Consider the following 57,671-nt stretch of genomic DNA (forward strand, 5'->3'; position numbering starts at 1 on the left):
CCTCCCTCAGATCCACTGCCGGATGGGATCGACGACCGTCGGACTGCGCATGGCTTCTCTCCCTCACCGCCCGCCGGGGGCGTCGCCGGTGTCTCCCGGTCTCTGGACGCGATACCTCCCACACTCGGACCGATCCTGCCAATCGGCGGACGGCCGGGATTCGTGACTGATCCCGCCCGGCCTCAGCCGAGCCACGCGACCAGGGCCGAGACCGTCGCCACCGACACGATGTGCGAGACGAGGATCGCCCCCGAGGTCACGCCCGCCTGCAGCCCGTAGAGCTTGGCGATGGTGAAGGGGCCGGAGCCGATGGGCAGGGCGCTGAGCAGCACCGCCGCCCGCGCCCAGAGGGGCGGCACGGGGAAGACGGCGAAGACGAGGAGAGCCGTGACCGCCGGCTGGACCACGAGCTTCAGCACCACGAGGAGCGCGATCAGCCGCCGGTCGCCCCCCTGCGCCCGCTCCTGCGCCAGGAACAGGCCGATGCAGATCAGCGCGCAGGGCGAGGCCGCCCCGCCCAGAAGCTTCGCCGAGGTTTCGAGGGGCAGCGGCAGGGGCAGTCCCGTGAGCCCCACCGCGAGCCCGCAGAGGGGCGCGAGGAAGAGCGGGTTGCGCAGGAGGGCGAGCAGCACCCGCCGGACCGTGCTCGCCCGGTCGACGCCCCGGCGCAGGTCGAACTCCACCAGCGCGAGGACCGTCAGGAACAGGACGCAGGCGGTGAACAGCGTGGCGATCACCGCTGCCGGCAGCCCGTCGTGCCCGAAGACCAGCAGGCACAGGGGAATGCCCATGAAGCCGACGTTGCTGTAGCCGGCATCCAACCCCTCGATGCTGGCATCCGCAACGGAGGCGCCCCGCCGCCGTCCGAGCCCGTAGGCGATGGCGAAGGTCACCGCGATCCCCAGGGCGAAGGCCGCCGAGAAGCCGACCTGCCCGATCTCGGCGGGGGTGATCCCCGCCATGGTGGTGAAGATCAGCGCGGGCAGGGCGAGGTAGATGGCGAAGCGGTTGATGTTGTCCGTCGCCTCCCGGGTGAAGACGCCGAGGCGCCCGCACAGGAACCCCACCAGGATCAGCGCGAAGATCGGCAGCGCCGCGTTCAGGACCGCCTGCATCGCACCGTCCGGCAAGGGGGAGGGGGGCCGCCCCCCCGGCGGGGGCGGAGGAGCGCCGAGCCCTACACGATCCCCGCGGCCTGCGGAAACCGCCATCCCGGCCGCGGCACCGCCGGGATCTGTCAGGCCCCGGCCCTTCCCAACCCGGCCAATGCCCCACATCATACGGGCACCGGCCTCACAACGGGACCACCATGGATTTCACGATTCCCCCGCGCGTCGAGGCGTACCGCGCCCGTATCGCGGCCTTCGTCGAGCGTCACGTCATCCCCCTGGAGCGGGACCCGGCCGCCTATGACGGCCACGGCAACATCGCCCCGTCCGAGCTGGAGCGGCTGCGCGCGCTGGCGAAGGCGGAGGGGCTGTGGTGCCTCCAGCTCAAGCCCGAGACCGGCGGGGCGGGCCTCGACAAGGTCGGCATGGCGGTCTGCTACGAGGCGATGAACCGCTCGATCTTCGGGCCCGTCGTGTTCAACTCCGCCGCCCCCGACGACGGCAACATGATGGTGATGGAGAAGGTCGCGACGCCCGCGCAGAAGGCGCGCTGGCTCGATCCGATCGTGCGCGGCGAGGTCCGCTCGGCCTTCGCCATGACCGAGCCCCATCCCGGCGGCGGTTCCGACCCCGGCATGATCCAGACCCGGGCCGAGCGGCGGGGCGACCGCTACGTGGTCACCGGCCGCAAGTGGTACATCACCGGCGCCGAGGACGCGGCCCACTTCATCCTGATGGCGCGGACCTCGGACGACGCCCGCAAGGGCCTCACCGCCTTCCTGTTCCACCGGGACAGTCCCGGCTGGCACATCGTCCGCCGCATCCCCATCATGGGGCCGGAGGAGCATGGCGGCCATTGCGAGATCGCCTTCGAGGGGCTGGAGATCCCGGCCTCCGACGTGCTGATGAACGAGGGCGACGGGCTCAAGCTCACGCAGATCCGCCTCGGCCCCGCCCGCCTCACCCATTGCATGCGCTGGCTCGGCCTCTCCAAGCGCTGCGTCGAGATCGCCCGCGAATACGCCGCCGTGCGCCAGGGCTTCGGGGTGCGGCTGGCCGACCGGGAGAGCATCCAGCTCATGCTCGGCGACCTCGCCATGCGCATCGAGATCGGCCGCCTCCTCGTGGCCAAGGCCGCCTGGGCGCTGGACCGGGGCAGCTTCGCCCGCAAGGAGGTCTCCATGGCCAAGGTCCATGTGGCCAACCTCCTCCACGCGGCGGCCGACACGGCGATCCAGATCAACGGCGCGCGGGGCTACTCCACCGACACGCCGCTCGAATGGATCTACCGCTACGCCCGGCAGGCGCGCCTCGTGGACGGGGCCGACGAGGTCCACAAGATGGTGCTGAACCGGACCCTCGAGGCGGAGGGCGACGCGTTCTGGAGCTGGGACGCGGGGGAGTAGGCGCGCGATGGGCGGCATCTTCGATCTCACCGGCCGGCACGTGCTGGTCACCGGCGCGTCGAGCGGGCTCGGCCGCCACTTCGCCCTGATGCTGGGCAAAGCCGGCGCGACACTCACCCTCGGCGCCCGCCGGGCGGAGGCGCTGGCCGAGACCGTCGCCGCCGTCGAGGCGGAGGGCGGGCAGGCCCAGGCGGTGGTGATGGACGTGACCGACCGCGCGGGCATCGAGGCGGCCCTCGCCCGGGCGGAGGCCCGGTTCGGCCCGGTGCGGGTCCTCGTCAACAATGCCGGCATCACCGCCACGACCCCCACCCTCGACCTCGACGAGGAGGAGTGGGACGGCGTGCTCGACACCAACCTGAAGGGGGTGTTCCTCGTCGCCCAGGCCACGGCCAGGCGCATGGTCGCGGCCCGCACCGGCGGCAGCATCGTCAACGTCGCCTCGATCCTGGGCCTGCGGGTCGCCGGGGGGCTCGCCCCCTATGCGGCCTCGAAGGCGGCGGTCGTCCAGCTCACGAAGAGCATGGCCCTCGATTGGGCGCGCCACGGCATCCGGGTGAACGCCCTGGCGCCGGGCTACGTGCGCACCGACCTGAACGGGGCGTTCTTCGACTCCGAGCCGGGGAAGGCGCTGATCAGGCGCGTGCCCCAGCGCCGCCTCGGGGAGGCGGGTGAACTCGACGGGGCGCTGCTGCTGCTCGCCTCGGATGCCGGCAGCTACATGACCGGCTCCGTCCTCGCCGTCGACGGCGGCCACCTCGTGTCGGGGCTTTGACCATGGACGAGACGCGGCTCGGCGCGTGGATCGCCGGACGGCTCGGGGTGCCCGCCGTCACGATCGAGGAGAGCCAAGCCCTCGGCGGCGGCTCGATCCAGGAGAACCGCCTGCTGCGCTGCCGGATCGGGACGGGACGGCAGGCCGACGTCACCCGCGAGTTCGTCCTGCGCCGGGACGCGGCGGCGACCATCGCCTCCAGCCGCTCCCGGCAGGAGGAGTTCCGCCTGCTGGAGGCGGCCTTCGCCGCGGGCGTGCGGGTGCCCGAGCCCGTGGGCTTCTGCGACGACGTGGGGGTGATCGGCGCGCCCTTCGCCCTCATGGGGCGGGTCGACGGGGTCGGCCTCGGGCCGCGCATCGTCAAGGATCCGACGCTGGGCGGCGACCGGGAAAAGCTCGCCGAGGATCTCGGCCGGGAACTCGCCAGGATCCACGCGGTCCTTGATCCGCGCCGGGACCCGCCCCCGGACCTCGCCTTCCTCGGGCCGCCGGAGCCGGAACCCGCGAAGGCCGAGGTCGCGCGCCTGCGCGGGAGCCTCGACGGGATCGCGGCGGCGCGACCGGCCATCGAGTGGGGCCTGCGCTGGGCGGAGGTCATGGCCCCGCCCTGCGCCGGGCCGACCCTGGTCCACCGGGACTTCCGCACCGGCAACTACATGGTCGATGGGGCGGGGCTCACCGCGATCCTCGATTGGGAGTTCGCCGGCTGGGGCGATCCGGTGCAGGATCTCGGCTGGTTCTGCGCCGCCTGCTGGCGTTTCGGCCGGAAGGACCTGGAGGCGGGCGGCATCGGCTCCCGCGCGGCCTTCGAGCGGGGCTACGCGCTGGGCGGCGGGCGAAGCTTCACGGCGGAGGCGGTCGCCTATTGGGAGGTGATGGCGCATCTGCGCTGGGCGGTGATCGCCCTGGAGCAGGGCGCGCGCCACGTCTCGGGCCGGGAATTCTCCCTGGAGCTCGCCCTCACCGGGCGGATGGTGCCCGAACTGGAGCAGGCGATCCTGCGGGCCACCGCGCCCGCAACCTGGCGCTGACGGGGACTTGGACGATGCGTGACGAACCCTCCGGCGCCGCCCTGATCGAGGCCGCCCGCCGGGCGCTCACAGAAGAGGTCGTGCCCGCCCTCGCCGGCCGCCCCCGCTACGTGGCGCTGATGGTGGCGAATGCCCTCGGCATCGCCCTGCGGGAGATCGGCGAGGCGGAGGCGCTCGCGGACGCCGCCCGGGGCCCCGGCGCCGATGACGGCCTCGTCCGGGCGATCCGCGGGGGGCGCCACGATGCCGACCCCGCCCTCCACGCGGCCCTGACGGGTCAGGCCGACGTGGCCGCGCGGGTCTGGAAGGCGTCGGCGGGCTGACGCGGCGCCGGGGACGCCCGAGGGACGAGCCGGTCGCGGCGGTGACGCGGCCGAGGGGTCCGCGCGCGGATCAGACGAAGGCGGTCGATTCGAACTGGGCGATCCGGCTGCGGAAGAACTCGCTGCCCCACGATTCCGTCGCCTGCTTGTACGCCTGCTGGAGCATGTAGCGCACCAGCCGGACGTTCCGTGCCGGCTTGAGGAGGTGGGCGAAGTCCGGGTGGGCCTCGACGAAGGTCAGGTAGGGCTGGAAGGCCGGGCGGCCCCAGGGCGGGAACGGGCCGTCCCACGGGCGCGGACGCGACATGAAATGCACGATGCTCGGGGCGACGATGTCGTCGAGCTTCCGGCCGATGAAGAACGCCGGGTAGTTCCACCGGAAGGACGCGAGCGTCTGGTTGCCGTCCATCACGATGTTCAGAGCATCCTGATCGGGATAGAGGAAGTCGCTGACCTGCCGTCGGCCCATCACCTGAAGGCATTCCCGCGAGATGGCCCCCCAATCGCTGGAGCGGAACTTCATCACGCCGGTGTTGAAGTAAATCCGCTGGTTCCGGGGCGGGATACCGATCTTGTCGAAATAGGCCTTGCAGCCGTTGAGCGCCTTCGAGGGATGGTTGATCGTCATCGACATGATGTCGGGCACGGCGAGCAGGCTGCCCGCGCGCGGCTGCGCCGCCGCGAGGTCGCCGAGGTCGCCGACGAACTGGGTGTCGGCATCGGCGTAGGTCACGAAGTCGTAGCCGCGCCCGTCGAGCACGTCGCACAGGAACAGGCGCGCGCAGTACATCGGCAGGCCCTTCAGGAGGGACAGGGGGGCGACGACGACCTCGATGCCGTGCTCCCGCCCCACCCGGGCGGCGGCGCGCGTGACGTCGGTCTCCTCGCCGATGCAGACGACCAGGATGTCGTCGGCCCGCTCGTGCAGGTGCGAACGCAGCTGCGTCGCGCTGACCAGGGCGGGCAGGAGGTAACCTTCGTTGACGACGTAGCACCAACAGGACTTGGCCGTCGCGGTCATCGTGCGCCCCGCTTGATCCATGAGTGCGTCGCGACCTCCGGGCTCCCCACGGCGCTCGGATCCGGGTGCCGGGGCATCCGGCCCTCGCACGACCCCGCCGGGTCGCGGCCTTCGAGCGGGGCCCGGGCGGCGACGGCGGCGCAGCTTATAGCGATGAAAGTCGTCAGGTTCGAGCCCACAACACTGCCTTATGAGTGCCCAAACGACCGACCGGACACGGAAATTCTGGTTGTTCGGTTAAAGGCGCCGGGACTGCACAAGACACACGGCCGCGTCTCCCGGTATCGGGACACCCGCCGACACTCTCTCGTGGAATCGCCGGTGACGCCGTGTCCGGCGTCCCGCTCACCCCTTTCGGGGTCGGCGCCGTAGTATCTTTCAAGTGTCTTATGAATCACCCATGCGAGGGAGTCTATCGGTGCGGCGTACGGAATTGTTTGCCGCCGATGACAATCCGGATCAGATATTCTTTTCCTTCAGCACTTTGTCATCGAGATCGCGCGTCAACACATTCGATGGCTTGAGCCGCCCGCGCATCAGATCGACCAGCGCGACGACGTTGCCCTCCAGCCGGCCCCGGTGATCGACCCAGGGTTTGGGCGAGAGGGACTTCCAGAGGTTCGCCGAGATGTTGCGGCCGATCTGCACCAGGGCGCGGCGGGGCGACATGGTCCGCTTGCGGATGAGGTGGAAGGGATTGGCGACCTGGGAATAGCCGAGGCGCCGACCCGGCGTACGCCCGCGCTTCGAGCCGAGATGCACGCCCTGCAAGCGGTGGCTCCGGATCAGGCGCCCGCTGCCCGCGAGCCGCCGGCTGAAATCGACATCCTCCAGCCATCCGTAGAGGGGCAGGTCCTCGTCGAAGCGCACCGCCGTCTCGTTCACGGCGGAGAGCCTCACGGCCATGTTGCAGCCGTAGCCGTTGTAGATCGGCTCGATGCGCGGCGGCTGGGCCGAATCGAACGTCTCCGCGAGGATCCGGTGGGCGTCCGGTACGCTCAGGCCCGGCCCCACCGCGCCGTCCGCATGGACCACGCCGGAGGCGAGCACGATGCCGGGGTCGGCCGTGAAGACGGCGGAGAGTTCGGCGACGTAGGTCGGGGCGACGAAGAAGTCGTCGTCGAGGAACAGGACGACGCCCTCGCGCCGGTCGCAGAGGCGGTCGAGGATCGCGTTGCGCTGCAGGCAGGAGCCCTTGCGGGACTGCACGATGACGACGTCGAGGCCGAGGGCGCGGATCGCCTCCTCGTCCAGGTCGGCCGCCGAGGAGGGTGCGATGAAGACCGTCTTGGGGCGCTCCGTCTGCGTCGCCAGCAGCCCCAGCGTCTCCGTCAGGATTTCCCGGCGTCCCGCCGTGGCGATGGCGACGAAGACTGGCTGCTTCAACACTCGGCTCCCTTTGGAATCAACAGGATACGCAGCCAAACGAACCCGGTCGGAGCGCGCCTGCACCCGTCCGCTCGGCGGGCGAGCAGGCGAGTCATAGGCAGTTTGTGCGACAAATCAGAAAAGAGAGGACATTTGCACCACCGGAATGCGCATGCCAGCCATCATTTTTGATCAGTGGCAACCTGTTTAACGCTCAAACAGGTCAGCTGGTCCCGAGGGGGCGGCCCGTCAACCTGCAAAAGTTCGTGAGACGACTGACGGGATGCCGCACGCCCTGGGGCGGCAAGGCAACAGAATTGTGCGCGCCGCCCGGTCGCGGCGGGCGCGGGCGCGGGCGCCTCATCGCCCCGTCTCACCCCGTGCCGAGGGCCGCCCAGGCGCCGAGCAGCAGGGCGGCGACGAGCCCCCCCTGGATCAGGCAGGCGGTGCGGTAGAGGCGCAGCGCCCGGGCGATGTCGCCGGGCCCGGCCTCCCGGCGGCCGTCGCCCATCACGGCGTCGGGGACGAGGGTGCCGCCATAGACGCGCGGGCCGGCGAGGCTGAGGCCGAGGGCGCCGGCCATCGCGGCCTCCGGCCAGCCGGCGTTGGGGGAGCGGTGGCGCGGGGCGTCCCGCCGCATGGCCCGGAGGGCGGCCCCGGCCCCGTCCCCGTGGCACCACGCGGCGGCCGCGAGGAGCAGCCCGGCAAGGCGTGAGGCCGGGAGGTTCACGAGGTCGTCGAGGCGGGCGGAGGCCCAGCCGAAGTCCCCGTGGCGGGGCGTGCGGTGGCCGATCATGCTGTCGGCGGTGTTGATCGCCTTGTAGAGGGCGCCGCCGGGCAGGCCGAGGGCGCCGATCCAGACGGCGGGGGCGACGATCCCGTCGGAAAAGTTCTCGGCGAGGCTCTCGATGGCGGCCCGGCAGATCGCGGCCTCGTCGAGCCGGTCGGGGTCGCGCCCGACGATCATCGCCACCGCCCGGCGTCCCGCCTCCACGCCGCCGGTCGTGAGCGCGCGCTCGACGTCGGCCACGTGCCGGTCGAGGCTGCGCTGCGCGGGCAGGCTGGCGCAGGCGAGGCCGAGGAGCAGCAGGGCGGCGAGAGGGCCGGCGAGCCGGATCGCGAGCTCCGTGAGGAGCAGGGCGGGCAGGGCCGTGGCGAGGAGCAGGAGGGCGAGGGCGGCGCATCCGGCGAGCCGCCTGCGACGGGGCGAGCCGTGGTTCAGGCGGCGGTCCAGGGTTCCGATCAGCGCGCCGATCCAGGTGACAGGGTGGCCGACGGCCCTGTAGAGCCCGTCCGGATAGCCGGCCGCCGCCTCGATCCCGAGGGCGAGGACAAGGACGGCGAGCGTGTCGGGCGGATGCATTCTCTCTGGAACTCGGCTGTGCGCCCGGACGACATCGTCCACGGCGGCGATCTCGGGGCGTTCCGGCGGACCTTCCCGGCGGCGCCGGAGCCGTGGCTCGATCTCTCCACCGGGATCAACCCGGTCCCCTATCCCCTGCCGGCGATCGAGACCAGGGCCTGGACGCGCCTGCCCTCCGCCGAGGGCGACGCGGCCCTGCGCGCGGCCGCCGCCCGGGCCTACGGCGCGCCGGACGCCGCCCATGTGGTCCCGGCGCCCGGCACGCAGATCCTGATCGAGACCCTGCCGCGCCTCGTGGCGAGGACGCGCGTCGCCGTCGTCGGGCCGACCTACGCCGAGCACGCCGCGGCGTGGCGCCGGGCCGGGCACGCCGTGGAGACGGTGACGGACATCGCGGCGGTCGGCGACGCGGCGGTCGTGGTGCTGGTCGATCCGAACAACCCGGACGGGCGGACCCACGCCCTGAGGGACCGTCTGGCGCTCGCGGGCGCGATGGAGGGGCGGGGCGGGCTCCTCGTCGCGGACGAGGCCTTCTGCGACCTCGAGCCGGCGGAGAGCCTGTGCGCCCATCCGGGACCCGGCCTCGTGGTGCTGCGCTCCTTCGGCAAGACCTACGGGCTCGCGGGCCTGCGGCTCGGCTTCGCCGTCGCCGAGCCGGGTGTCGCGGCGCGGATCGCGGAGGCCCTCGGGCCCTGGTCGGTCTCCGGCCCGGCCCAGGCCGTCGGGGCCGCCGCGCTGGACGATGCGGCGTGGCGCGAGGCCGCGGCGCGGGAGCGGGGCGCCGAGGCCGCCCGACTCGACCGGATGATGATCCGGGCCGGAGGCCGCGTCGTCGGCGGCACGGTCCTGTTCCGCACCGCCGACTTCCCGGACGGGCCGGGCCTCTGGCGCCGCCTCGGCGAGGCGGGCATCGCCGTGCGGCGCTTCGCGGAGCGCCCCGAGCGCCTGCGCTTCGGCCTGCCGCCGGACAAGGAGGCGTGGTGCCGGCTGTCGCGCGTTCTCAAGGGTGGATAGCGAATAGGGTGCCGCGCGAGGCGGGGCGCATCGTGCTCCACCACCGAACGATTCGCGACTCCCTATTCGCCCAATTCTCCCGCTCGGCTAACCTTTCGCCGGCTTGCGGAAATCCCACACCGAGACCGCCACCGCGAGGCCGGAGCAGAGCAGGCCGACGGCGCAGACGCCCGGCCAGCCATAGGCCAGGAAGGCCCGCGAGCCCGCATAGGCCCCGAGGGAGGCGAAGGCGAAGAGCGTGGTGAACAGGACGGTGTTGATCCGTCCCCGCGCGCCCGCCACCAGGGCGTAGGCGCGGGTCTGGTTGGCGATCAGCGCGCTGTTGATCCCGATGTCGATGAGCAGCACCCCGATCGCGATGGCGACGAGCGACCACGAGCCCCCGGCCCACAGGATCAGGAAGGACAGGACCACGAGGAGGCTGCCGCCGAGCACCACGGGCCGCGCGCCCCGCTTGTCGGTGAAGCGGCCGGAGAGGGGCGCCACGATCGCGCCGCAGACGCCGATGACGCCGAACAGCCCGGCGCCGGCCGCGCTCAGCCCGAAGGCCGGGCCCTCGACCTGCAGGGCCAAGGTCGCCCAGAAGGCGTTGAAGCTCGCGAAGAGCAGCCCCTGCGACAGGCTCGCCGTCCGCAGCACCGGCTGGCTGCGGGCGAGGCCGATGATCGAGACCATCAGCGCCCGGTAGCGCAGGCGCTGGGTCTGCGGCGTGTGCGGCAGGGTGGCCGCCGCGACGCCCGCCATCGCCAGGGCGACCCCCGAGGCGACGAGGAAGACGGGGCGCCAGCCGAGATGCGCGCCGAGGAAGCCGCTCACCGTGCGGGCGAGCAGGATGCCGGTGAACAGCCCGGTCATCACCTGGCCGACGATCCGGCCGCGAGTCGCGTCGGGGGCGAGTTCGGCGGCGAAGGGCACCGCCTGCTGCGCCGCCGAGGCCAGCACGCCCACGAGGAGGTGAGCCAGCGCCAGCATGACGAGGTTGCCGCTCAGGCCGACGGCGAGCAGGGCCAGCGCCATGGCGAGGCATTGCAGCACGATGAGGCGGCGGCGGGGCAGGGCATCGCCCAGCGGCACCAGGGCCACGATGCCGAGGCCGTAGCCGACCAGGGCGGTGGTGGGCACCCACAGGGCCGCCCCCTCGCCGAACTCGGCCACGATCAGGCCGAGAAGGGGTTGATTGTAATAGATGTTGGCGACGGCGCCCCCCGCGATCAGGGTCAGGCCGAGACGGGCCTTCCCGTCGAGGGGTGCGGGGGAGGAGGAGGCGGACAGGACAGGCTCTCGCGGTCGGATGACGGGATCTGTGCGGTGCGCGGAATGTCCCGGATCCGGGGGCTCGGCAACCGGCAGGGCCGCATGGCCGCACCCCGCCCCGCGCCCACTGCAACTCGGGCGGGCTGTCCCCATATCAATTCCTCGCGCCGCGCGAGATGGCGCGGCATGAGGCTTGGATAGCGAACCTGCGCCCCTGGCGTCCGGGCCTCCGATGATCCTACGATCGGGGGCGCCTATCCGTTCCCTTCAAGGAGTCGCGGGAACTGCAGTCGAGGAGCACGGAATGCCAAACTACCGGATCGATTTCGCCAAGGAGATCCTCGGGGTGCCGTTCACGATCGGCTCCGTGGAAATCCAGCGCGCGCGCGATCCCGTGCGGGCCCGGCGCGCGGCCGAGTTGCGCTTCGCCCGTCAGCACGGCGTGAGCGACTGGCGCGAGCGGGCGGACCTCGCCCTGATGGCGGCGCGCTCCTGACGGGGCACGCGACCGGCGGGCGGCGCAAGCCCCCGGCGGTCAAGGCAAGCCCCCGGCGGGCGACGCAAGCCTCCGGGCCGCGGTTCCGCACTCCACCGGAGACGGGATTCGGGCGTCCGTCATCCCCTTCGGACAAAAATGCTCTAGCTTCCCCGGTACGCCGCGCGCAGGGCCGGCGACGGGACGGATGGGAGTCAGGCGGGGGCGATGGCGGCGATCTCCTTCTTCGGCGACCTGCTGCAGACCATCAGCGACCGGGGCCGCGATCTTGTGGGCCTCGGGCGAGGCGATCTGGCGGGCCGGGCCGGCGCATCCGAACTCGCCCGTCTGTGCGACGACCTCATCTCCCGCCGGGGCGAGGCTTCCGGCGTCGCCCTGGCCAGGGCCATCCTCGATCGCTACGCCGGCCTCGCCACCCCGGAGCGGCACGCCTTCCTGAAGGCGATCGCCGTCGATTTCGGCGCGGACCACCGGGCCGTCGATGCGGCGATCAGCGCCTACCTCGCCGCCCCGAGCCGCGCCCGCCTCGGCACCCTCCACGAGGCCGCCGAGGCCCGCAGCCAGGAACTGATCCGCCGCCTCAACCTCGCCGGCGGCGGGACGCTGAGCCTCGTGCGGATGCGCGAGGACCTGTTCGACCTGCGCCGCGACCTCCGCAAGGAGGCACGGGACGGCCAGTCCGACCCCGTCCTCCTCGACGCCGCCGACAGCCTCGATTCGGATTTCGAGCACCTGTTCGCCTCGTGGTTCAACCGTGGCTTCCTGGTGCTGCGCCACATCGACTGGACGACGCCCGCGCACATCCTCGAAAAGATCATCCGCTACGAGGCGGTGCACGCCATCGCCGACTGGGACGACCTGCGCGCGCGGATCGAGCCGCCGGACCGGCGCTGCTTCGCCTTCTTCCACCCGGCGCTGGCGGACGAGCCGCTGATCTTCGTGGAGGTGGCGCTCACCGACGCCATCGCCCCGGCCATCGCGCCGATCCTCTCGAAGGACCGCAAGCCCCTGGCGCCGCGGGCGGCGACCACGGCGATCTTCTACTCCATCTCGAACTGCCAGAAGGGGCTGGCGGGCGTGACCTTCGGCAACTTCCTGATCAAGCAGGTGGTGGAGGACCTCGCCCGCGAGATCCCGAGCCTGAAGACCTTCGTCACCCTGTCCCCCGTGCCGGGCTTCTCGGCGTGGCTCGCCCGCGAGCGCCGGGCGGACAGCCCGCAGGGCCTCGTGCCCGAGGACATCGAGGCCCTGCGCGGCCTCGACATCCCCGGTTGGCAAGAGGACAAGGCCCTGTCCGAGACGGTGCGCAAGGCGCTGATCCCGGCGGCGGCGGCCTATTTCCTCCGGGCCAAGAACGAACGCGGGCGGCCCCTCGACCCGGTGGCGCGGTTCCATCTCGGCAACGGCGCCCGGCTGGAGCGCATCAACTTCCTCGGCGACGTCTCGTCCAAGGGTCTGAGCCAGTCGCATGGGCTGATGGTCAACTACCTCTACGACCTCGGCGCGATCGAGAAGAATCACGAGACCTACGCGAACCTCGGCACGGTGGCGGCCTCCTCCGCCGTGAGCCGCGAATTGCGGGCGAAGCTCCCGCCGCCCCGGGCCGTGGCGCTGGCCGACGCGTGAGGCGCGCCGGCTCCCCCGCGCTCCAGGGCGTTCCGCAACGGGGGTGAGTTCGCCTCCGGCGGGGCCTTTCCCTCAGCCGGACAACGGCTTGCCGCCCGAAAGGGCTCGCAGGAGGCGGGCGGGGCGGCTAATGAGGCGGGAAAGACGCCAGTCGCTCACCTTCGGCCCCCTGATGACGAACCACCTCTTCTCCCTCGTCCGTCGCGGCATCTCCGATTTCGCCAAGGACCCCGCCAAGACGGTCATCGAGACCCACGAGGGCACGCGGTTCTCCTATTCCGACCTCCTCGCCCGGTCCGGAGCCTACGCCGCCGCCCTCGTCGCGGCGGGCGTCGCGCCGGGGGACCGGGTGGCCGTCCAGGCGGAGAAGAGCGCGGAGTTCGTCTTCCTTTATCTCGGCGCCGTGCGGGCGGGGGCGGTGTTCCTGCCGCTGAACACCGCCTACACCCCGGCGGAGATCGGCTACTTCCTGGGCGACGCCGCACCGACGGTGTTTGTCTGCGATCCCGGCAAGCGCGAGGCGCTGGGCACGGCGACCGCCTCCGTCCGCCACGTCTGGACCCTCGACGGGGCGGGCAAGGGCAGCGCCGCCGATGCGGCGGACGGGCAGGACGGCGCGGCCTTCGCCGACGTGCCGAGGGGGCCGGAGGATCTGGCCGCGATCCTCTACACATCGGGGACCACCGGTCGCTCGAAGGGCGCCATGCTGAGCCACGACAACCTCGCCTCCAACGCGCTGGTGATGGTCGAGGCTTGGCGCTTCACCGCCGACGACGTGCTGATCCACGCCCTGCCGGTGTTCCACACCCACGGCCTGTTCGTGGCGACGAACACCGTGCTCGCGAGCGGCGGGACGATGCTGTTCCTGCCCCGGCTCGATGTGAAGGCGATCCTGGAGCGGATGCCGCGGGCGACGGCCATGATGGGCGTGCCGACCTTCTACACCCGCCTGCTCAAGGAGCCGGGCCTGACGAAGGAGGTCGCCCGCACCATCCGCCTGTTCACCTCCGGCTCGGCGCCGCTGCTGGCCGAGACCCACCGGGAATGGCAGGCCCGGACCGGCCACGCCATCCTCGAACGCTACGGCATGACCGAGACCAACATGAGCACCTCGAACCCCTATGACGGGGAGCGGATCGCCGGGACGGTAGGCTTCCCCCTGCCGGGCGTCGACCTGCGGGTGGTCGATCCCGAGACGGGGGCGCCCCTTGGCCCGGACGAGGTCGGCATGATCGAGGTGAAGGGCGCCAACGTGTTCAAGGGTTACTGGCGGATGCCCGAGAAGACGGCCGCCGAGTTCAAGCCGGACGGGTTCTTCATCACCGGCGACCTCGGCAAGGTCGACGGCAAAGGCTACGTCCACATCGTCGGGCGGGGCAAGGACCTGATCATCTCGGGCGGCTTCAACGTCTATCCGAAGGAGGTCGAGACCGAGATCGACGGCCTCGACGGCATCGTCGAGTCGGCGGTGATCGGCCTGCCCCATCCCGATTTCGGCGAGGCCGTGACCGCGGTGGTGGTCGGCGGGGCGGGCGCCCCGGACGAGGCCGCCGTCGTGGCCGACCTCGAAGGGCGGCTCGCCAAGTTCAAGTGCCCCAAGCGCGTCCTGTTCGTGGACGAGCTGCCGCGCAACACCATGGGCAAGGTGCAGAAGAACCTGCTGAGGGACGAGTACAAGGGGTTGTTCGGGGGCGCGTGATCCCGCGCCCCGCCATCTTCGCAAGCGTCGGCTGGCCTTCGGAAGCCGATCAGAGATTATGCTCGCGCCGCTCGCCCTGCGGCGGCGTCTCGTCGGCGCCCGTCGCCTTGCGGACCACCTCGTTCAGGTTGTCGGAGTCGAGGGCGGACTGGACGAACTCCCGGCCCCGGTGGGTCATCTCCCGGGCGTAGCGCAGACCCTGGTCCCGAACCTCGTCGGCGTAGGGGCCGAGGTTGCGGTCCTCCTGCCGGGTCCGGGGCAGCAGCGCCCCCAGGAGCAGGCCGGCGGCGACGCCGACCACGCCCACGAGGAGCGGGTTGTCGTCCACGAACCGCTCGACGGTGGTGCGGCCCCGCTGGAGACCCTCGAGGCCCTGCACGGTGAGGTCGTCGAGGCGGCGCATGTTGCGGCGGTGCAGTTCGCCCGCCCGCTCCCGTGCCTCGTCGTAGACGGCGCCGGCGCGCTCGCGGGCCTGATCCGCCGAGCCTCCGAGCCGGTCGTGGACCTCGTCCGCCAGACCCGAGAGGCGCTCCCGCGCCCGGTCCGCGAGGTCGGAGGCCGTGCCGGAGGCGGAGGACCGGGGGCGGGGGTCGTGCAGCCCCTCGGGATCGGGCCGCAGGCTCATGTCGTCGGCACGACCGGCGGGATGCAGCGGGTCGGCGAGACCGTGCGGGTCGGGCCGCAGGGTGTGGTCGCCCGCGGCGGCGGGGGCCGCGTCGGAGTGGAGCGGATCACCCGCCTTGGAGCCGGACGTGTCGGTCATGATCGTGTCCTTACGCTTGTGCGGGGCCTCCGCCCGGAGGGGGCCGGACGGTCGGGTGAGCGCTGCCGCGGGGCGGGGCTCGGAGTTCGGTCTCGCTTAGAGCTCGGTCTTGGCCACCGGATCGTGGGTCGGGCGGGCCGCCGGGGCGTCGGGATCGTAGTCGCGCACCGCGTCGGTGGTCAGGGTGTCCACCCGGGCCGCCGACAGGTGGGTGCGGCGACGCTCCGCCTCCTTGCCCATCCGGCTGAACAGCATGCCGACGCCGGCCGCGATCAGCAGCACCGGCACGGGGTTGCGCCGCACGGCGTCGAGGACGGTGTCGTAGGTGTTGGCGAGCTGCGGCACGCGCCGGGCGTTCCCGAGCATCTCGTCCACGAGGTTCGGGACGGAGAGGCGACCCTGGATCTGGTCGATCGTCTCGTCGAGACGGGCGCGGCTCTCCTCGATCTCGCGCTCGAGGTCGTTCATCGAACTCATGACGGCTTTCTCATCCGGAGACGCGTTCGGACAGGGCCTGGGCGTCCTGTCGAACCTGACGGGTGGTGCGGGTCGGCGCGAGGGTCGAGAGCGAGAGCACGCTCCGGGCCCACAGGGCCATGCCGACGGCGAGGACGACGAGGGTGCCGCCGACGATCAGGGCCGCGAGCCATTCCGAGCCGACCACGGTGGCGAGCCATTTCACGAAGGCGTCGATCAGCACCAGCAGCGCGACGACGGCGAAGACCGCCGCGCCGATCATGCAGGCGAGCCCGAGGACGAGTTGCCGGACGTTGCCCGCCATCTCCGCCCGGAACAGGGCGATCTCCTTGCGGGCGAGGTCGTTGGTCTCGCGCAGGGCGTCGCCGATCAGGCTCTGGATGCTGGAGGCCGCCTGGCGCGGATCGGAACCTTGGCTCATGGTTCAGGCCCTGAAGCTGTCGCGGGGGTCGCCGACGGTGCCGTGCTCGTCCACGGTGTTCGACGACTTGATAAAGCGGGCCGCGAGCAGCCCGACCATGAAGGTCCCGACCGCCACCGCCACGGGCGCCCGCCGGGCGAAGGACTCGGCCTCGCCGTAGAAGTCGGCGAGGCTGCGGCGTTCGATCGAGGTGCCGAGGGTCTCCAGCCCGTCCGCCGCGCTGTCGAAGAAGGCGCGCACATGCGGCTTGTCGGCCATGTCCCGGCCGGAGCCCCGGAGCGAGCGCGCGAGGTCCTGCACGGACTGGGCGGCCTCGCCCTTGCGCCGCTCCACGTAATCCTGGGCCTGCAGCCGGGCCGCGTCGAGGAGGCCGCGCCCCTGCTCCGCCGCGACCCCGGCGAGGTTCTCGACGTCGCCCTGGAGGCCGCGCCACTCGGCCTTCACCCGCTCGCCCTCGCGGCCGGTCTCGCCGGCGGTCTCTCCAGCCGCGCCCTGCGGCGAATCGTGCGGGAATTCGGGTCCGGCCATCGTGACGATACTCCTCGTGCCGCGGGCTCCCGCGACGGCTGAGTAACCGGCTCAGCCTGCGACAGTTCCTCGCTTGTCGCGCGGAAAGCCGCCCCTTTCCATGCCACCGGGGGAGGGGGTGGCATGAGCGATGCTCCTGGGTGCGGTGCCTCGCCCATGCTTGACCTGCACCGAGCTTCGCGCTTGGGTTGACGGCGTTAAGGATCGCGCCTCAGTCCTGCGCGTTCTACACACGGTATCTGTGCGTCGGCGCGGGCTTTTCGCGCCAGGAACGGGAGCCCACCCGCGTGGCACGCCTTGTGATCGTATCGAACCGCGTGGCGGTCCCGGAGGAGGGCGGCAAGGCCGTCGCGGCGGGCGGTCTGGCGGTGGCGGTCAAGGAGGCGTTCAGCGCCTACGAGGGTCTGTGGTTCGGCTGGAGCGGGCGGATCACCGAGGAGCCCTCCGAGGAGCCGACGCTCATCGACCGGGGCCGGGTGCAGTACGCCGTCGTCGATCTCTCCCCCCGGGACCACGCGGAATACTATGCCGGCTTCGCGAACCGCGCCCTCTGGCCGATCATGCATTACCGGCTTGGTCTGGGCGCCTTCTCGCGCTCGGACTATTCCGGCTACAGCCGGGTGAACCGCACCTTCGCGCGGGCGCTCGCCAAGCTCGTGGAGCCCGAGGACATCATCTGGGTCCACGACTACCACCTGCTGCCGCTGGCCGCCGAGCTGCGCGGCCTCGGCCTCGACAACCCGATCGGCTACTTCCACCACATCCCGTGGCCGGCGGCAGACGTGTTCAACTCCCTGCCCGCGAGCGGCGAGTTGCTGCGCGCCATCGTCGATTACGACCTGATCGGCCTGCAGACCGACCCGGACGTGCAGAACCTGCAGCGCAACCTCATCGACTCGCTCCGGGCCATTCCCCTGGGCGGCGGCTCCCTGATGGTCGACGGGCGGCGCACCCGGATCAAGAGCTTCCCCATCGGCATCGACGTGGCGGGCTTCCAGGAGGCGGCCGACAAGGCCTCCACCAACAAGGTGGTGCGCGAGACCATGGCGGGCCTGCGCACCCGCAAGCTGCTGATCGGCGTGGACCGGCTCGACTATTCCAAGGGCGTGCCCGAGCGGATGGAGGCGGTGGAGAGCTTCTTCGCCTCCAATCCCGACCAGCGCGGCAACGTCACCTACATCCAGATCACCCCGAAATCCCGCAGCGAGGTACCGGAATACGAGCAACTCGCCCGCGAGGTGAACGAGAAGGTGGGCGAGATCAACGGCTCGCTGGGCGATCCGGCCTGGACGCCGATCCAGTACATCACCAAGGCGTATCCCCGCCCCGTCCTCGCGGGTCTCTACCGCACGGCCCGGGTCGGCCTCGTCACGCCGATGCGCGACGGGATGAACCTCGTGGCCAAGGAGTACGTCGTTGCGCAGGGGGAGGACGACCCCGGCGTGCTGGTGCTCTCGAAGTTCGCGGGCGCGGCGCGGCAACTGCCCGAGGCCCTGCTGGTGAACCCCTACGACCGCTTCGAGGTGGCCGAGGCGATCCGCATGGCGCTCTACATGCCCAAGGCCGAGCGCGTGGCCCGCTGGCGCCCCATGGCCGAGCGCATGGCCCGCGAGGACGTGGATTGGTGGGCGCGCAACTTCCTGGCGGAGCTCGAAGCCTTCCGCACCACGGAGCGCGAACCTCCGACCACCGCGGCGGCGGCAGAATAGCCATCCCCCAGACCGGACCTCTCCCATGATCGCCGTCGATGACGGGGTGCCGGCCCCCCTCGGCGCCCATTTCGACGGGCGCGGGGTCAACTTCGCCCTGTTCTCCGAACACGCGACCGCGGTGGACCTGTGCCTGTTCGAGCCGGGCGAGCGGCACGAGACCCGCACCGTCCGCCTGCCCTGCCGCACGGACGACGTCTGGCACGGCTACCTCCGGGGCGTGCTGCCGGGCCAGCTCTACGGCTACCGGGTCCACGGCCCCTGGGACCCGGCCCGGGGCCACCGCTTCAACGCCTCGAAGCTCGTCCTCGACCCCTATGCGCGGGAGATCCGGGGCCGGATCCGCTGGCACGACGCCCTCTACAGCCACCGCCGGAGCCTGACCCGGCCGGACCGGATCGACCGCCGCGACAGCGCCGTCTACGTGCCGCGCGGTGTCGTCACCGCCCCCGACGTGCCCGACCTCGCCCTCACCCCGGTGCGCCGCCCCCTCGCCGAGACGGTGATCTACGAGGCGCACGTCAAGGCGCTAACCCGGACCCATCCCGACATCCCCGAGCAGGAGCGGGGCACCTACGGCGCAATGGCCCATCCGGCGATCATCGAGCATCTCGTGAAGCTCGGCGTCACCGCCCTGGAACTGCTGCCGATCCAGACCTTCGCGGACGACCGGTTCCTGACGGACAAGGGCCTCGTGAACTTCTGGGGCTACCAGCCCTACAACTACTTCGCCCCCGATCCCCGCTACCTGGGGGAGGGCGGGATCGGCAGCCTGAAGGCGGCGATCCGCGAACTCAACGCCGCCGGCATCGAGACCTGGCTCGACGTGGTCTATAACCACACCGCCGAGGGCGACCTCACCGGCCCGACCCTGAGCTTCCGCGGGATCGACAACGCGAGCTACTACAAGGCCGACCCCGCCGACCCGGGCAAGGCGCTCGACTGCACCGGCTGCGGCAACACCCTCGACGTCAGCCATCCCCGCGTGATGCAGATGGCGCTCGATTCCCTGCGCCACTGGGTCTCCGCCTACGGCATCGCCGGCTTCCGCTTCGACCTCGCCTCCAGCCTCGGCCGCTCGCCCGTGGACTTCACCCCCCGCGCCGCCTTCTTCCAGGCGGTGGCGCAGGATCCCGTGCTCGCCCGGGTGAAGATGGTGGCCGAGCCGTGGGACATCGGCATGGGCGGCTACCAGCTCGGCGGCTACCCGCGGGGCTGGAGCGAGTGGAACGACCGCTTTCGCGATGCCACACGCGGCTTCTGGCGGGGTGATTCCGGCACGCTCGCCAAGCTCACCCAGGGTCTCACCGGCTCGCGCGAGACCTTCGCCGCCTCCGGCCGCTCGCCGCTGGCCAGCATCAACTTCATCGCCAGCCACGACGGCTTCACCCTGGCCGACGTGGTCTCCTACGAGGAGAAGCACAACCACGCCAACGGCGAGGACAACCGCGACGGCCACGGCCACAACGTCAGCCGCAACTACGGCGTCGAGGGCGACACCGACGACCCCGCGGTGCTGGCGCTCCGCGCCCGCCAGAAGCGCAACATGCTGGCGACGGTCCTCCTCGCGCAGGGCGTGCCGATGCTGCTCATGGGCGACGAGCGCTCGCGCTCGCAGGGCGGCAACAACAACGCCTACGCCCAGGACAACCCGACGAGCTGGATGGACTGGACGAGCGACCCCGATCCGAGCCTGACGGACTTCGTCGCCCGCCTCGTCGCCTTCCGCCGGGCGCAGCCGGCGCTGCGCCGCCGGGCCTTCTTCACGGGTGAACTGATCGACCCCGAGGAGCCCCTGCGCGACGTCCACTGGCTGAGCGCGGACGGCTGCGAGATGACGGGCGCCCAGTGGGGCGACGACGGGCTGCGGGTCTTCGGCATGCAGATCGGCAACGACCGGACCGAGGCCGACCGGCTGTTGATCCTGTTCAATGCCGGGGAGGAGGCCATCCCCTTCCGCCTCGCCCCGATCGTCGGCGGCCCCTGGCTCCCGGCCCTCGACACCACGAGGCCCACCGGCGCCCCGCCCCCGGACGCGCCCGCCATCCCGGCCGTGGGCACCGTCTCCCTGCCGGGACGCTCGGTGCAGGTGCTCACCGCCTCGGGGGCCTTCGTTGGGCCGGCGGGCGTGTCGTAAGCCGCTCCGCCCTCTCGGACGACGCTCCCCTCGTCTCAGCCATGCGTCCGGCGGCATCCCCTTCTCCGTCTCGCGCGCTACGTGTGGCACGCGGGAACCGGATTATCTCCGGCGCCTTCTCCACCATGGCACGCAGCGGCCCCGCTTCGTGGCGGTTTCCGTGAGCAAGGAAGGATGGCGGCCTGATGCGGCATGCCCACAGCATGGATTTCGGGGCCGAGATCGTCGGCGGCGGGGTGCGGTTCGCCCTCTGGGCGCCGACCGCGCAGAGCGTGACCCTGGTGGTCGACGGCACCGACCATCCCTTGCCCGAATCCGGCGGCGGCTGGCGGCGCACCGCCCTGCCGGGCATCAAGCCCGGCGCCCGCTACGGCTTCCGCATCGACGGCGACCTCGTGGTGCCCGATCCCGCCTCCCGCTTCCAGCCGGACGACGTCTCGGGCCTGTCCGAGGTGATCGACGGCCATGCCTTCGCGTGGTCCGACGAGGGCTGGCAGGGCCGCCCCTTCGAGGAGGCGGTGATCTACGAGTGCCACGTCGGCACCGCGACGCCGGAGGGCACCTATGCCGGCCTCGAACAACGCTTGCCCGACCTGAAGGCGCTCGGCGTCACCGCCATCGAATTGCTGCCGCTCGCCGACTTCAAGGGCAGCCGGAACTGGGGCTACGACGGCGTCCTGCCCTTCGCGCCCGACGGCGCCTACGGGCGGCCCGACGACCTCAAGCGCCTCATCGACACGGCCCACGGCCTCGGCCTGATGGTCTATCTCGATGCGGTCTACAACCACTTCGGCCCGGCGGGGAATTACCTCCACGCCTACGCCAAGACCTTCTTCACCGAGCGCCACCAGACGCCCTGGGGCGCCGGCATCAACTTCGACGGCAAGGACAGCGGCGCGACCGTGCGCCAGTACTTCATCCAGAACGCCCTCTATTGGCTGGAGGAATACCGGTTCGACGGCCTGCGCTTCGACGCCGTGCATGCCATCCTGGACGATTCGGGCAAGCACTTCCTGGCCGAACTCGCGGAGACCGTCCGCAAGTCGTTTCCCGGGCGAAGCATCCACTTGATGCTGGAGAACGAGAAGAACGAGGCCCGCTGGCTGGGGCGTGACGCGGGCGGGCGCCCGCGGTTGCACGACGCCCAGTGGGCGGACGACCTCCACCATTGCTGGCACGTCCTGCTCACGGGCGAGGATGCCGGCTATTATGAAAGCTTTGCCGACAAACCGGTGGAGCGCCTCGCGCGCTGCCTTTCGGAGGGCTTCGCCTACCAGGGCGAGCCCTTCCCGACTCTCGACAACCACCCCCGCGGCGAGCCCTCCAGCCACCTGCCGCCATCCGCGTTCGTCACCTTCCTCCAGAATCACGATCAGGTCGGCAACCGGGCGCTCGGCGAACGGCTGAGCCACCTCGCGGACCCGGCCAAGCTGGCGCTGGCGCGGGCGGGTTTCCTGCTGGCCCCGCAGATCCCGATGCTGTGGATGGGGGAGGAATGGTCGGCCTCGACGCCGTTCCTGTTCTTCGTGGATTTCGCCCCCGATGAGGACCTGAATAAGGCCGTCCGGGACGGCCGCCGCAAGGAGTTCAAGAGCTTCGCCGCCTTCGCCGACGACACCTCCAAGATCCCCGACCCCACCGAGGAGGAGACCTTCCTCGCCTCGAAGCTCGACTGGTCGGAGCGGGAGCGCTCGCCCCACAGGGAGGTGCTCGCCGACACGACCCACCTCCTGGCACTCCGCCGGGACGTGGTGGTGCCGCTGGCGAAATCCGGTATCGCGGGGGCGAGCGCCCACCTGCCGCGGCCGGACGTGGTCGATTGCACCTGGACCTTCGACGCGGGCACCCTGCGCTTCGTCGCGAATGTCGGCTCGGAGCCCTTCGCGGTGGAGGCGGGCGGCGCGCGCCTCGTGTGGACGAATGCCCCCGACGGTACGGGAACAAGCCTGCCCCCCTGGACCGGCGTGGTCCTGACGGAGTCCCGTTCGTGAATCGCATCAGGGAAGAGCTCGCCGACCTCGTCGGCGTCGCCGCCGGCTACACGGACGCCTTCGGCCAACCGGTCGAGACGCCGCTGGAGGCCCGCGTCGGGCTGCTCGCCGCCCTCGGCTTTCCCGTGGCGGACGAGGCGGAACTCGCCGAGAGCCTGGAGACCGTCCGGCGGCTGCGCGAGAACCTCGTGCCGTCGCTGCTGCCGGTGGAGGCCCGCCGGGCCACCCGCGTGCCGCTGCGCGTGCCGGGCGGGGCGAAGACCCTGGTCTGGCGCCTCGTGGACGAGCGCGGCGCCGCCCGCGAGGGACGGGCGCCGATCACCGCCTCGGATCCCGCCTTCGAATTGCCGCCGCTGACGCCGGGCTACCACCGGCTCACCGTCGCCGTGGGCGAGGCCCGCGCGGAGTCCTTCGTCATCGCCGCGCCCCAGCGCTGCTGGCGTCCGAAGGCCTATGCGGAGGAGGGCGCCTCCGATTGGGGCTTGGCCGCCCAGCTCTACGGCCTGCGCTCGGCGGGCAACATCGGCATCGGCACCTATGCGGATGCGGGGGAGGCGGCCCGCGAGGCGGCCCTGCGCGGCGCGGCCTTCCTGGGCTTGAGCCCCGTCCACGCCCTGTTCGGCTCCGACCGGACCAAGATCTCCCCCTACTCGCCCTCCTCGCGGCTCTTCCTCGAAACCCTGTTCATCGCGCCCCGCGACCTGCCGGGCTTGGCGGGCTCGAAGGCGGAAACGCTCATGGAGCGATCCGCGCCGTCCATCGCGAGCTTGCGCGAGGCGGCACTGGTGGACCATGCCGGCGTGGCCGCCGTGCTCGATCCGATCCTGCGGGCGCTCTGGGCGGAATCGCCGGCCCGCGCCGGCACCGACGACGCCTTCGTCCGCTTCCGGGAGGAGGGCGGCGAGGACCTTCAGTCCCACGCCGTCTTCGAGGCCCTGTCCGCCCATTTCAAGGGGCGGGGCGCCCACTGGCTCGGGGACTGGCCGGAGGACTTCCGTCGCGCGGGCACGGATTCCGTGCGTGCCTTCGCCGCCGACCACGCCGAGGAGGTGAGCTTCTTCGCGTGGCTGCAATACCTCGCGGACCGCCAGCTCGCCGCCGCGTCTCAGGCCGCGCAGGAGGCCGGAATGCGGCTCGGCCTCTACCGCGACCTCGCGGTGGGCGCCGACCGGGGCGGATCGGAGATCTGGTCCCATCCCGAGCGATTCGCCGACCGGGTCTCCATCGGCGCGCCGCCGGACCTTCTGGCGCCGAAGGGCCAGAACTGGGGCCTGCCCGCCTTCGACCCGCTGGAGATGGAGCGCGACGGGCTCGCGGCCTTCCGCGCCCTGGTGCGGGCCAACATGCGCCATGCGGGCGCGATCCGCATCGACCACGCCTTCCAGCTCGCCCGCCTGTTCCTGATCCCGCTCGGCGAGGGAGCCCATGCCGGCGCCTACGTCGCCATGCCGTTCGAGCCGATGCTGGCGGTGCTGCGGCTGGAGAGCCACCGCAACAAGTGCCTCGTCATCGCGGAAGACCTCGGCACCGCGCCCGAGGGCTTCTCCGACGCGCTGATGAAGGCGGGCGTGCTGAGCTACCGCATCCTCGCCTTCGAGCGCGAGGGCGACGGCCGGTTCAAGGCGCCCGACGCCTACCCCCGCGACGCGCTGACCGCCATCACCACCCACGACCTGCCGACCTTCGTCGGCTGGTGGCGGAGCGTCGATTCCGACACCCGCCAGTCGCTGGGGCTGTACGATCAGGAACGGGCCGAGGCCGAGCGCGGCGAGCGTGTGGTGGAGCGCCGCCGCCTCGCGGAGGCGCTCGCCGCGCAGCAGCTCCTGCCCGATGCCGAGCCCCCCGAGGCGGCGCCCTTCGAGGCCGCCGCCCGCTACCTCGCCCGCGCGCCCTCCGTGCTGACGGCCGTGCAGTACGAGGATGTCGTCTCCGAACTCGCCCAGGCCAACGTGCCGGGCTCGACGGAGGGCTACCCGAACTGGCGGCGCAAGCTCGACCGCGACCTGTCCGAGATCGCCGCCCCCGGCGGGCCGCTCGCCAAGCTCGCCGCCGCCCTCTCGGCGGAGGGCCGTGGCGCCCGCTCGGCCTCGCGGCTCGCTGACGCCCCGCCCCGGGCGACCTACCGGCTGCAGTTCCACAAGGACTTCACCTTCGCGGACGCGGAGCGGATCGTCCCGTATCTCGCCAAGCTCGGCATCAGCCACGTCTACGCCTCGCCGATCCAGAAGGCCCGGCCCGGCTCGACCCACGGCTACGACATCGTGGACCACGGGCAGCTCAACCCGGAACTCGGCGGCGAGGAGGCGTTCATCCGCCTCGCCGACACGTTGCACGGCCACGGGCTGAAGCTTCTCCTCGACATTGTGCCCAACCACATGGGCGTCGGCGGCGCCGACAACCCGTGGTGGCTTTCGGTGCTGGAATGGGGCGCCCTCTCGCCCTTCGCCCACGCCTTCGACATCGACTGGCAGCGCCTCGGCGCGGGCCGGAACCTCGTGATCCCCTTCCTCGGCGAGCGCTACGGCGAGGCGCTGGAGAACGGCCTCCTCACACTCAAGTTCGACCCGGAGGCGGGCGCCTTCAGCGTCTGGCACTACGAGCACCAGTTCCCGGTGCGGCCCTTCACCTACCCGACGATCCTGAGCCGGGTCCTCGCCGCCCTGGGCGCCGTCGACGACGACACCACGGCGGAGCTGCTCGCCATCTCGGAGCGGCTGCGGGCGATGTCGCTCGACACCGACGAGACCCGGCGCCGGGACTTCCCCGAGGAGGCCGAGGACCTGAAGCGGCGGCTGTCCGCCCTCTACGCCGTGTCCCCCCCGATCCAGCAGGCGACGGAGCGGACGCTCGCCCTGCTCAACGGGTTCAAGGGGCGGCCGGACAGCTTCGGCACCCTGCACCGGCTGCTGGAATCCCAGGCCTACCGCCTCGCCCACTGGCGGGTCGCCTCCAGCGACATCAACTACCGCCGCTTCTTCGACGTGAACTCGCTCGCGGGCCTGCGGGTGGAGAAGTCCGACATCTTCCACCGCTCGCACGAGGTGGTGTTCCGCCACGTCCGCGAGGGCCGGATCGACGGGTTGCGCATCGACCACATCGACGGCCTCGCGGACCCGGCGGGCTATGCCCGCGCGCTCCAGGCGGCGGTCGGCCCCGGCTTCTACGTGGTCGTCGAGAAGATCCTCGAGCCCGGCGAGCGCCTGCGGCCCTGGCCGGTGGCCGGCACCACCGGCTACGACGTGCTCAACCAGCTCGACGGGGTGCTGGTCGACAAGGGCAAGCAGACCAAGGTCCGCCGCCTCTACGAGTGGGCGTCCGGGATGGACGAGCGCTACGGCGCTCAGCTGCGCGCCGCCAAGGCGGAGATCCTGGAGATCAGCTTCGCCAGCGAACTCGAAGTGCTGACGAGCGACCTCAAGGAGGTGGCCGACGCCGACCGGCGCACCCGCGACTTCACCGTCAACGCGCTCCGCCGGGCCCTGATCGAGGTCATCGCCCGCTTTCCCACCTACCGCAGCTACCTGCCCGCCGACCTGGAGGAGGGCGAGGTGGAGCCGGAGGACGTGCGGCTCATCGAGGGCGCCGTGGCCAAGGCCAAGCGCTGGTCGAGCCTGCCCGACCGCTCGGTCCACGACTTCGCGCGCGACGTGCTGCTGGGCCGGGTCGAGACCTCCGGCCCCGGGCGGCCGGACCCGCGGGTGGTGCTGCGCTTCCGCCGCCGGTTCCAGCAATTGACCGGCCCGGTCATGGCCAAAAGCCTGGAGGATACGCTGTTCTACCGCTACGCGGCGCTGCTCGGCCTCAACGAGGTCGGCGGCGATCCGGGCGAGTACGGCATCGACGTGGAGCACTTCCACGATCTCCAGGCCGCCCGCGCCCGCGACTGGCCGAACGCCATGATCGCCACCGCGACCCACGACACCAAGCGCGGCGAGGATGCCCGCTCGCGGCTCCTGGCCCTCTCCGAGATGCCCGAAAGCTGGGCTGGGGCCTGGGACCTCTGGCAGAAGACGGCCGGGCCGCACCTCTCGCGGATCGACGGCGAGCCCGCCCCCGACGCCAACGACCAGTGGATGGTCTTTCAAGCCATCCTGGGAGCATGGCCGCTGGAACTGCTCGACGGGGAGGAGGAGAGCGCGGTCACCGCCTTCCGCGAACGGCTCTGCGCCTATGCCGAGAAGGCGATGCGCGAGGGCAAGCGCCGGTCGAGCTGGGTCAACGTGGACGAGACCTACGAGGGCACCGTCCGCAAGCTGTTCGAGGCGATCATTGCGCCGGGCTCGGACTTCCTGCGGGAGTTGCGCCCCTTCGCGCAGCGCCTCGCCCATCTCGGAATGCTCTCCGGCCTCGGCCGCACGGTGCTGAAATCCACCCTGCCGGGCCTGCCCGACACCTACCAGGGCACGGAAGTGTGGGACTTCTCCTTCGTCGATCCCGACAACCGCCGCCCCGTGGACTACCCCGCCCTGACGCGGATGCTGGACGGGGAAGGGGAGGTTGCCCCCCTCCTCGCCTCCTGGCCCGACGGCCGGGTGAAGCAGGCGACGCTCCATCGGATGCTCGGCTTGCGCGCCGCGCGACCCGACTTCTTCGCCCGCGCCGGCTACGAGGCCGTCACGGCGACGGGCACGCATGCGGACCACATCCTCGCCTACCGCCGCACGGACCTCGACCCGGCGGGGGAGGGCGACCTGATCGTCGCCGTACCGCGCCTGTTCGCAGGGCTGATCGGAGAGGGGACATGGTCCGGCGACGCCTTCGCCGGCACGGTCCTCGCCCTCGGGGCAGGCACGCGCTGGCGGGACGTCGTGACGGGCCGGGAGTTCGACGGGGCGGGGGCCGAGGCGAGCGCCCTGTTCCGCGACCTGCCCTATGCGGTGTTGCGGCGGGCGGGGTGAGCATCCCCTCGCGCCGCTTGCGGGGAGAGGGCTTTGCCGACCTCGTCGTCGGCAAACCGAGGCGGCAGCCGGGGGTGAGGGGGCTTCACGTTGGAGCCATGTCCGGCGTACCCCCTCACCATCGCCCTTCGGGCTTGCCTCGCCCCCGGCAAGAGGGGGCTCCGGCCCTCTCCCCGCAGGCTGGGAGAGGGGGCGACGGCGGTGAAGCCCGACGGTTGACCCGAGACTGTCACGGGTCGTGACTTAGGACATGACGCGAAGGCCGGCACGTCAGCCGTGTTGACGCGTTAGCGACCCAGCAGGAGAGACGAACCGCATGAACGCACCGACCAAGGCCGCAGCGCCCGCACAGGCGACGGGGACCCCTGGCGCGCTGCCGGCCTCCCTCGCGCCCCGGGCGGAGGGGCCGCGGATCTACAACCTGTTTCCCCTGCTCGTCGGGCGGGTGTCGGACTGGACCGCGGAACTACCGCGCATCGCCGACCTCGGCTTCGATTGGATCTACCTCAATCCGTTCCACCAGACCGGCGGCTCGCGGAGCCTCTACGCGGTGGCCGACATGGACCGGCTGGACGAGCGCCTGCGCGACGGGGACGGCACGCCCGACGACGAGCAGATCCGCCGCTTCTGCGCCGCCGCCCGTGCGGCGGGGATCGCGGTGATGACCGACCTCGTCATCAACCACACCGCCGACAACGCCCGGCTCGTGCAGGACCGCCCCGACCTGTTCCTGCGCGAGCCCGACGGTTCGATCATGCACCCGGCCGCCGTCGATCCCGACGACCCGTCGATCCGCACCGTCTGGGGCGACCTCGCCGAGCTCGACTACCACAGCCAAGCCGCCCGGCAGGCGCTGACGGAGATCTTCACCGCCTACGTCGCCCGGATGCAGGATCTCGGCGTCGGCGGCTTCCGGTGCGATGCCGCCTACAAGGTACCGCCGGAGGTGTGGCGCGTGCTCATCGCCGCCGCCAAGGAGAAGGATCCGACCTGCCTCTTCGCCGCCGAGACCCTGGGCTGCACCTTCGAGGAGGCGCGGGCGACGGCCGGCGCCGGCTTCGACTACCTGTTCAACTCCTTCGCGTGGTGGGACCTCAAGGCCCCCTGGGCGCTGGAGCAGTACGAGCGCCTGCGGGTGCTCGCCCCCTCCATCGCCTTCCCCGAGAACCACGACATGCCGCGCCTCGCCGCCTCGGTCGGCGGCGGCCGGGAGGCCGTGGCCGCGCGGCTGCGCACCCGCTACGCGCTGGCGGCCTTCTTCTCGGCGGGCGTGCTGATGCCGGTCGGCTACGAGTGGGGCTACCGCCGGGCGCTCCATGTGGTCGAGACCCATCCGGGCGACCGGGAGCACGACACCGGCATCGACATCTCCGACTTCGTCCGGGCGATCAACGCGCTCCGGGCGGAGTTGCCCGCCGCCAACGTCGAGGGGGCGCAGGCGCGGCTGTCCTCGCCCGATGCCGGCTACGTGGCTCTGGCCCGTTACGATACCGGCCACCACGCCTCGGCGGGGAACGCGGTGATCGTGCTCCACAATCCGACCGAGGCTCCCGTGCCGGTGGAGGCCGGGCCGCTCATCGCCCGCACCGGCGGGATGCTCGGCCCCTTCGTGGACCGCACGCCCTCGGCCGAGCCCATCGCCTTCCACGCGGGCAGCCGCGTGACGCTGGCGCCGGGCGAGCTGCGCATCCTCGCCGCCGCCAAGGCCACCGTCGCCCGCCTGCCCTCGCGGGGCACGCCGGACGGCCAGGGCCGGGTCGTCATCGAGGCGGTGAGCCCGGAACTCGACGGCGGACGCTCGGCGGTCAAGCGCGTGGTCGGCGAGGAGGTCCGCGTCGAGGCCGACATCTTCTCCGACGGCCACGAGATCATCGCCGCCGCGATCCACTCGCGCCTCGTCGGGGCGAGCGAGTGGCGCGAGGACCCGATGGCCTTCGTGGACAACGACCGCTGGGCGGGCACCTTCCCGCTGGAGCGCAACGCCCGCTACGAGTTCACGATCGTCGCGTGGCGCGACCCCTTCGCCTCGTGGATGCGCGACACGATCAAGAAGCGCGACGCCGGGGTCGACGTGCGGCTGGAGACCATCGAGGGCGTCGCCCTGGTGGGCACCGCCGCGTCGCTCGCCACCGGCCGCGACAAGGATCGCTTGGCGGCCCTCGTCGCGGCGCTCGGCGCCGAGCAGGGTGGCTCCGCCGCCCAGTTGGATAAAATCCTGGAACCGGCCTCCGTCGCCCTGGTGCGCCCCCATGCCGAGCGGGTGAACTTGTCCCGCTATCCGGTGACGATCCCCGTCATCGCCGACCGCCTCGCGGCCCGGTTCTCGGCTTGGTACGAGATCTTCCCGCGCTCGCAATCGATGGACGTGAACCGCCACGGCACCTTCGACGACGTGATCGCCCGGCTCCCCGAGATCCGCGAACTCGGCTTCGACGTGCTCTACTTCACGCCGATCCACCCGGTCGGGCGCACCAACCGCAAGGGCAAGAACAACACCCTGAAGGCCCTGCCCGGCGATGTCGGCTCGGTCTACGCCGTGGGCTCGGAGGAGGGCGGGCACGAGGCCGTCCACCCGGACCTCGGCACGCTGCAGGATTTCGAGCGGCTGGTGGCGGCGAGCCACGCCTACGGCATGGAGATCGCGCTCGATTTCGCGATCCAGTGCTCGCCCGACCACCCCTGGATCAAGAACCACCCGGAATGGTTCGAGTGGCGCCCGGACGGAACGCTGAAATTCGCCGAGAACCCGCCCAAGAAGTACGAGGACATCTCGAACGTCCACTTCTACGGCGGCGCCCTGCCGTCCCTCTGGATCGAGTTGCGCGACATCCTCCTCGGCTGGTGCCAGCGGGGCGTGCGAATCTTCCGGGTCGACAACCCGCACACCAAGCCGATTCCCTTCTGGGAATGGGTGATCGCCGAGGTGAACGGCGCCTTCCCCGACGCGATCTTCCTCGCGGAGGCGTTCACCCGGCCGAAGATGATGAAGAAGCTCGCCAAGGCCGGCTACCAGCAGAGCTACACCTACTTCACGTGGCGCAACACCAAGGCCGAGCTGATCGAGTACGGCACCGAGCTCGCCGGCGAGATGGGCGACTACTACCGCCCGAATTTCTTTGCGAATACGCCCGACATCAACCCGTATTATCTGCAGACCAGTGGGCGTGCGGGATTCGTGGTGCGGGCGACGCTGGCCGCGACGCTCTCCTCCGTCTACGGCATCTACAACGGCTTCGAGCTGTGCGAGGCCGCGCCGTATCCGGGCAAGGAGGAGTATCTCAACTCCGAAAAATACGAGCTGAAGGCCTGGGATTACGACCGGCCCGGCAACATCCGCGAGCACATCGTCAAGCTCAATCGGATCCGCCGGGACAATCCGGCCCTGTGGGACTTCCGGAACGTCACCTTCACGGCGGCCCATAACGACCAGATCGTCGCCTACGCGAAGATGACTCCCGACGGCGACAACTGCGTCTTCGTGATGGTGAACCTCGATCCCAAGAACCGCCAGGAATGCAGCTACGAGGTGCCCCTCTGGCTCTTCGGCCTGCCCGACGACGGCGCGGTGGAGGTAGAGGACCTGCTCCAGGGCTACACCTTCTCGCTCCGGGGCAAGGGCCACCGCATCGCGCTGGATCCGGCGGAGCGATCCTGCGTGATCTGGCGTCTCACCCCACCACGACGGGTTGCGGGCTGAGGCCGCCCGTGGCACCTGCGGCGGTCTCGACGACCGCCCGGCCGCCGGCCGCCCCTGCGGCCGGTCCCTTCGATCTCACCGATGAGGCAGCGACGCGATGATCGATCGCAGCGATCCGCAATGGTACCGGGACGCCATCATCTACCAGATCCACGTGAAGTCGTTCTTCGACTCCAACGGTGACGGGATCGGCGATTTCGAGGGGCTGACCCAGCGGCTCGATTACGTGCGCGACCTCGGGGTCACGGCGATCTGGCTGATGCCGTTCTACCCCTCGCCCCTGCGCGACGACGGCTACGACATCGCCGACTACGAGGGCATCAACCCCTCCTACGGGACGATGGAGCAGTTCCGCGCCTTCGTGGACGCCGCCCACGAGCGCGGCCTGCGCGTCATCACCGAGCTCGTCATCAACCACACCTCGGACCAGCATCCCTGGTTCCAGGCCGCCCGCGAGGCGCCCCCCGGCTCGCCCGAGCGCGAGTTCTACGTCTGGTCGGACACCGACGAGCCGTACAAGGACACGCGCATCATCTTCCTCGACACCGAGGCCTCGAACTGGACCTGGGACCCGGTCGCCAAGCAGTATTTCTGGCACCGCTTCTACAGCCACCAGCCGGACCTGAACTTCGACAACCCGAAGGTGCTCGAAGCGGTCATCGCGACCATGCGCTACTGGCTCGACATGGGCGTCGACGGCCTGCGGCTCGACGCCATCCCCTACCTGATCGAGCGCGACGGCACGAACTGCGAGAACCTCAAGGAGACGCACGACGTCATCAAGGCGATCCGCGCGGCGCTGGACGAGAGCTACCCCGACCGGATGCTGCTGGCGGAGGCCAACCAGTGGCCGGAGGAGACCGCGCAATACTTCGGCGACGGCGACGAATGCCACATGGCGTTCCACTTCCCGCTGATGCCGCGGATGTACATGGCGATCGCCCGGGAGGACCGGCACCCGATCACCGACATCATGCGCCAGACTCCGGAGATCCCGGAGGGCTGCCAATGGGCCATCTTCCTGCGCAACCACGACGAGCTGACGCTCGAGATGGTCACGGCGGAAGAGCGTGACTACCTCTGGTCCTTCTACGCCGCCGAGCGCCGGGCGCGCATCAACCTCGGCATCCGCCGCCGCCTCGCGCCGCTTCTGGAGAACGACCGGCGCAAGATCGAGCTGATGAAGTCCCTCGTCCTGTCGATGCCCGGCACGCCGGTGCTCTACTATGGCGACGAGATCGGCATGGGCGACAACATCTACCTCGGCGACCGCGACGGCGTGCGCACGCCGATGCAGTGGACCCCCGACCGCAACGGCGGCTTCTCCCGCGCCAACCCGCAGCGGCTGTACCTGCCCGCGATCCAGGACCCGATCTACGGCTTCGACGCGATCAACGTCGAGGCGCAGACCCAGTCGCAGACCAGCCTGCTCAACTGGACCCGGCGGATGATCGCCATCCGCAACAACAGCGTGGCGCTGGGGCGGGGCACGATCCAGTTCCTGTATCCGAGCAACCGCAAGGTCCTGGCCTGGATCCGCGAGCACGAGGGCGAGCGCATCCTGTGCGTGGCCAACCTCTCCCGCGCGCCGCAGGCCGTGCAGCTCGACCTGTCGGAGTTCCGCACCGCCGTGCCGATCGAGTTGACCGGCGGCACCGAGTTCCCGGCGATCGGCGACCTGCCCTATCTGCTGACCCTGCCGGCCTACGGCTTCTACTGGTTCTCCCTCTCGGCCGCCCAATCGGGGGCGATCGGCCCGCAGCGGGAGCCGCCGGAGCTGTTCACCCTCGTCCTGACCGGCGGGATCGAGACCCTGATGGCGGGCCGCGAGCGGGTCGCCTTCGAGCGCACCGTGGTGCCGCCCTTCCTGATGAGCCGCCGCTGGTTCGGATCCAAGGGCTCGCGCATCAAGGGCGTGAAGGTGATCGACTGCGCCGCCCTCAAGGCCGACAGCACGGCCGAGCCGCGCTTCCTCCTGCCCCGCCTCGCCGTGACGCTGGCGAACGGCGAGACGCACGAGTACTTCGTGCCCGTCGGCGTCGACGAGGGCCGGGAGGACGCGGAGCTGATGGAGTTCGCCGTGGCGCGGGTGCGCCGCGGGCCCCGCACCGGCCTGCTCTACGGCGCCTCCGGCTCCAACGACTTCACCGCCTGCCTCATCGAGGACATGCGCCAGAACCGGGAGATCCCCACCGAGGGCGGCAAGCTCGTCTTCGCCACGACCTCCGCCTTCGATCCGGGCGTCACCGTCGACGTGGCCGACATCCGGCGCCTCAAGGCGGAGCAGAGCAACACCTCCGTCGCGGTGGGCTCGAAGATGATGCTCAAGATCCTGCGCCGCCTCCAGCCGGGGACGCACCCGGAGATCGAGGTCGGGCGCTTCCTCACGGAGAAGGCGGGCTTCCCCCACACCCCGGCCCTGCTCGGCACCCTGGAGCACGTGGCCGAGGACGGCACCCGCACCGCGCTGGCCGTGCTGCAGAAGTTCGTCCTCAACCAGGGCGACGCGTGGACCCTGATGCTGGAGGGCCTGCGCCGGGACTTCGAGACCGTGGTGCTGGCCCCCGAGAGCGAGGCGGCGGGCCCCGAGGAGGCGTTCCACGACCACAAGCGCTGGGCCGACCTGCTGGGCCAGCGCACGGCGCAGATGCACGTCGCCTTCGCCACGGAGACGGACGACCCGGCCTTCGCGGCGGAGCCCTTCGAGGAGGGCGACCTCGCCACGCTGGCCAAGGATGCGCGCCACCAGGCCGAGCGGGCCTTCCGGGGCCTGAAGGGCCTCGCCGAGCGCGGCCTCGACGGCGGCAAGGTCGCCTGCGCCGAGTTGATGGGCCGCCGGGCCGAGGTCGAGGCGCTGATCGAGCGCCTGGCCGACGGCACGCCGCGCGGGGCGCACCGGATCCGCATCCACGGCGACTATCACCTCGGGCAGGTGCTGGTAGCGGAGAGCGACCTCGTCATCGTCGATTTCGAGGGCGAGCCCTCGCGGCCGGCGGACGAGCGGCGGGCCAAGTCGATGCCCCTGCGCGACGTCGCCGGGATGATGCGCTCCTTCGCCTACGGCGCCGAGACCGTGATCCGCGAGATCGCGAGCCGCTTCGCCGATTCCGAGGAGCGGGCGCGCGCCGCCGCGGGCGCATGGCGGACCATGATCGATGCGGCCTTCCTCGAAGGCTACCGCGCCGCCGTCGAGGGCAGCCGCGCTGCCGTGACCGATGCCGAGACCGGGGAGCGCCTGCTGCGGCTCTGCCTGCTGACCAAGGCGCTCTACGAGATCGACTACGAGGCGAACAACCGGCCGGACTGGATCGAAATTCCCGCCAAGGGGGTTCTCTCCATTCTGGACCAGGACGGAAGGCCAGAGGCATGACGATGACCGACGACACCTACGCCCCACGCTCCGGGGACGGACTGTCCGGCTCGCCCGCCGAGCCCCGCTCCTCGGGCTCCGCCTCCCCCTCGACCGTCCACCCGGATGCGCTCGCCGCGATCATGGCGGCCAACCACGGCGACCCGTTCTCCGTGCTGGGCCCGCACAAGGTCGGCCCGAACCAGTGGGAGATCCGCGCCGTTCTGCCGGAGGCCCGCGCCGCGAGCCTCGTGCTGGGCGAGCGCCGCGTGCCCTTCGAGAAGCGCCACGCCGACGGGTTCTTCGTGGCCCGCGTCGAGGGCGAGGGGCGGCCCCTCTACGAGATAGAGGTCGAGACCTGGGCCGGCGCCACGAGCCGCCGCTTCGACCCCTACGGCTTCGGCTCCTCCATCGAACAGTACGACGTCGCGAGCCTGCGCGAGGTCGGCACCAACCTCGTCTACCGCATCCTCGGCGCCCAGGCGGGCCGCCTCGACGGGATCGACGGGTTCCGCTTCGCTGTCTGGGCGCCGAACGCCAGGAAGGTGAGCGTCGTCGGCGACTTCAACGAGTGGGACGGACGCCGCCACCCGATGCGCCTCTGGCAGGACGGCGGAGTCTGGGAACTCTTCGTCCCCGGGCTGGAGCCGGGCGGGCGCTACAAGTTCGAGATCCGCGGGCCGGACGGCTCCCTGGTGCCGCTGAAGGCCGATCCGGTGGCCTTCGCCGCCGAGCATCCGCCGGCCACCGGCTCGATCCTGCACGGGCTCGGCGCCTTCGCCTGGCGCGACGACGGCTGGATGGGCAGCCGCGGCGCCAAGGACCCGCGCCACGCCGCCATCTCGGTCTACGAGGTCCACCTCGGCTCGTGGATGCGGGTGCCCGAGGAGGGCAACCGCTACCTCACCTACAAGGAACTCGGCGAGCGCCTCATCCCCTACGTGAAGGAGATGGGCTTCACCCATATCGAGATGCTGCCGATCACGGAATTTCCGTTCGACGGCTCCTGGGGCTACCAGCCGGTCTCGCTCTTCGCGCCCACGAGCCGCTTCGGCACGCCGGACGAGTTCGCCGCCTTCGTCGATGCCGCCCACGAGGCGGGGATCGGCGTGCTCCTCGATTGGGTGCCCGGCCACTTCCCCCTCGACGCCCACGGCCTCGGCCAGTTCGACGGCACGCACCTCTACGAGCATGCCGACCCGCGCCAGGGCTTCCACCAGGATTGGGGCACCTACATCTACAATTTCGGGCGCACGGAGGTGACGAGCTTCCTCGTCGCCAACGCCCGGTTCTGGCTGGAGCACTACCACCTCGACGGCCTGCGCGTGGATGCCGTCGCCTCCATGCTCTACCTCGACTATTCGCGCCGGGCGGGCGAGTGGATCCCGAACCGCTACGGCGGCAACGAGAACCTCGAGGCCATCGACTTCCTGCGCAAGACCAACGAGGCGACCTACAGCCACGCGCCGGGCACGATCACGGTGGCCGAGGAATCAACCTCCTGGCCCGGCGTCTCGCACCCGACCTACACGGGCGGCCTCGGCTTCGGCTTCAAGTGGAACATGGGCTGGATGCACGACACCCTGCATTACATGCAGGAGGATCCGATCCACCGCCGCTACCACCACCACAACTTGACCTTCGGGCTGCTCTACGCCTTCTCCGAGAACTTCATCCTGCCCCTGTCCCACGACGAGGTGGTGCACGGGAAGGGCTCGCTGCTTGGCCGGATGCCGGGCGACCGCTGGCAGAAGTTCGCGAACCTGCGCGCCTATTTCGGCTTCATGTGGGGGCACCCCGGCAAGAAGCTGCTCTTCATGGGCGGCGAGTTCGGGCAGGAGCGGGAGTGGAACCACGATGCCAGCCTCGACTGGCACCTGCTGGACGATCCCCTGCACAAGGGCGTCAAGGACGTGGTGCGCGACCTCAACCACCTCTACCTCTCGTCCCCGGCCCTCCACAGCCGCGACGTGGAGGCCACGGGCTTCCAGTGGCTGGTGGCGGACGACCAGGACAACAGCGTCATCGCCTGGGCGCGCAAGGGCGCGGGCGGCGAGATCGCCATCGTCGTCTCGAACTTCACGCCGATCCCCCGTGAGGGCTACCGCGTCGGTGTGCCGGCGGGGGGCTTCTACCGCGAGGCGTTCAACTCGGATGCCGGCCAGTATGGCGGCTCGAACATGGGCAACAACGGCGGCCGCGAGGCCGAGGCGCACGAGAGCCACGGCCAGCCGCACTCCCTCAACCTGACGCTGCCGCCGCTGGCGACGGTGATCTTCCTGCGGGAGGGGTGAGGGGGCCGTCACTCCTCCCCCTTGCGGGGAGGAGCCGGAGGTGGGGGTGGTTCAGGCGGCACCGTGGCGGCCTATCCGGCACCACCCCTGCCCCTCCCCACAAGGGGGGGAGGGGAACAAAGCGCCCTACGCCGCGCTCCAGCGCAGGGCGACGTTGTTGCCGATGGCCCGGGCGTAGAGGTCGGCGTAGCCGTCGGCCGCGCGGTCCCAGCCGAAGCGGGCGGCCATGGCCTTGCGGCGCATGGCGTTGAGCCGCTTCTTCGAGCCGAACACGTCGAGGGCCCGGCGCACCGCCCCGGTGAGGCCGGTGGGCGAGGGGTCGGAGAAGGTGAAGCCCGTGGCGCCGTCCTCGACCGTGTCGGCGAGGCCGCCGGTCTGGCGGACGATCGGCAGGGAGCCGAACCGCTGGGCGTACATCTGCGCGAGGCCGCAGGGCTCGAAGCGCGAGGGCATCAGCAGGAAGTCGCTGCCTGCGAAGATCCGCCGAGCCTGCCCCTCCTCGAACCCGACCTGCACGCCGACCTGATCGGGGTGGCGTTTGGCGAGCCCACGCAGGGCGTTCTCGAACCGGCCCTCGCCCTGGCCGATCACCACGAGCTGGCCGCCCTCGGCGACGATGGTGTGGGCCGCCTCCAGGCTGAGGTCGATGCCCTTCTGGTGGACGAGGCGCGAGACGATGGCGAAGAGCGGCCCGCGGGAGACGGCGATGCCGAAGGCCCTGCGCACCGCCTCGGCGTTGGCGCGCTTGCCCTTCCAGTCGTCCGCCTCGAAGGTGAGGGCCAGGTGGGGATCGGTGCGCGGATCCCAGGATTCGTCGATGCCGTTGAGGATGCCTGCGAGACGCCCCTGTCCGGCGCGGACGCGCAGGAGACCGTCGAGGCCGCAGCCCATCTCCTCCGTCTGGATCTCGCGGGCGTAGGTCTCGCTCACCGTGGTGACGTGCGAGGCATAGTAGAGGCCCGCCTTCAGGAAGGACAGCTGCCCATAGAATTCGCAGCCCTCGACCTGGAACGCGGCCTCCGGCACGCCGATCCGGTGCATCCCCTCCCGGGGAAACAGGCCCTGGTAGGCGAGGTTGTGCACCGTCAGCACGCTCGGGAGCCGCGAGCCGCGCCACGCGAGGTAGGCCGGCGCCAGGGCCGCCTGCCAGTCGTGCAGGTGCAGGAGGTCGGCCGCCCAGGCCGGGTCGGCGCCGAGGGCGAGGTCGGCCGCCGCGAGGCTGAGGCGGGCGAAGCGGATGTCGTTGTCGGCGAAATCCCCGCCCGCGTCGCCGTAGGGCGTGCCGCCGCGCTCGTAGAGCTCCGGCGCCAGGATCACGTAGACGCGCAGGCCGTCCGCCGTCTCCGCGAGGCCGAGGTCGCAGGCGGGCAGGCCCGCATGGCCTTCGAGCCGCGCCACGACCGGGATGTCCGGGAAGGCGCTGCGCACCTGCGGGTAGCCGGGGATCAGGACGCGGACGTCGTAGTGGGCACGCAGAGCCCGGGGCAGGGCCGCAGAGACCTCACCGAGACCGCCGGTCTTCACGAAGTCGGCCATCTCAGGGGTGGCGTAGAGGATCCGTCGGCGGAGGGGCGAGCCCACCTGCAAGGATTGATAGGCACCCGTTCCCGATCTCCGCGATGCGGATCCGAACCGGTGCATGGGACGCATTGAGGGGCTTCCAGGCTGGGAGAATTGCCCCAGACGCGCAAAGACCGGGTCCTGCGAACACGCCGCGATCTCAATCACGCCTAACGCTCCCTTTTGCGCGCCGGTTCCGCTGCGACGCACAAACGAGGCCACTTTTTCCGTTAAGCTCCGGTTAGCGGCAGCTGCAATGCAAAATATAAATCGCAGCGCACCCGTTCAGCCTTGACGTGCAAGCCCGCGGGACCAGAGGCGGGTCTACCCATTCGGATGCAAGGCCGCCCCGCGCGGGATGGCCTTGATCGGTCCGCTTCTGTGCCTAAAATCCTATTTTCATCGGATCCCGACGGCCCGGAATTGGCCATCTCGCAGGATTTGCCTCGACTTCGCCCGCAACTTTCCACAGACTCGGCGCTTTCGGGCCGTGGAAAGAAAAGCCGTTCACCTCGCGGCAAGACGGGAAGACGGACACTCGAAAAAATTCATGGGGGAACGACTGTGCTCACCGACGTTCTGATACGCGCCGCCGCGTCGGCTTCTTCGTCCGGGACGGGACGCGAGGTTGCAGGTGCGAAGACGGATCCGGCTGCGATGGGGGCGTCCGCGCCGAAACCGGCGCGCCCGGCCGGCGGCGACGCGGTGGTCGACCTGCGCGAGGCGATCCGCGACAAGCTGATCCTGACCCTCGGCCAATCCCTCGAGACGGCGCGTCCGCGCGACTGGTTCGTGGCCACCGCGTTGGCCCTGCGCGACCGGATCGTCGAGGCGGATCGCCCGCAGGCGGGGCAGCCCCCCCACAAGCGGGTCTACTACCTGTCCCTGGAATTCCTCATCGGCCGTCTGATGTCGGACGCGCTGAACAACCTCGGCCTCACCGAGACCGTGCGCGCCGCCCTCGGTGAACTCGGCGTCGATCTCGACGCGGTGCAGGACGCCGAGCCCGATGCGGCGCTGGGCAACGGCGGCCTCGGCCGCCTCGCCGCCTGCTTCATGGAGAGCATGGCGAGCCTGAAGATCCCGGCGGTCGGCTACGGCATCCGCTACGATCACGGCCTGTTCCGGCAGTCCTTCAAGGACGGCTGGCAGCAGGAGGCCCCGGAGACGTGGCTCGCGGAGGGCAACCCCTGGGAGTTCGCCCGGCCCGAGGCGACCTACCGGATCGGCTTCGGCGGCGGGGTGACCATGTCCGCCTCCGGCGACGGCATCGCCCGGCGCTGGGAGCCCGTGGAGACGGTGCTGGCCGTCGCCCACGACGTGCCGGTGGTCGGCTGGCGCGGGTGCCAGGTGAACCGCCTGCGCCTCTGGAAGGCCGAGGGCCCGGCCCCGATCGACCTCGCCCGCTTCAACGGCGGCGACCATGTGGGCGCGCTGGCCGAGCGGATGCGCGCCGAGGCGATCTCCCGCGTCCTCTACCCGAGCGACGCCTCCGCCGCGGGCCAGGAGCTGCGCCTGCGCCAGGAGTACTTCTTCACCTCCGCCTCGCTGCAGGACCTCGTGGCCCGGCACAAGGCGGAGCGCGGCGACCTGCGCTCGCTGCCCGACCACGCCGCGATCCAGCTCAACGACACCCATCCGGCCATCGCCGTGCCGGAGCTGATGCGCCTCCTCACGGACGAGGAGGGCCTCGGGTGGGAGGATGCGTGGCACATCACCACCCATACCCTGCACTACACCAACCACACGCTCCTGCCCGAGGCGCTTGAGACCTGGCCGGTGGAACTGATGGAGCGGCTGCTGCCGCGCCACATGCAGATCATCTACCTGATCAACTGGATGCACCTGGAGGAGCAGGCCAAGGGCGGGCACGGCGACGCCGCCCACCTCGCCTCGGTCTCCCTGATCGACGAGAGCCACGGGCGCCGGGTGCGCATGGGGCACCTCGCCTTCCACGGGGCGCGGCGGGTGAACGGCGTCTCGGCGCTGCACACCGACCTGATGCGCACGACGGTCTTCTCGGACCTCCACGCCCTGGACAGCGACAAGATCGTCAACAAGACGAACGGCATCACCTTCCGGCGCTGGCTCCACACCGCCAACCCCGGCCTCACCCGGCTGGCCGTCGAGGTGGTGGGCGAGGGCGTGCTCGACAAACCCGAGCTGCTGCGCGGCCTCGATGCGCTGGCCACCGATGCGGGCTTCGTGGCCCGCTACCGGGCGGTCCGGCGCGAGCGCAAGCAGGCGCTCGCCGCCCTCGTGGCGGACCGCACCGGGATCGACATCGATCCCGACGCGCTCTTCGATGTGCAGGTGAAGCGCATCCACGAGTACAAGCGCCAGTTGCTCAACCTCCTCGAGACGGTGGCCCTGTACCAAGCGATCAAGGCCGAGCCGCACCGCGATTGGACCCCGCGGGTCAAGATCTTCGGCGGCAAGGCCGCGCCGAGCTACGTTCAGGCCAAGCTGATCATCAAGCTCGCCGCAGACGTCGCCCGCGCCGTCAACGACGATCCCGAGGTCGCGGGCCGCCTGAAGGTGGTGTTCCTGCCGAACTACTCCGTGAGCCTCGCCGAGGCGATCATCCCGGCTGCCGACCTCTCGGAGCAGATCTCGACGGCGGGTCTGGAGGCGTCGGGCACCGGCAACATGAAGTTCGCCCTCAACGGCGCGCTCACGGTGGGCACGCTCGACGGCGCCAACATCGAGATCAAGGATCACGTCGGCGCGGAGAACATCTTCATCTTCGGCCTGGACGCGGAGGGCGTCACCGCCCGCAAGGCGATGCCGGGCTATGCCCGCGCGGCGATCGAGGCGTCCCCGCGCCTCGCGGCGGCCCTCGACATGATCGCCTCCGGCCGGTTCTCGCCGGAGGAGCCGGGCCGGTTCCGCCCGCTTACCGACGACCTGCGCGGGCGCGACCCCTACCTGCTCACCGCCGATTTCGACGATTACTGGCGGACCCAGCGGGCCATCGACGCAGCGTGGCGCGACCCCGCCTCGTGGTGGGCGAAGGCGATCCACAACACCGCCCGGATGGCGTGGTTCTCCTCCGACCGCTCCATGCGGGAATACGCGGACGAGATCTGGCGCGTGCGCTTGGATCAGTAAGGGATCCCCGAGGGCGAGCCCTTGGGTGGAGCGCCGGGGCAACGCCCCGGCATCGCAGAGCGCCGCCCCACACCCGCGAAAGGGCTCGGGCCCTTTCGAAACCGGGAACGAATCGGTGGTACGAAGCAGGTCATGCGCACTGTATCCCGGCTCGCCTTCTGGGGGATCCTGGCCGTCCTGGCCTTCGTGACCCTGTCTCCCATCGGCCTGAGGCCGGAGGTCGGACCCGCGAATCTGGAGCGATGCGCCGCCTATACCCTGTTCGGGGTCACGGCGGCGCTCGCCTTCCCGCGGCACCGGCTGGCGATCCTGCTGATGGTGGTGGCCGTGGCGGGCCTGCTGGAGGCCGGCCAGATGCTCTCGGCGAGCCGCCACGGGCGGATCAGCGACTTCCTGGTCAAGGCCGGCAGCGGCACGCTGGGCTGGCTCGTGGCTAGCGCCTACCTTTCGCTCGCCGTCAGACCGAAGGCGGGATGACGCGCTTCTTTTTTGCCGGCGGGACACGGCACGTCACCTGAGAGCCTGACCGGACAGAGCCTAGGTCTCTCCGTCCTTGCGAGCGACGCGAAGCAATCCAGGGTCGGCGCCTCGTTCTGAAGCGTTCCGTCGCCCTGGATTGCTTCGCTTTCACTCGCAAAGACGACATGCGTGGCCTACAGGCTGAGTCGGCCCCCGACGTTCCACCATGCTCGACGACGCGACGATCGCCCCCATCCCGCTGCGCTTCCGCCGCCACCTCGTGCGCGCCCTGAAGATCCTGTTCGAGGAATTCGAGGAGGCGCAGAAAGGCAAGCTCGCGGACAAGGCCGAGCGCGGGCGTATCCTCAAGGTGATCCTGTACGGATCCTTCGCCCGGGGGACGTGGCGCGAGGACCATGGCTCCGGGTTCGTCTCGGACTTCGACCTGCTGGTGATCGTGAACTCCGAGCGCTTCGCCCGGGAGTACGAAGCGTGGGAGTGGGCCAACGAGCGGTTTGTGCAGGAAGCCCTGCTCCGGGACACGCCCCGGCCCACGCCGAGTTTCGTCGTCCACAGCTACGCGGATGTGAACGACCAGCTCTCACGGGGCCGCCCGTTCTTCGCCGATATCGCGCGCGAGGGCCTCGTCCTCTACGAGGTGCCGGGCTTTCCGCTGAGCGAGATCGGACCGTTCTCGGACGAGGTGCGGCGAGAAGAGGAGTGGTTGCACTACGACGAGTGGTATCCGGACGGAGCATACCGGATCAAAGCAACGCGTAATGCGATGGACGCTGAAAGACTGAAAGCCGCGGCTTTCGATCTCCATCAGGCGACAGAGTATTTATATCACTGTTTTCTGCTCGTGCAGACTTTGTACAGCCCCAAACTCCATTCGCTCCGTGAGCTCCGAAAAAAAGCCGAGAACATCGACTACCGCCTCGTGGAGGCTTGGCCGCGTACCACGCGCCTCGCCCGCCGCCGCTTCCAACTGCTCCACGACGCCTACGTGAAGGCGCGGTACTCCTACAAATACGAGATCACCGCCGAGGAGCTGTCCTGGCTGATCGAGCGGGTCGAGGTGCTGAGCCGCCTCGTCGCCGACATCTGCGCGGAACGCCTCGGTGAGCGGCCGGAAGGCCGCCGGTCCGTCAACGGCGAGCCCTGAAGCCCCTCAATCCTCGTCGCTGATGTACATCCCCTCGGCGATGCCGTCCTCCAGCATCATCCGGGCGCGGGCGCGCAGCTTCTCGGTCTCGCTCTTGAGCTGGCCGCAGGCGGCGAGGATGTCCCGGCCGCGGGGCGTGCGCACCGGCGAGGCGTAGCCGGCGTTGAACACGATCTCCGAGAACCGCTCGATCCGCTCCCAGTCGGAGCACTCGTAGCGGCTGCCGGGCCAAGGGTTGAAGGGGATCAGGTTGATCTTGGCCGGGATGCCTTTGAGGAGGCGCACCAGCTCCCGGGCGTCGGCATCCGAATCGTTCACGCCCTTCAGCATGACGTACTCGAAGGTGATCCGCCTCGCGTTGTTGAGGCCCGGATAGGCGCGGCAGGCGGCGAGCAGGTCGCGGATCGGGTACTTGCGATTGAGCGGCACCAGCTCGTCGCGCAGGTCGTCGCGCACCGCGTGAAGCGAGATGGCGAGCATGGCGTTCGCCTCGGCGCCCAGGCGGGGGATCTGCGGCACGACGCCCGACGTGGAGACCGTGATGCGCCGCCGGGACAGGCCGAGGCCCTCCTGGTCCGACATGACACCCACCGCATCGACCACGGCATCGAGATTGTAGAGGGGCTCGCCCATGCCCATGAACACGATGTTGGTGACGAGCCGCCCGACCTCGCCGCCGTTGGCGTCGCGGCTCGGCATCTGGCCGGTCCAGTCGCCGAGTTCGTCGCGGGCGACGACGAGCTGCTGCACGATCTCGGCGGCCGAGAGGTTGCGCACGAGGCGCTGGGTGCCGGTGTGGCAGAACGAGCAGGTCAGCGTGCAACCCACTTGGCTCGACACGCAGAGCGTGCCGCGATCCGGGCCGGGGATGTAGACGCACTCGATCTCGGCGCCCCGGTTGTGCTCCTGGGCATTGGTCGGCGCCATGCGGATCAGCCACTTGCGGGTCCCGTCGCGGGAGACCTGGCGGTTCACCACCTCCGGCCGCTCCAGGGTGAAGTGCTTGGCGAGTTCCGCCTTCAGGCCCTTGCCGACATTGGTCATCTCGGCGAAATCCTGCGCCCCGCGCAGGTTGACCCAGTGCCAGATCTGGCCGGAACGCATCCGGCTCTCACGCTCGGGCACGCCGGCCTCGATGAGGCGCGCCTTCAATTCCTCGCGGGTCAGGCCGACGAGGGAGAGGCGCTGGCCTGGCAGGGCGCCGGGCACGAAGTCAGGGGTTTTCTCGATTCCCGACACAGGGGCCGCGCGGGCGCTGTCGAGCGACGCCGTCGCCATGGTGAAGTCCATCCGTTCGCGTGAAGAGGTTTCATATAGGCGATTCCCCCGCCGGATGCGACCGTCACCCGCCGACCCGCTCGCGCAGGCGCGCGGCCAAGCGTTCGGCCAAGCGTTCGGCCACAAGCGCTTGCAGGCTCCAGAGGTGCCGGTCGCGGATGCCGAGCGCCTCGCAGGCCTCCACCGTGCGGTAGAGGTATTCCGCGCTCGGCCCCGTATGGCCGCAGGCGGCGGCGATCTTGTCGGCGATCTCGGCGTCGGGCAGGCGGCCGGCGTAGCGGTCGTTCGCCCGGTTGGCCAGGAAGGTGAGGGCGGAGACGGTGCCCTCCTCGGTCCGCACCGGCAGCCAGCGGGCCACGTAGCCGCGCCCGCGCATCTCCCGGCGCCAGACCGGCATCAGCGCCTCGCGGATCTGCGCATCCGGCAGGCGGAAGGCGACGCCCCGGCACAATCCACCCCGGTCGAGCGCCAGCACGAAGCCCGGCGCCTCCGGCGTGCCCCGGAACCGCCGCTGCAACAAGCAGAACCGGCGGTGGAAACCGCGCACCGTGCCGAGCCTCCGCTCGGCCACCGGAAATTCCGGCCGCCACATCAGCGAGCCGTAGGCGAAGACCCACACGGCCGCGCCCTCGCGGCCGGAGACGATCTCCTCGAGGCCGGGGCGCAACTCCTCGTCGGTCATCACCGTGAGCGCGGTGGGGTCGTCGGCCACCGGCTGGGCGTGGGCGGCGCGGATCAGGTCGAGGGTCAGGTCGAGGGGGCGGGGGGCCATGTCACAACCCTCACACAAACCACGGGGATCGCCTATATCCGTCCCATGCAATGGACGGACGAGGCCCTGGTGCTGGGCTTGCGCCGGCACGGGGAGACCTCCGTCATCCTCGAAGCCATGACCGCCGAGCACGGGCGCCATCTCGGCATCGTGCATGGCGGGCGCTCGCGCCGGATGCAGCCGGTGCTCCAGCCGGGCAACCGGGTGCGGCTGGCGTGGCGGGCGCGGCTCGACGAAGGGCTGGGCGCCTTCGCGGTGGAGCCCCTGAGTTCCGAGGTCTCCCGGATGATCGGCTCCGGCCTCGCCCTCTACGGGCTCGGGAGCCTCGCCTGCCTCCTGCGCCTCCTGCCCGAGCGCGATCCCCATCCGGCGCTTTACGAGGCCGCCCGCATCCTCGTGGAGCACCTCGACGACCCCGACATCGCGCCGCCGCTGATGGTGCGGTTCGAGCTCGCCGTGCTCACCGAACTCGGCTTCGGCCTCGACCTCTCGGCCTGCGCCGCCACGGGCGGGAACGACCGCCTCGCCTACGTCTCCCCCCGCACCGGCCGGGCGGTGAGCGCGGCGGCGGGCGAGCCCTACAAGGACCGGCTGCTGGCCCTGCCGGGCTTCCTGCGCGAGGGCGGCGTGCCGGGGCCGGACGGCGTTGCGCAAGGGTTTACCTTGACGGGATACTTCCTCGACCGGCACGTCTGGGGCCCGCGCGGCCTCACACCCCCGGAGGAGCGGGCGCGATTCGTTGCGCTCGGCATCGCGGCGGGGTAATGTTCGCGGTATGTTCTAGCGGCTTCACCGTCATTGCGAGCGGAGCGAAGCAATCCAGGGATCCGCCTCGGTCGGAGACGTCCCGCTGCCCTGGGTTGCTTCGCTCCGCTCGCAATGACGGAGGGGGCAGCGGAAAGTTGAGGAACCACCATGGGTCAGCCCTTCGAGCCGCCGTCCGGCGACGGCATCGAGAGCGTCGAGCTGAAATCCGCGCTGGAGGAGCGCTACCTCGCCTACGCGCTCTCGACCATCATGCACCGGGCCCTGCCCGATGCCCGCGACGGGCTGAAGCCGGTGCACCGGCGCATCCTCTACGGCATGCGCCTCCTGCGCCTCGACCCGAACACCGCCCACAAGAAGTGCGCGAAGATCGTCGGCGACGTGATGGGCGACTTCCACCCCCACGGCGACCAAGCGATCTACGACGCGCTGGTACGCCTCTCCCAGGATTTCGCGCAGCGCTATCCGCTGGTCGACGGCCAGGGTAACTTCGGCAACATCGACGGCGACGGCCCCGCCGCCTACCGCTACACCGAGGCCCGCCTCACCGAGGTCGCCCGCCTGCTGCTCGACGGGATCGACGAGGACACGGTCGATTTCCGGCCCTCCTACAACGGCGAGAAGGAGGAGCCCGTCGTCCTGCCGGCGGCCTTCCCGAACCTCCTGGCCAACGGCAGCCAGGGCATCGCGGTCGGCATGGCGACCTCGATCCCGCCCCACAACGCCGCCGAACTCTGCGACGCGGCGCTCTACCTGATCAACCACCCCGAGGCGACCTCGGGCCAGCTCGCCAAGTTCGTCCAGGGGCCGGACTTTCCCACCGGCGGCATCCTGGTCGATTCGGCGGAATCGATCGCCGAGGCCTACCGCACCGGGCGGGGCGGCTTCCGGGTCCGCGCCCGCTGGCACAAGGAGGATCTCGGCCGGGGCACCTGGAATGTGGTCGTCACCGAGATTCCCTACGGTATCCCGAAGGGCCGGCTGATCGAGAAGATGGCGGAGCTTCTCCAAGAGAAGAAGCTGCCCCTGCTCGCCGACGTCCGCGACGAGTCGGCCGAGGATGTGCGGGTGGTGCTGGAGCCGCGCTCGCGCAGCGTCGATCCCGTCATCCTGATGGAATCCCTGTTCCGGCTCACCGAGCTGGAAGCCCGGGTGCCGCTGAACCTCAACGTCCTCGTCGGCGGCCTCGTGCCGAAGGTGATCGGGCTGGCCGAGTGCCTGCGGGAATGGGTCGATCACCGCCGGGTGGTGCTGCAGCGCCGCTCCCGCTACCGGCTCGGCCAGATCGACCGGCGGCTCGAAATCCTCGGCGGCCTGCTCATCGTCTACCTCGACCTCGACGAGGTGATCCGCATCATCCGCGAGGAGGACGAGCCGAAGGCGGCGCTCATGGCCCGGTTCGACCTCACCGAGGTGCAGGCCAACGCCATCCTCGACACCCGCCTGCGGAGCTTGCGCAAGCTGGAGGAGATGGAACTGCGGCGCGAGTTCGACGCGCTCACCGCCGAAAAGGCGGAGCTCGACGCGCTGCTCGCCTCCGAGCCGGCGCAGTGGAAGGCGATCCAGGCGCAGATCCGCGCGGTGAAGAAGACCTTCGGGCCCGAGACCAAGCTCGGCCGCCGCCGGACCACCCTGGAGAACCCGCCGGACACGGCCGGGGTCGATCTCACAGCGGCCCTGGTGGAGCGGGAGCCGATCACGGTGATCGTCTCCGAGAAGGGCTGGATCCGCGCCCTGAAGGGCCATGTGGCCGACCTCTCGGGCGTGGCCTTCAAGGGCGACGACCGGCTCAAGCTCGCCTTCCCGAGCGAGACCACGCAAAAAATCCTGCTGCTTGCCTCGAACGGCAAGGTCTTCACCCTGGACGCCTCCAAGCTGCCGGGGGGCCGCGGCTTCGGCGATCCGGTGCGGCTGATGGTCGATCTCGACGACGGAACCGAGGTGGTGACGGCGCTGCCCTACCGGCCGGAGACCAAGGTGCTGATCGCGGGCTCCGACGGGCGCGGCTTCGTGGCCCCCGCCGACGCCCTCGTCGCCAACACCCGCAAGGGCAAGGGCATCCTCGGCCTCGACGGTGATGCCACCGCGACGGTGCTGGTGCCGGCGGACGGCGACCACGTGGCGGTGGTGAACTCGGAGAAGCTGCTCCTCGTCTTCCCCGTCACCGAGGTGGCGGAACTCTCCCGCGGCAAGGGCGTGCGGCTGCAACGCTGCCGCAGCGGGCAGCTCACCCAGGCCCACGTCTTCCGCCTGGAGGACGGCCTGCCCTGGCAGGACGGCTCGGCCGAGGGGCGGCTCGCCAACGCGGCGATCCTGGAGAAGTGGCTCGGCCACCGGGCGGAGGTCGGCCTGATGATGGCCCGCAGCTTCCCGAAGTTCGAGCGGTTCGGGCGGTGATGCTCCGCTGGCTGGCGCGGCGGCTTCAGCGGCGGCGCTACCTGTGGATCCGCGCCCGGCGGGTGGCCCGGCGGCTCCCGGAGATCCGGGCGGCGCTGAGGGCGGCGCCGCCCGGCTTCACCCTCGTGGTGGGCGATTCCCACGCGGAGTTCCTGTGCGCGCACCCCCTCGGGACGCGGCCGGTGGTGAACGGCGGCATCGGCGGCATCGAGACCGGCCCCTGCGCCGCCCGCCTGCCCCGGTTGCACCCACGCCACCGGGCGGGGGCCGCCGTGCTGGTGATCGGCTCGAACGACCTTTCGGTCCGGGCGCGCGCCCTCTCACCCGAGGCGACGGCGCGGTTTGAGGCGGCGGCCGCGGCGCTGATCCGCTGGTTGCGCGGCCACGCGGAGCGGGTGATCGTCCTCGCCCTGCCGCCGATGGACCCGGTGCCCGGCCAGGAGCGCGAGGCGGCGGCGGTGGAGGACTACTCGGCCCGCCTCGAACGGCTCGCGGCCGAAACCGGCTGCACCTTCGCCGACCCGTTCTCGGATCTGCGCGCGGGGCGGGGCGGGCTCGCCCGCCCGGGGGCTCTGAGCGACGGCGTCCACTTGACCGATTACGGCCCGGCGGCGCGGCGGGTCGCGGCGCTGTTGGGGTAGCAGCCGCCGTCATTGCGAGCGGAAGCGAAGCAATCCAGGGCAGCGAGACATCGACGGGCGTGGCGCATCCCTGGATTGCTTCGCTTCGCTCGCAATGACGACATGGGCTCCGTCTCAAATTCCCTTCACCGTCAACCCCGATTTTTCGTGCAACCGGTCGTGGATGACGGCAGGCCGAGCCTCGGCTAGGCTGGGCTCAAAGCGGCGCGCTCGGCGCAGCCTCAGACGTCGTGACGGGAGTGGGTGGAATGGGCGCGAGCGCCGGAATCGCCGAGGTGAAGCGCGACAAGCCGTGGATCATCCGCACCTATGCGGGCCATTCCACGGCCGCCGAATCGAACAAGCTCTACCGGGGCAACCTCGCCAAGGGCCAGACCGGCCTGTCGGTGGCCTTCGACCTGCCGACGCAGACGGGCTACGACCCGGACCATGAACTCTCCCGGGGCGAGGTCGGCAAGGTCGGCGTCTCGATCGCGCATCTCGGCGACATGCGGACCCTGTTCGACCAGATCCCGCTCGCCCAGATGAACACCTCCATGACGATCAACGCCACGGCGCCGTGGCTGCTCGCCCTCTACCTCGCCGTCGCGGAGGAGCAGGGCGCGCCGATCAGCGCCCTCCAGGGCACCACCCAGAACGACATCATCAAGGAATACCTGTCGCGGGGCACCTACGTGTTCCCGCCCGCGCCCTCCCTGCGGCTCACCAAGGACGTGATCCTGTTCACGACCAAGGAGGTGCCGAAGTGGAACCCGATGAACGTCTGCTCCTACCACCTGCAGGAGGCGGGGGCGACGCCGGTCCAGGAACTCTCCTACGCGCTCGCCATCGCCATCGCCGTGCTCGACACGGTGCGCGAGGACCCGGATTTCGACGAGGCGAGTTTTCCGGAAGTGTTCGGGCGCATCTCGTTCTTCGTGAATGCGGGCCTGCGCTTCGTCACCGAGATCTGCAAGATGCGGGCGTTCTCGGAACTCTGGGATGAGATCGCGCAGGAGCGCTACGGCATCGACGACCCGAAGAAGCGCATCTTTCGCTATGGCGTTCAGGTCAACAGCCTCGGGCTGACGGAACAACAACCGGAAAACAACGTCCACCGCATCCTGATCGAGATGCTGGCCGTCACCCTCTCGAAGCGCGCCCGCGCCCGCGCGGTGCAGCTGCCCGCCTGGAACGAGGCGCTCGGCCTGCCGCGCCCCTGGGACCAGCAATGGTCGATGCGGATGCAGCAGATCCTCGCCTTCGAGACCGACCTCCTCGAATACGACGACATCTTCGACGGCTCGACGGTGATCGAGGCCAAGGTCGAGGCGCTCAAGGCCGAGACCCGGGCCGAGCTGGAGCGGATCGGCGGCATCGGCGGCGCCGTGGCGGCGGTGGAGACCGGCGCCCTCAAGCGCGCCCTGGTGGAATCGAACGCCAAGCGCATCTCCGCCATCGAGGCGGGCGACCAGATCGTGGTCGGCGTCAACAAGTGGCAGCAGGGCGAGCCCTCGCCGCTGACGGCGGGCGAAGGCGCGATCTTCTCCGTCTCCGAGACGGTGGAGATGGAAGCCGCCAACCGCATCAAGACGTGGCGTGAGACCCGCGACGACGCGGCGGTGCAGGCGGCGCTGGGCGCGCTCGAAGAGGCGGCCCGCTCGGGCGCCAACATCATGCCCGCCTCCATCGCGGCGGCGAAGGCCGGCGTCACCACCGGCGAGTGGGGCTCGCGCCTGCGCGCGGTGTTCGGCGAGTACCGGGCGCCGACCGGCGTGACGCTGGAGACCGCCTCGGCGGGCGCGGCGGAGGAGGCGCGCCTCCTCATCGCCGACCTCGGCGAGCGCCTGGGCGAGCAGCCGAAGCTCGTGGTCGGCAAGCCCGGCCTCGACGGCCACTCCAACGGCGCCGAGCAGATCGCGCTCCGCGCCCGCGACGTGGGCTTCGACGTGACCTACGACGGCATCCGGCAGACGCCCTCCGAGATTGTCGCCAAGGCGAAGGAGACCGGCGCCCACGTGGTCGGCCTGTCGATCCTGTCGGGCAGCCACGTGCCGCTCGTGCGGGAGGTGCGTGCCCAGATGCGCGAGGCGGGGCTCGACCACATCCCCGTCGTCGTCGGCGGCATCATCTCGCCGGAGGACGAACTGGTCCTGAAGAACATGGGCGTGCGCGCGGTCTACACGCCGAAGGACTACGCCATCGACCAGATCATGATCGGCCTCGCCAAGGTCATCGAGAAGTCCCTCGACGGCAAGGCCAACCGCCCGCAGCAGGAGCCGGCGCAGGTCTACTGAAGTCAGGGTGTCCAGAGGGCGAGCCCTCCGGCGGGTGCAGGGCAGAGCCCTGCGAAGGACCAGGGGCCAGATATCCAGGGGCCAGATATCCAGGGGCTTTGCCCCTGGACCCCACCCAAGGACTTGTCCTTGGGGATCCCCTTATCCCACGATGATGGGGAAGCAGCGGGCGCCCACGGCGCCGGCCAGGGCCTGGACCGCGCCCACCGTGGCGACGTCGCCCGCCACGTGGACCACGTCCGTGGCGCGCAGGTGCGGGAGATGGGCGCCGAGCGAACCGGGGCGCACGTCCGGCGGCCTCTGGCGGCCCCGCTCGGCACAGAGCACGATCCGGCCGACGCCGGTGCCGCGCAGCCAATCGAGGCTGTCGCGCATGTAGAGGTCGAGGGCGTCGCGGGCCGAGACGGTGAGCGTCATGTCGCGGCCGGGCTCGATGTAGCGTGCCGCGTGGGCGATGGCCCAGATCGGGCCAAAACCCGCTCCCGACGCGGCGAGGACGAGGCGCCCTCCGCCCGGCCGGTAGTGGTTGCGTCCGAAGGGTCCCTTCAGCTTCACGTCCTGGCCGACGGCGAGGGTGTCGAGGGGGTCGCCGTCGGGATCGCGGGCGAGATGGAACACGGCCTCGGTGATCTCCGCCGAGCCATCGACCCGCAGGGTCGGGGCGAGGTCGAGGGGCGGCAGACCGGGCAGGCTCACGCTGAAATGCTGGCCCGGCTCGTGGAGCGGGCGGCGATTGAGGGAGGCGACGACCTCGACGACGCCCGGCCCGAGGCGGCGCAAACCGGTCAGCGTGCCCTTGAGGCTCTGGCGCGGCGTCTCGCGCGGCGCCCGCGCCGGGGTGGCGGCGTCCGCCCGCGTCTGCGGGATCTCGGGAAGGGCGTAGGGGGCCTCGCGCCCCCGCCGGGACGAGGACCGGCGGCTCGCCGGCGCGGCGGCCTGTCCCAGAAGGTTCACGCCGTGCAGGCCCGGCACCGGCGCGATCATCCCCTCGGCCAGGGCAGCCTCGAGCGGCGTGTCGCCGGTGGAACAACGGACCGAGCGGCCGTTGACGACGAGGGAGCAGCGCGCGCGCATGGACGGACCTTCGCTCCTCACCCTCGTCAGCGGACGCGTCAGCGGCCCTGCAGCAGCAGGCTGTCGACGAGTTCCGCCCAGCGCTCGCGGGTGGCGCGCACGTCGTCGTCAGGGGAGGATTCGGTCAGGACCTTGCGCTGGGCGCGGAGGGCCTCGACCTCCTTGCGCTGCGCCCGCAGCACGGCCTTCAGCACCTCCAGCTCGGTCTCGAGCCGGTCGAGTTCCGGGCGGACGGCCTGGGCGGGGGAGGGCGTCGGCGACGGGGTCGGCGGCACGGGCATCCCGTCGCGGCCGGGCAGGCGGGTCCGCCCCTGATGCGCGAGGCGCACCGGCCGCGCGATCAGGCGGCGCAGCAGATCGGGGCTCTCCGCCGTCTGGTAACGCCTCACCGCCTCGGCCATTTGCTGATCCCCACCCACGCGACCTGTGGAAGACTCTGCGTGTTCGTGGTTAAGGCGGGCTTAATCCGATCCGCGAGGAAGGGGGTCTCACGGCGACTTGCCTTACGCCGCCTCCGGCGCCGCGCCGACGATCTGGCGGGCCTGGAGCACGGTCATCGGCTCGCCGAAGGCCGGGCCCAGCGCGTATTCGCAGCCGAGTTCGGCGAGCGCCACGGCGTCGGCCTCGGATTCGCAGCCCTCGGCCACGATGGCGAGGTTCAGTTCGCTCGCCATCTTCACGATGGAGCGCAGGATGCCCGTCTGGCCCGAGGCGATCTGGCGGACGAAGGCGCGGTCGACCTTGATCGTGTCGAAGGGGAAGCGCTGGAGGTAGGAGAGGGCCGAGTAGCCGGTGCCGAAATCGGACAGGCACAGGCCCGCCCCGAGGTCGTGGATGCGCGAGAGCATCTGCGCCGCGTATTCCGGGTTCTCCATCACGAGGCTCTCGCTGAATTCGAGCTTCAGGGAGCCGGGGAGGGCGCCGGAGCGGGCGAGCACTGTCTTCACATCGTGCAGGAGGTCGTGGCGCAGGAGCTGCCGCGAGGAGAGGTTGCAGGCGGCGAAGATCGGCGGCTCGACCTCGAGGGAGCGCTGCCACGCGGCGAGTTCCAGCGCGGTGCGCTCCAGGGCGAAGATGCCGAGGTTGACGATGAGGCCGCATTCCTCGGCGAGCGGCATGAAGGTCGCGGCCGGGATGCGCCCGAGCTTCGGATGGTCCCAGCGCAGCACCGTCTCGAAGCCCGCCACGGTGCGGTCGTCGAGGCGCACCACGGGGTGGAACAGCACCCGCATCTCGTTGCGCTCGATGGCCTTGCGCAGGTCGCCTTCCAGCATCAGCCGGTCCGAGCGCTCGGCGCGCATGTGGGCGCGGAACACCTCGATCCGGTCGCCGCCCTGGCGCTTGGCCTGGATCATCGCGACCTCGGCGTTCTTCAGCACCTCGTCGCGCTTCAGCCCGGCCTCGTAGAGGGCGAGCCCGATCGAGACGGTGAGGAAGATCTCCCGGTCCGCATAGGTGATCGGCGTGGCGATGGCCCGCTGGATCATGCTGGCGAAGGCCAGGATCCGGTCGGGATCGCGCTCTGAGAGCAGGATCACCGCGAACTCGTCGCCGGCCAGCCGGGCGAGCGTATCCTGCGGCCGCAGCAGGCGGCCGAGGCGGCGGGAGAGGGTGAGCAGGATCGAATCGCCCGCCGAGAGGCCGATGGCGTCGTTGATGCCGGTGAACCGGTCGATGTCGAGGACCAGCACGGTGGGCTTCAGGCGGGGGTCCTGCCCGGCGAAGGCGAGCGCCGCGTCGAGGCGGTCGCCGAACAGCTCCCGGTTCGGCAGGCCGGTGAGGCTGTCATGCACGGCATCGTGCAGCAGGCGCTCCTCGGCGGTCTTCACCTCGGTGATGTCGGCGATGGTGCCGACCACGCGGATCACCTCGCCGTCGGCGCCGATCACCGGCCGCGCCTTCATCCGGTACCAGAAATAGCCGCCCGCCGCCGAGCGCAGGCGGAAATCGTGGACGATGCGGCCGCGCCGCTCCTCGATCACCGTGTCGAGGGCGGCCGAGTAGCGCTCCACGTCGAAGGGGTGCAGGGCGCCGAGCCAGTTCGAGGCGGGGCCTTCCAGCGCGCCGCGCGACAGGCCGAGCTGCGCCTCGATCTCGGGGCCGACGAAGATCTTGTCGGCGGGCACGTCCCAATCGAACACCACGTCGCCCGCGCCGGTGAGCGCCAGCGCCCGCCTCTCCGTGTCGGAGACCAGCGCGTGGGTCAGGCCGCTGCCGGCGAAGGCGTGCTGGAGCACGGTGAAGCCGATCAGCATCACGATCAGCACTAGGCCGCCGATCAGGGCCGGCTGGACCAGCTCGCTGCCGATCTGGCCCGTCACCGCGAAGCCCGCGGCCGTGACCCAGATCATCAGGAGGAGCCACGTCGGCACCAGCAGGATCGCCCGGTCGTAGCCGTTGTGGACCGAGAGGTAGAGGATCAGCAGCAGGCCGATCCCCGCCACCGCCGCGATGGAGATGCGCGCCACGCCCGCCGCCACGGGCGGGTCGAACACCGCGAGCCCGACGAGGCCCGCCAGGAAGGCGAGCCAGAAGAAGGCGACGTGGCTGTAGCGCACGTGCCAGCGGGCGAGGTTCAGGTAGGCGAACAGGAAGACGAGCAGCGTCGCCCCGAGCACGGCTTCCGCCGAGGCCCGGTAGACCCGCTCGGCGAGTTCGGTGACGGGGAAGACCCGCTGCAGGAAGCCGAAATCGATGCAGGCATAGGCCAGCACCGACCACGCCAGCGCGGCGGCGGCGGGGAAGATGATCGCCCCCTTCACCACGAAGACGATGGTAAGGAACAGGGCGAGCAGCCCGCTGATCCCGATGATGATGCCCTTGTAGAGGGTCAGCCCCGCCGTCTTCCGGCGGTAGGCGTCCTGATCCCAGAGGTGCAGTTGCGGGACGTTGGCGCTGCGCAACTCGGCGACGTAGGTGACCGTCGTGCCGGGATCGAGGGTGATGGTGAACTGGTCCGCGTCGGGGTTCTCGTCGCGCTCCGGGCGGATGCCCTGGCTCGCGGTGATGGCCGCGATGCGCGAGCCGCCGAGATCGGGCCAGATCACGCCCGAGCCGACGAGGCGGAAATGCGGGGCGATGAGGATGCGGTCGATCTGCTCGTCGGTGTCGTTCGTCAGCGCGAAGGCGATCCAGTCCGGCCGTCCGCCCGCGTCGCGGGCCTTCACGACGATCTTGCGCTTGATGCCGTCCTTGCCGGCGGCGGTGGAGATCTGAACGAGGTCGCCGTCCGACCGGTAGCGCTCGATGGCGCCGGTGAGATCGATCACCGGCTGGTCGAGGCCGACCCGCACCGCCTCGACGGCGTGGGCCGCGCCGCCGGTCACGAGGCCGCCGACCAGGATCAGGAGGAGGGCGAGGATGCGCAAAGGGCTGACGTGTCCGGCCGGGGTGGTGGCGACGGCCGCCCAGGCGGCCCCGATTGGTAAAGGCGACGTGAAAAACCGGCAAGGCCACGGGCGCGCCGGTCCACCGTTCGCGGATCGCGCTCCTTTGCGGCCAAATCAAGTTGATGGGGATTTACGCCGAGCTTTCCCCTCCCCCTTACGGGGAGGGGGAGTGCCGCGTATCCAGGGCTAGGCCCGCAGCCCCGCCGCGATCCGATCCACAGACGGCAGGCCCTTGATCGGGCCGATGGCGGCGAGCGTCGGGGTGCCCGCCAGCATGGTCTTCGCCACGGCGCGCACCTCCTCGACCGTCACCGCATCGACTTTGGCGATGACCTCGGAGGCCGGGATCACCCGGCCCCAGGCGAGGATCTGGCGGGCGTTGCGCTCGATCCGGCCGCCGGGGGTCTCCAGCGCCGAGAGCAGCGAGACCTTGAGCTGCGCCTTGGCGCGGGCGATCTCGGTGCCGTCGAGGTCCCTGGCCGCGCGGGTCGTGGCCTCCAGGGTCACGTCCACGAGTTCGGCCACGTCCGAGCCCGCCGTGCCGGCGCCGATGCCGAACAGGCCGCAATCGGAGAAGGGCCAGTGGAAGGCCTGGATCTCGTAGGCGAGCCCCCGCGTCTCGCGCACCTCGTGCCACAGGCGCGAGGTCAGGCCGCCGCCGAGCACCTGCGCGAACATGTGCAGGGCGTAGTAGCCCTCGTCCCGGAAGGAGAGGCCGGGCAGGCCGATCACGAGGTTCGCCTGTTCGAGCTTGCGCTTCAGCCGCCGCTCGCCGCCGCCGTAGCGGCCGGGCTCCATGGCAGGGGCCTCGGCGGCCGGGAGGCCGCCGAAATGCTGCTCGGCCGCCGCCACGATGGCCTCGTGGGTGATGCTGCCCGCCCCCGCCACGACGAGCCGGTCGGGCGTGTATTCCCGGGCGAGGTAGGCGCGGATGCCCGCCTCGTCGAAGCTCTGGATGGTCTCGGGCCGCCCGATGATCGGCCGCCCCACCGGCTGGCCGGGGAAGGCGGCCTCGGTGAAGGCGTCGTAGACCACGTCGTCGGGCGTATCCTCGATGGCCGCGTATTCCTGCAGGATCACGCCCTTCTCCCGGGCGAGTTCGGCCGCGTCGAAGGTGGCGTTCGTCAGGATGTCGCCGATCACGTCGAGGGCGAGGCCCGCATCCTCTCCGAGCACCCGGGCGGTGTAGCTCGTGGTCTCCGTGGAGGTGGCGGCGTTGATCTCGCCGCCGACGTTCTCGATCTCCTCCGCGATGTCGCGGGCCGAACGGCGGCTGGTCCCCTTGAACGCCATGTGCTCGATGAGGTGCGACAGGCCGCTCTCGTCCGCCCGCTCGTGGCGGGAGCCCGCGCCGACCCACACCCCGAGGCTCGCGGTGGCCACCCCCGGCATCGGCTCGGTCACCACGGTGACGCCGTTGCCGAGCCGCGTGACCTTGAGGGTCGGGGAGGCGGCGTGGGTCGAGAAATGCTGGTTCATGGGGAGCTTCAGCCGCCCTTCGTGATGCGGGCCCGCTCGCGGATCAGGCGCTCCACGGCTCCCTGGTCGTTGGCGATGCGGGTCAGGCGCTCGGGCCGGTCCATCAGGTCGGCGAGGTGCGGGGGCAGGGCCGGGCGCTGGCCGCCCGTGGCCTTCGCCACCGCATCGGGGAACTTCGCCGGATGGGCGGTGGCGAGCGCCACGACCGGCGTCGCCGGGTCCTTCGCCAGCAGCCGCCGCCCGGCATTCACGCCGATGGCGCTGTGCGGGTCGAGGGTCACGCCCGTCGCCGCGTGGGTGAAGGCGATCTCCTCCATCACGGCGCCCTCCGGCACCGCGTGGGCGTCGAACTCGTCGCGGATCGTGGCCAGCACCGCGTCGTCGAGGTGGAACCCGCCCGATTGCTTCAGCCCGGCCATGAGGCGCGACAGGCTGGAGGAATTCCGGCCGAGCGCCTCGAACAGCAGCCGCTCGAAATTCGAGGAGATCTGGATGTCCATGGAGGGCGAGGTGGTGGGTTCGACGCCGCGCAGCTCGTAGGCGCCGTGCTCCAGGG

General features: G+C 70.9%; 39 protein-coding genes (1 of these 39 running past the window's edge). 22 read left to right on the forward strand and 17 right to left on the reverse strand.

Features of this window, described 5'->3' with window-relative positions:
• Positions 1 to 182: 182 nt before the first annotated feature.
• Positions 183 to 1,115 (reverse strand): AEC family transporter, encoded by a 933-nt coding sequence (locus tag MFF06_RS00005; RefSeq protein WP_238200922.1) that lies wholly within the window; start codon positions 1,113 to 1,115, stop codon positions 183 to 185.
• A 194-nt stretch (positions 1,116 to 1,309) separates the two neighbouring features.
• Between MFF06_RS00005 and MFF06_RS00010 the strand changes: the two genes are divergently transcribed.
• Genes MFF06_RS00010 through MFF06_RS00025 form a run of 4 tightly spaced genes read left to right on the forward strand, consistent with a single transcriptional unit; the run spans position 1,310 to position 4,644 of the window.
• Positions 1,310 to 2,515 (forward strand): acyl-CoA dehydrogenase family protein, encoded by a 1,206-nt coding sequence (locus tag MFF06_RS00010; protein WP_238200923.1) that lies wholly within the window; start codon positions 1,310 to 1,312, stop codon positions 2,513 to 2,515.
• 7 nt (positions 2,516 to 2,522) lie between these two features.
• Positions 2,523 to 3,290, forward strand: a complete 768-nt coding sequence (locus tag MFF06_RS00015; protein WP_238200924.1) for an SDR family NAD(P)-dependent oxidoreductase — start codon at positions 2,523 to 2,525, stop codon at positions 3,288 to 3,290.
• A 2-nt stretch (positions 3,291 to 3,292) separates the two neighbouring features.
• Positions 3,293 to 4,321 carry a phosphotransferase family protein gene (locus MFF06_RS00020; RefSeq protein ID WP_238200925.1) on the forward strand — a complete coding sequence of 343 codons (1,029 nt, stop codon included), beginning with the start codon at positions 3,293 to 3,295 and terminating at the stop codon, positions 4,319 to 4,321.
• 14 nt (positions 4,322 to 4,335) lie between these two features.
• Positions 4,336 to 4,644 (forward strand): DUF6285 domain-containing protein, encoded by a 309-nt coding sequence (locus MFF06_RS00025; RefSeq protein ID WP_238200926.1) that lies wholly within the window; start codon positions 4,336 to 4,338, stop codon positions 4,642 to 4,644.
• Between the two features lie 70 nt (positions 4,645 to 4,714).
• Here the strand turns inward: MFF06_RS00025 and MFF06_RS00030 are convergent, their stop codons facing one another.
• The 3 genes from MFF06_RS00030 to cbiB all read right to left on the reverse strand — a co-directional run bounded on the left by MFF06_RS00030 (position 4,715) and on the right by cbiB (position 8,396).
• Positions 4,715 to 5,665: a glycosyltransferase family 8 protein gene (locus MFF06_RS00030; protein WP_238200927.1), complete on the reverse strand. Its 951-nt coding sequence runs from the start codon at positions 5,663 to 5,665 to the stop codon at positions 4,715 to 4,717.
• A gap of 459 nt (positions 5,666 to 6,124) precedes the next feature.
• Complete coding sequence (locus MFF06_RS00035) at positions 6,125 to 7,051, reverse strand: glycosyltransferase family 2 protein (protein WP_238200928.1); 927 nt, start codon at positions 7,049 to 7,051, stop codon at positions 6,125 to 6,127.
• A 355-nt stretch (positions 7,052 to 7,406) separates the two neighbouring features.
• On the reverse strand, positions 7,407 to 8,396 hold the full coding sequence (gene cbiB, locus MFF06_RS00040; protein WP_238200929.1) for an adenosylcobinamide-phosphate synthase CbiB: 990 nt from the start codon (positions 8,394 to 8,396) through the stop codon (positions 7,407 to 7,409).
• Here cbiB and cobD point away from each other — a divergent pair.
• Positions 8,391 to 9,410, forward strand: a complete 1,020-nt coding sequence (cobD, locus tag MFF06_RS00045; RefSeq protein ID WP_238200930.1) for a threonine-phosphate decarboxylase CobD — start codon at positions 8,391 to 8,393, stop codon at positions 9,408 to 9,410. The two genes, cbiB and cobD, sit on opposite strands and share 6 nt — an antisense overlap.
• 87 nt (positions 9,411 to 9,497) lie before the next feature.
• On the opposite strand, the gene MFF06_RS00050 is transcribed toward cobD, so the two are convergent.
• Entirely contained in the window at positions 9,498 to 10,817 is a 1,320-nt protein-coding gene (locus MFF06_RS00050; RefSeq protein WP_238200931.1) for an MFS transporter, read from the reverse strand.
• 151 nt (positions 10,818 to 10,968) lie between these two features.
• On the opposite strand from MFF06_RS00050, the gene MFF06_RS00055 reads away from it, so the two are divergent.
• From MFF06_RS00055 to MFF06_RS00065, 3 genes are all read left to right on the forward strand, one after another.
• The gene (locus tag MFF06_RS00055; RefSeq protein WP_238200932.1) at positions 10,969 to 11,160 is read left to right on the forward strand and encodes a hypothetical protein; all 192 of its coding nucleotides are present in this window, start codon (positions 10,969 to 10,971) and stop codon (positions 11,158 to 11,160) included.
• 207 nt (positions 11,161 to 11,367) lie between these two features.
• Positions 11,368 to 12,786, forward strand: a complete 1,419-nt coding sequence (locus MFF06_RS00060; RefSeq protein ID WP_238200933.1) for a malonyl-CoA decarboxylase — start codon at positions 11,368 to 11,370, stop codon at positions 12,784 to 12,786.
• Positions 12,787 to 12,958: 172 nt separating this feature from the next.
• Positions 12,959 to 14,485 carry a malonate--CoA ligase gene (locus tag MFF06_RS00065; protein ID WP_238201009.1) on the forward strand — a complete coding sequence of 509 codons (1,527 nt, stop codon included), beginning with the start codon at positions 12,959 to 12,961 and terminating at the stop codon, positions 14,483 to 14,485.
• Between the two features lie 49 nt (positions 14,486 to 14,534).
• Here MFF06_RS00065 and MFF06_RS00070 read toward each other — a convergent pair whose 3' ends face one another.
• The 4 genes from MFF06_RS00070 to MFF06_RS00085 form a co-directional block, all read right to left on the reverse strand.
• Entirely contained in the window at positions 14,535 to 15,248 is a 714-nt protein-coding gene (locus MFF06_RS00070) for a hypothetical protein (protein WP_238200934.1), read from the reverse strand.
• A gap of 96 nt (positions 15,249 to 15,344) precedes the next feature.
• The gene (locus MFF06_RS00075; protein ID WP_238201010.1) at positions 15,345 to 15,716 is read right to left on the reverse strand and encodes a DUF3618 domain-containing protein; all 372 of its coding nucleotides are present in this window, start codon (positions 15,714 to 15,716) and stop codon (positions 15,345 to 15,347) included.
• A gap of 19 nt (positions 15,717 to 15,735) precedes the next feature.
• Entirely contained in the window at positions 15,736 to 16,146 is a 411-nt protein-coding gene (locus MFF06_RS00080) for a phage holin family protein (RefSeq protein WP_238200935.1), read from the reverse strand.
• Positions 16,147 to 16,149: 3 nt separating this feature from the next.
• Complete coding sequence (locus MFF06_RS00085; protein ID WP_238200936.1) at positions 16,150 to 16,674, reverse strand: hypothetical protein; 525 nt, start codon at positions 16,672 to 16,674, stop codon at positions 16,150 to 16,152.
• Between the two features lie 287 nt (positions 16,675 to 16,961).
• Here MFF06_RS00085 and MFF06_RS00090 point away from each other — a divergent pair, with 287 nt between their 5' ends.
• The 7 genes from MFF06_RS00090 to glgB all read left to right on the forward strand — a co-directional run bounded on the left by MFF06_RS00090 (position 16,962) and on the right by glgB (position 36,749).
• Positions 16,962 to 18,383, forward strand: coding sequence for an alpha,alpha-trehalose-phosphate synthase (UDP-forming) (locus MFF06_RS00090; RefSeq protein ID WP_238200937.1), 1,422 nt, complete (start codon positions 16,962 to 16,964; stop codon positions 18,381 to 18,383).
• Between the two features lie 25 nt (positions 18,384 to 18,408).
• Positions 18,409 to 20,520, forward strand: a complete 2,112-nt coding sequence (gene glgX, locus MFF06_RS00095; RefSeq protein WP_238200938.1) for a glycogen debranching protein GlgX — start codon at positions 18,409 to 18,411, stop codon at positions 20,518 to 20,520.
• Between the two features lie 185 nt (positions 20,521 to 20,705).
• Complete coding sequence (treZ, locus tag MFF06_RS00100) at positions 20,706 to 22,511, forward strand: malto-oligosyltrehalose trehalohydrolase (protein WP_238200939.1); 1,806 nt, start codon at positions 20,706 to 20,708, stop codon at positions 22,509 to 22,511.
• Entirely contained in the window at positions 22,508 to 27,409 is a 4,902-nt protein-coding gene (locus tag MFF06_RS00105; protein WP_238200940.1) for a malto-oligosyltrehalose synthase, read from the forward strand. The genes treZ and MFF06_RS00105 overlap by 4 nt, the downstream gene beginning before the upstream one ends.
• Positions 27,410 to 27,725: 316 nt before the next feature.
• Positions 27,726 to 31,106: a maltotransferase domain-containing protein gene (locus MFF06_RS00110; protein WP_238200941.1), complete on the forward strand. Its 3,381-nt coding sequence runs from the start codon at positions 27,726 to 27,728 to the stop codon at positions 31,104 to 31,106.
• A 97-nt stretch (positions 31,107 to 31,203) separates the two neighbouring features.
• A complete protein-coding gene (gene treS / locus MFF06_RS00115; protein ID WP_238200942.1) occupies positions 31,204 to 34,476 on the forward strand; it encodes a maltose alpha-D-glucosyltransferase in 3,273 nt (1,090 codons plus the stop codon).
• Complete coding sequence (glgB, locus tag MFF06_RS00120; protein WP_238200943.1) at positions 34,473 to 36,749, forward strand: 1,4-alpha-glucan branching protein GlgB; 2,277 nt, start codon at positions 34,473 to 34,475, stop codon at positions 36,747 to 36,749. Before treS ends, glgB begins: the two co-directional genes overlap by 4 nt.
• A gap of 126 nt (positions 36,750 to 36,875) precedes the next feature.
• On the opposite strand, the gene glgA is transcribed toward glgB, so the two are convergent.
• On the reverse strand, positions 36,876 to 38,399 hold the full coding sequence (gene glgA / locus MFF06_RS00125) for a glycogen synthase GlgA (RefSeq protein WP_370876727.1): 1,524 nt from the start codon (positions 38,397 to 38,399) through the stop codon (positions 36,876 to 36,878).
• A gap of 567 nt (positions 38,400 to 38,966) precedes the next feature.
• Between glgA and MFF06_RS00130 the strand changes: the two genes are divergently transcribed.
• From MFF06_RS00130 to MFF06_RS00140, 3 genes are all read left to right on the forward strand, one after another.
• Complete coding sequence (locus MFF06_RS00130) at positions 38,967 to 41,420, forward strand: glycogen/starch/alpha-glucan phosphorylase (protein ID WP_238200944.1); 2,454 nt, start codon at positions 38,967 to 38,969, stop codon at positions 41,418 to 41,420.
• A gap of 132 nt (positions 41,421 to 41,552) precedes the next feature.
• On the forward strand, positions 41,553 to 41,897 hold the full coding sequence (locus MFF06_RS00135) for a hypothetical protein (protein WP_238200945.1): 345 nt from the start codon (positions 41,553 to 41,555) through the stop codon (positions 41,895 to 41,897).
• 208 nt (positions 41,898 to 42,105) lie between these two features.
• Complete coding sequence (locus MFF06_RS00140; RefSeq protein ID WP_238200946.1) at positions 42,106 to 43,044, forward strand: HEPN domain-containing protein; 939 nt, start codon at positions 42,106 to 42,108, stop codon at positions 43,042 to 43,044.
• Positions 43,045 to 43,050: 6 nt separating this feature from the next.
• On the opposite strand, the gene rlmN is transcribed toward MFF06_RS00140, so the two are convergent.
• Together rlmN and MFF06_RS00150 are read right to left on the reverse strand one after the other, a co-directional pair.
• A complete protein-coding gene (gene rlmN / locus MFF06_RS00145; RefSeq protein ID WP_238200947.1) occupies positions 43,051 to 44,322 on the reverse strand; it encodes a dual-specificity RNA methyltransferase RlmN in 1,272 nt (423 codons plus the stop codon).
• 64 nt (positions 44,323 to 44,386) lie between these two features.
• Complete coding sequence (locus MFF06_RS00150; RefSeq protein ID WP_238200948.1) at positions 44,387 to 45,094, reverse strand: gamma-glutamylcyclotransferase; 708 nt, start codon at positions 45,092 to 45,094, stop codon at positions 44,387 to 44,389.
• Between the two features lie 45 nt (positions 45,095 to 45,139).
• On the opposite strand from MFF06_RS00150, the gene recO reads away from it, so the two are divergent.
• The 4 genes from recO to MFF06_RS00170 all read left to right on the forward strand — a co-directional run bounded on the left by recO (position 45,140) and on the right by MFF06_RS00170 (position 51,173).
• A complete protein-coding gene (gene recO / locus MFF06_RS00155) occupies positions 45,140 to 45,859 on the forward strand; it encodes a DNA repair protein RecO (protein WP_238200949.1) in 720 nt (239 codons plus the stop codon).
• Between the two features lie 150 nt (positions 45,860 to 46,009).
• On the forward strand, positions 46,010 to 48,256 hold the full coding sequence (gene parC, locus MFF06_RS00160) for a DNA topoisomerase IV subunit A (RefSeq protein WP_238200950.1): 2,247 nt from the start codon (positions 46,010 to 46,012) through the stop codon (positions 48,254 to 48,256).
• Positions 48,256 to 48,897: an SGNH/GDSL hydrolase family protein gene (locus MFF06_RS00165; RefSeq protein ID WP_238200951.1), complete on the forward strand. Its 642-nt coding sequence runs from the start codon at positions 48,256 to 48,258 to the stop codon at positions 48,895 to 48,897. The genes parC and MFF06_RS00165 overlap by 1 nt, the downstream gene beginning before the upstream one ends.
• Positions 48,898 to 49,145: 248 nt before the next feature.
• Positions 49,146 to 51,173, forward strand: coding sequence for an ethylmalonyl-CoA mutase (locus MFF06_RS00170; protein WP_238200952.1), 2,028 nt, complete (start codon positions 49,146 to 49,148; stop codon positions 51,171 to 51,173).
• A gap of 141 nt (positions 51,174 to 51,314) precedes the next feature.
• Here the strand turns inward: MFF06_RS00170 and MFF06_RS00175 are convergent, their stop codons facing one another.
• The 5 genes from MFF06_RS00175 to thrC form a co-directional block, all read right to left on the reverse strand.
• Positions 51,315 to 52,247: a ferredoxin reductase domain-containing protein gene (locus tag MFF06_RS00175; RefSeq protein WP_238200953.1), complete on the reverse strand. Its 933-nt coding sequence runs from the start codon at positions 52,245 to 52,247 to the stop codon at positions 51,315 to 51,317.
• 38 nt (positions 52,248 to 52,285) lie between these two features.
• On the reverse strand, positions 52,286 to 52,648 hold the full coding sequence (locus MFF06_RS00180) for a hypothetical protein (protein ID WP_238200954.1): 363 nt from the start codon (positions 52,646 to 52,648) through the stop codon (positions 52,286 to 52,288).
• Positions 52,649 to 52,750: 102 nt separating this feature from the next.
• Positions 52,751 to 55,615, reverse strand: coding sequence for an EAL domain-containing protein (locus MFF06_RS00185; protein ID WP_238200955.1), 2,865 nt, complete (start codon positions 55,613 to 55,615; stop codon positions 52,751 to 52,753).
• 207 nt (positions 55,616 to 55,822) lie between these two features.
• Entirely contained in the window at positions 55,823 to 57,115 is a 1,293-nt protein-coding gene (locus tag MFF06_RS00190; RefSeq protein ID WP_238200956.1) for a M16 family metallopeptidase, read from the reverse strand.
• 8 nt (positions 57,116 to 57,123) lie between these two features.
• On the reverse strand, positions 57,124 to 57,671 hold the 3' portion of the coding sequence (thrC, locus tag MFF06_RS00195) for a threonine synthase (RefSeq protein ID WP_238200957.1). Its footprint extends 865 nt past the window's final position; 548 of the gene's 1,413 nt are visible here — the last part of the coding sequence; its start codon lies beyond the right edge, outside the window; it ends in the stop codon at positions 57,124 to 57,126.

It is taken from the genome of Methylobacterium aerolatum (genome assembly GCF_022179085.1).
GTDB lineage: Bacteria > Pseudomonadota > Alphaproteobacteria > Rhizobiales > Beijerinckiaceae > Methylobacterium > Methylobacterium aerolatum.

Coding starts and splice junctions, on each gene's coding strand:
- MFF06_RS00065 (WP_238201009.1), top strand. CDS start 12,959: ATGACGAACCACCTCTTCTCCCTCGTCCGTCGCGGCATCTCCGATTTC.
- cbiB (WP_238200929.1), bottom strand. CDS start 8,396: ATGCATCCGCCCGACACGCTCGCCGTCCTTGTCCTCGCCCTCGGGATC.
- MFF06_RS00055 (WP_238200932.1), top strand. CDS start 10,969: ATGCCAAACTACCGGATCGATTTCGCCAAGGAGATCCTCGGGGTGCCG.
- MFF06_RS00010 (WP_238200923.1), top strand. CDS start 1,310: ATGGATTTCACGATTCCCCCGCGCGTCGAGGCGTACCGCGCCCGTATC.
- glgB (WP_238200943.1), top strand. CDS start 34,473: ATGACGATGACCGACGACACCTACGCCCCACGCTCCGGGGACGGACTG.
- treZ (WP_238200939.1), top strand. CDS start 20,706: ATGCGGCATGCCCACAGCATGGATTTCGGGGCCGAGATCGTCGGCGGC.
- MFF06_RS00020 (WP_238200925.1), top strand. CDS start 3,293: ATGGACGAGACGCGGCTCGGCGCGTGGATCGCCGGACGGCTCGGGGTG.
- MFF06_RS00050 (WP_238200931.1), bottom strand. CDS start 10,817: ATGGGGACAGCCCGCCCGAGTTGCAGTGGGCGCGGGGCGGGGTGCGGC.
- MFF06_RS00085 (WP_238200936.1), bottom strand. CDS start 16,674: ATGGCCGGACCCGAATTCCCGCACGATTCGCCGCAGGGCGCGGCTGGA.
- MFF06_RS00140 (WP_238200946.1), top strand. CDS start 42,106: ATGCTCGACGACGCGACGATCGCCCCCATCCCGCTGCGCTTCCGCCGC.
- MFF06_RS00165 (WP_238200951.1), top strand. CDS start 48,256: ATGCTCCGCTGGCTGGCGCGGCGGCTTCAGCGGCGGCGCTACCTGTGG.
- MFF06_RS00030 (WP_238200927.1), bottom strand. CDS start 5,665: ATGACCGCGACGGCCAAGTCCTGTTGGTGCTACGTCGTCAACGAAGGT.
- treS (WP_238200942.1), top strand. CDS start 31,204: ATGATCGATCGCAGCGATCCGCAATGGTACCGGGACGCCATCATCTAC.
- MFF06_RS00075 (WP_238201010.1), bottom strand. CDS start 15,716: ATGAACGACCTCGAGCGCGAGATCGAGGAGAGCCGCGCCCGTCTCGAC.
- MFF06_RS00150 (WP_238200948.1), bottom strand. CDS start 45,094: ATGGCCCCCCGCCCCCTCGACCTGACCCTCGACCTGATCCGCGCCGCC.
- MFF06_RS00180 (WP_238200954.1), bottom strand. CDS start 52,648: ATGGCCGAGGCGGTGAGGCGTTACCAGACGGCGGAGAGCCCCGATCTG.
- parC (WP_238200950.1), top strand. CDS start 46,010: ATGGGTCAGCCCTTCGAGCCGCCGTCCGGCGACGGCATCGAGAGCGTC.
- MFF06_RS00175 (WP_238200953.1), bottom strand. CDS start 52,247: ATGCGCGCGCGCTGCTCCCTCGTCGTCAACGGCCGCTCGGTCCGTTGT.
- MFF06_RS00110 (WP_238200941.1), top strand. CDS start 27,726: ATGAACGCACCGACCAAGGCCGCAGCGCCCGCACAGGCGACGGGGACC.
- MFF06_RS00130 (WP_238200944.1), top strand. CDS start 38,967: ATGGGGGCGTCCGCGCCGAAACCGGCGCGCCCGGCCGGCGGCGACGCG.
- MFF06_RS00080 (WP_238200935.1), bottom strand. CDS start 16,146: ATGAGCCAAGGTTCCGATCCGCGCCAGGCGGCCTCCAGCATCCAGAGC.
- glgX (WP_238200938.1), top strand. CDS start 18,409: ATGATCGCCGTCGATGACGGGGTGCCGGCCCCCCTCGGCGCCCATTTC.
- MFF06_RS00025 (WP_238200926.1), top strand. CDS start 4,336: ATGCGTGACGAACCCTCCGGCGCCGCCCTGATCGAGGCCGCCCGCCGG.
- cobD (WP_238200930.1), top strand. CDS start 8,391: ATGCATTCTCTCTGGAACTCGGCTGTGCGCCCGGACGACATCGTCCAC.
- rlmN (WP_238200947.1), bottom strand. CDS start 44,322: ATGGCGACGGCGTCGCTCGACAGCGCCCGCGCGGCCCCTGTGTCGGGA.
- MFF06_RS00190 (WP_238200956.1), bottom strand. CDS start 57,115: ATGAACCAGCATTTCTCGACCCACGCCGCCTCCCCGACCCTCAAGGTC.
- MFF06_RS00060 (WP_238200933.1), top strand. CDS start 11,368: ATGGCGGCGATCTCCTTCTTCGGCGACCTGCTGCAGACCATCAGCGAC.
- MFF06_RS00070 (WP_238200934.1), bottom strand. CDS start 15,248: ATGACCGACACGTCCGGCTCCAAGGCGGGTGATCCGCTCCACTCCGAC.
- MFF06_RS00015 (WP_238200924.1), top strand. CDS start 2,523: ATGGGCGGCATCTTCGATCTCACCGGCCGGCACGTGCTGGTCACCGGC.
- MFF06_RS00170 (WP_238200952.1), top strand. CDS start 49,146: ATGGGCGCGAGCGCCGGAATCGCCGAGGTGAAGCGCGACAAGCCGTGG.
- glgA (WP_370876727.1), bottom strand. CDS start 38,399: ATGCGTCCCATGCACCGGTTCGGATCCGCATCGCGGAGATCGGGAACG.
- MFF06_RS00135 (WP_238200945.1), top strand. CDS start 41,553: ATGCGCACTGTATCCCGGCTCGCCTTCTGGGGGATCCTGGCCGTCCTG.
- MFF06_RS00005 (WP_238200922.1), bottom strand. CDS start 1,115: ATGCAGGCGGTCCTGAACGCGGCGCTGCCGATCTTCGCGCTGATCCTG.
- recO (WP_238200949.1), top strand. CDS start 45,140: ATGCAATGGACGGACGAGGCCCTGGTGCTGGGCTTGCGCCGGCACGGG.